This window comes from Kitasatospora sp. NPDC018058 (genome assembly GCF_044327205.1).
GTDB lineage: Bacteria > Actinomycetota > Actinomycetes > Streptomycetales > Streptomycetaceae > Kitasatospora.
The window spans coordinates 56,208-113,365 of sequence record NZ_JBIRFA010000027.1; the positions used below are offsets into that span (position 1 = coordinate 56,208).

Sequence of the window (57,158 nt, forward strand, 5' to 3'; positions counted from 1 at the left end):
CAGGCGCCGCATCCGGGAGTGGTCCGGCGGATTGGTGTAGAGCACGGAGTCGGTGAAACCGCGCAGCGAGGAGTGCGAGCGCCAGTCCGGATAGAGCCGGTCGTGGCTCTTCGCGTCCTGGACCAGCAGCCGGGGCTCCCGCAGGATGCGCGAACACTCCGCGTGGCCGACGGCAGCCATCAGGCCCGGCTTGATCCGCACCAGGTTTCCGTGCGCCCGGATGGCGTCGTAGTAGGCGTAGGGATCCCGGCGCCCTTCGGGGGCCGTCAGCGCCGCCATGGCCTCACGCGGCTCCATCATCACGGACAGGGTCATCGGTATCTCCTCAGTACGTACATGAGGGCCCGACACACACGGAGATCGCTCCCCGGCATCGTGCGGCCCGAGGGGGGCGCAGGGGTGCACCGCCGCCGCTCTACCGCGCGGTCAGCTCGACGATCGACAGGATGCCCGCGGGGTGTACCGCGTCCACGCTGAGCCCGGCGTCCTCCGCGAGTGCGGTGAGTTCGGCGACCCCGCGTTCCTTGCCGCCGTAGTAGGCGAGCATCCGCAGGTCCATGACGGTGCCCGGCGACTCGCCGTCGGCGCCGATGCGCTCCACGATGAGGACCTTGCCGTCGGCTCCCGCCGCTTCCGCACAGCGCCGCAGGATGGCACGTGCGTCTCGGTCGTTCCAGTCGTGGATGACCGACGAGAGCAGGTAGCCGCCGGCGCCCGGCGGCAGCTGCTCGAAGAAGCTGCCGGGTACGACGTCGCCGCGGCCGGCGAGGCCCGCTTCCGCCAGTGCCTTGCGCGCCGCCTCTGCGGTGTCCGGCAGGTCGAACACCGTACCGCTCAGCCCCGGGTACGCGCTCAGCAGCGCGATCAGCAGCGAACCGTTGCCGCCGCCGACGTCGATGAGGTGTCCCAGCGATCCCCAGTCGTAACCGGAGACGATGTCGGCTCCGCGGGCCGCGATCAGGTCGGCGCCCATCCGCGAGTCGAAGGAGGCGGCGCGCGCGGGATCCTCGGCCAGGTCCTCCCAGAACGTGTGGCCGAACTGGCGCGGGAAGGCGGCCTCATCGGTGCGGACGCTGTGCAGCAGCTGCGCGAAGGATAGTTCGGCTCGGCCGACCGCGCCCTCGATGTCCAGCATGGCGTGCAGGCCGGCGGGGTGGTCCGTACGGAGCGGTTCGCCGAGGGCGGTCAGCGCGTAGCGGCCGGAGTCGTCCCGGCGCAGCACTCCCTTGGCGGTGAGATGCCGCAGCACCCGGTCGAGGGCGCCGCCATCGGCGCCCGTCGGCTCGGCCAGTTCCCGCGCGGTTCTCGGTTCGTCCGCGATGTGGTCGGCGATCCGGAGGGTTGCCGCCACGCGGATGGCCATCGGCGTCGCCAGGTGTGCCATCGCCCAGAGCCTCGCGTCTGCCTCGTCCTTGCCCGCCAACACGTCTCCCTCGGCCATAGTGCACCGCAGTGCACCGACTTGATCACGCCTGTCGGCCATCGAATCGTCACGCCCGAACCGACCGCGCCGCATCTTCCAGAGTGCGGAGGGCCGGCGTTCGCCCGGGGCGCCTCAACGGCGCCTGCCAATGTGCTCTTGACGCCCCATCACCATGGACCCATAATCAACCGATCCGTTAATCAATCAACAGGTTGAACATAAAGTGGAGGACGGCAATCGTGACGACTGGCGAGGCGACAAAGGCCGGGCGCCGGGAGTGGCTAGGGCTTGCTGTGCTCGCTCTGCCCACCTTCCTGGTGTCCTTCGACGTTTTCGTACTGCTGCTCGCGCTGCCCCAGCTGACCGCTGATCTCGGCGCCGACAGCAACCAGCAGCTGTGGATCACGGACATCTACGGCTTCCTCCTGGCCGGGTTCCTGCTCACCATGGGCACCCTCGGCGACCGCATAGGCCGCCGGAAGCTGCTGCTCATCGGCGCGACCGTGTTCGGCATCGCCTCGGTGACCGCGGCGTTCTCCACCAGCCCGGAGATGCTCATCGCGGCCCGCGCCCTGCTCGGTATCGCCGGCGCCACCCTGGCTCCGTCGACCCTGGCCCTGATCACCAACATGTTCCGCGACAACAAGCAGCGTGCCGGCGCCATCGGCATCTGGGGCGGCATGTTCACCCTCGGCGCCATCATCGGCCCGGTCCTCGGTGGTGTGATGCTGCAGCAGTTCTGGTGGGGCTCGGTGTTCCTCCTGGGCGTGCCGGCCATGGTGCTGCTCCTGGCGGTCGGCCCCGCCGTGCTGCCCGAGTACCGCGACACCCACGCCGGGCGCATCGACGTTCCCAGCATCGTCCTCTCGCTGGCCACCGTCCTGCCGGTCATCTACGGCATCAAGGAGCTGGCCCGCCACGGCTGGGAGCCGGTGCCGCTCGTCTGCGTCCTGGCCGGCCTGGCCTTCGGTGTGCTCTTCCTGCGCCGTCAACGACGGCTGAGCGACCCGCTGCTGGACCTCACGCTGTTCTCCAACAAGTCCTTCAGCACCGCGCTGGGCAGCCAGCTGACGTACAGCCTGGTGGGCGGTGCGACCATGCTGTTCGCGGCGCAGTACTTCCAGCTGGTCGGCGGTCTGTCGACATTGCAGTCGGGTCTGGCGATGCTGCCCGGCATGGCGAGCGCCACCGTGGCCTTCGCCATCACTCCGGTCATCGCGGCCAAGATCCGGCCCGCCTACCTGATCTCCGGCGGCATGATCGGCGCGGCCATCTGCATGGTGGTCTTCACCCAGGCGGACAGCACCGCGACCCTGATCGTCGGCTTCGCCGTGATGTCCTTCTGCGGTACGCCGCTGGTGGCGCTGGGCACCAACCTGGTCATCGGCAACGCCCCGATGGAGAAGGCCGGTTCGGCCGGCTCGCTGGCCCAGATGAGCAACGAGTGCGGCTCCGCCCTGGGCATCGCCACCATCGGCACCATCGGCGCCGCCGTGTACCGCAGCGAGATCCACGACGCCATCCCGGCCGGTGTCCCCGCGGAGGCCGCCGAGGCGGCCCGCGACAGCTTGGGCGGCGCGGTCGCCGCCGCGGGCAGCACGCCGGAGGGGCTCGCGGTCCTGGCCCCGGCCCATGAGGCGTTCACCAGCTCGCTGCACGTCGTGACCGGCATCGGCGCCGTCCTGCTGGCGGGCGTCGCCATCCTGGTCGCGACAATGCTCAAGCACGTGCCCCCGGTCGGCCAGGAGACGCCCGGCGGGGCACCGGAGGCGGCTCCCGAGGCCTCCGAGGCCGAACAGGCGCCCGCCAAGGAAGCGGTCGGGGTCTGACCCCGGCCCCACGTGCGGAAACCGGCGAAGCCGTCCTGGAGGGATTCAGGACGGCTTCGCCGTTGTGAGGTCCGTCCGCCGTCCGCTGTGGACAGGGCCGACGGATCCGGTCCGCCGCCGGGCACCCCCGCAGCAGACCGGAGGGCACCCGGTCACCGGCCGACGGCGAGCACCTTGTGCAGCGTGTCGGCGAACTCGGCGCTGTGCGTCAAGAAGCCCTGGTGGTCACCGGGGAAGTCCACGACGTCTACTGCGAGGCGCTCCGCCAGCGTCACGCCCGCCTGATGGATCGGACTCCCGTGGGAGGCCTCCCCGACCGCACAGACGATCCGGGTCGGCGCGGCCTTCAGCGCCTCGGCGTCCGGCACGTAGGAACTGAACGGCAGCATGACGTGGCCGATGAAGAATTCGGCGTTCGCCGCCATGCGGCCCATCATCTCCATCACCTCCGGCGGCATGAGGGTCATGTCCGGGCCGACGGCCTCCTGCTGCGCCGATTCGCCCGGCTGCCCGCCCTCTCCGCCGTCGACGCCGGCAATGAACTTCTGCATTGCGGGGCCGACACCGTCCGTCCGGTAGGTGTCGTACACACTCTGGAAGTGGCTGCGCCAGCGCTCGCCGTCGGGCAGCAATTCCATCACCGGGGGCTCGTGCGCCACCAACGTATGCACCTGCTCGGGGTGGCGGGCGACGAGGTCGAGCGCCACCAGCGCGCCCCCGCTGGTGCCGAGCACATACGCGGGCCCGTCCCCGAGAGCGGCCAGCAGGCGGTGTGCGTCGTCGCTGTACCGCTCTATCCGCTGCTCGGCGGACGGGTCGTCAAGGCTGCTGCGCGAGTTCCCTCGCGGGTCGTACCGCACGACGGTGTAGTGCTCGGAGAGAGCTCCGGCAATCCCCGCGTAGATTGCGGCGTCGGTCGGCCCGCCGCAGATCATCAGCAGTACGGGGCCCTGTCCGCCGACCTCGTAGTGGAGCGTCGCGCCCGGAACCTTCAGACTTTCCACGTTCGTTGAATGCATCGAACCATCCTTTCGGGGTTTCGGCCGGCTGGGCGGCCTGGAATGGCCAGGCTATAAGGTGCCTGAGGACCCGGCCGCTTGGAAATGACTAAGTGTCCGGGAATACAGGGAGCTTCACCCGCCTCCCGCCCATCGGGTGGACGCCCCGGACTGGCGTGCCGTCAGGAAGCGGCTCCGGGCCGCTCGGCACCCGGGTCCCGCCCCTTGACGTACGCATGGCCCCGGGCGCATAATCAACCAACAGGTTAATCAATCATTGGGTTGAATGTGAGATGACGGGTGACGAACTCAGCAACACCTTCTCAGCGCTAGCCGATCCGACACGGCGGGCGATCCTTGTGCGCCTCGCCGCCGGGGAGGCAACGGTCAACGAGCTCGCCGAGCCGTTCGCCATCAGCCTTCAGGCGGTCTCCAAGCACCTCAAAGTGCTCGAACGAGCCGGGCTGATCACCCGTGGCCGCGACGCACAGTGGCGGCCCTGCCGCCTTGAGAAGGCACCGCTGGACAACGCCGCGGAATGGATCGAGCAGCAGACGAAGGTCTGGAACTCCAGGCTCGACCGCCTTGACCAGCACCTGCAGGACACCCAACGAAAGCAGAGAGAGGCACAGGCATGACCTTCCCGAGCACGGCCGACACCGACCTCGGAGAGCTCACCATCACCCGCGTCTTCGACGCGCCCCGTGAGCGGGTCTTCAAGGCGTTCACCGACCCCGACCAGCTCTCCCGTTTCTGGAGCCCGGTCGGCACCTCGCTCCCCGTGGACAAGATCAAGGTCGATGCCCGTCCGGGCGGTGTCTTCGAGACGGTCATGGTGGCCGACGCCGACGGCACCGAGTACCCGATGAGCGCGGTCTACCTCGACGTGGTCGAGCCGGAGAAGATCGCCTTCACCGTGACCGGCGCAGGCCTGGTCTCGACCATGACCTTCTCCGACCTCGACGGCAAGACCGAGCTGGTCCTGCACCAGACCAACGTCGCCGCGATGTTCCGCAGCCCCGAGGCGGTCGCCGGCCTCAACAGCAGCTTCGACCGCCTGGTCGAGCTCCTGGCGTCGCAGGCCTCCTGACCTGCGGGCGCATCAGCGCTGAGCCCCTGGCATCCGCCAGGGGCTCAGCGCTGTCCCGGAACCGCCCACGGCGTCAATCGGCCACGATGACCACCTTGCCGAAGTGGCTGCCGGACGCGAGGTACCGGTAGGCGGCAGGGGCGTCGGAGAACGGGAACGCGCGGTCGATGACCGGCCGGACGCGGTGCAGCGCGATGGTGCGGGCCATCGCCTCGAAGGTCTCCCGGCTGCCCACCTGCATTCCCTGGACCGTCACCGCCTTACGCAGCAGCGGGACGGGGTCGATGCCCGGGCCCTGACTCAGTACGCCGATCACGCTCAGCCGCCCGCCCGTCCGCACGGCCCTGATCGACTGCGGCAGCGTGCCCGCGCCGCCGACCTCGATGACGTGGTCGACACCGCCGCCGGTCAGCTCGTGGACGTGTCTGCCCCACTCCGGCGTACGGGAGTAGTTGACGCCGGCCCCCGCGCCCATCGCCCGAAACCGCTCGAGTTTGGCGTCGCTGCTCGATGTGACGATCACCTCGGCGCCCGCCAGCACGGCGAACTGCAACGCGAACACCGAGACGCCCCCGCTGCCCAGCGTCAGCACGGACTGGCCGGGGACGAGCCCGCCGTGCACCATCAGGGCGTGCCAAGCGGTGACCGCCGCGCACGGAAGCGTGGCGGCCTCGGCGAAGTCGAGGTGCGGTGGCGCGGCGACAAGGGCCTCCTGGTCGAACACCACGTACTCGGCGAGCACACCGTCGACCGGGCCGCCGAGCGCGACGGCCGTCCTGGCCGCATCGGCCGGCCCGGAGATCCACTCCGGCATGAAGACACCCATGACGCGGTCGCCCGGCCTCCAGCGGGTCACCTCCGCACCGGTCCCCACCACTTCCCCCGCCCCGTCGGAAAGCGGCACCAGGTCCGGCTTCATCCCGCGCCCGTACCGGTCGTCGGCGATGAGCAGGTCCCGGTAGTTCAACGACCAGGCCCGCATCCGGACGAGAACTCCCCCGGGCCCGGGCACAGGCATCTCGCGCTCGTCCAGCCGCAGCGCGTCCACGCCGGAAAGAGCGAGCAGGTGGTAGTACTTCACATCGCCCTCGACTCGGATGAATGGATCTTCCTCACCACATCGTCACACCGGGCCTCTTCGCGACACATCTCGTGGCGTGCTGTCCGCCCGCTTCGAGCCGGCCGCCGCCGGCGTACGGCCGGGGGCGTGGCAGCCGCGCCACCCGGACGGCAGCGGGTTCACCGGCATGGACTTCGACCCCGCCCCGGCCGAGACGGCGGACCTCGTCCCGCGGCACGAGTACTCCAGCGCCTCCCCCGACACCCGCTTGCGCCGGTTGTGCACGGTGATGCGGCGCCGCGCGGCGGACCAGCACGAGGCCTTCCTCGCACGGCAATCCAGGAGATGCAGCGCCTGATCGGCCTGTGTGACCGTTCGGTGGGATCCGGTCGTGCGCCCGCACGGGCAGTCACGGTCACCCCGCACTGATTGGACAACACGATGGTCTCCGCATCGATTCAGGAGCGCTTCGCATCCCAGGTACGCCGCACGCCGGACGCCGTGGCGGTGTCGGGGGACGGCGTCCGGCTGACCTACCGGGAGCTGGACGAACGGGCCAACCGGATCGCCCACCGGCTGCTGGGCCTCGGGGTGCGTCCCGAGGAGCCCGTGGCGGTGCTGATGGAACGCTCGGTGGAGCTGGTGGCGGCCGTCCTCGGCGTCGTGAAGGCCGGGGCCTGCTACCTGCCGCTGCACGACTCCTACCCCCTGGAGCGGATGCGGCGGATCGTCCACCGCGCCGGCCCCGCCGCGGTCCTGACCGACCACGTGATGCGCGGGCGCGCCCGCGCCCTGGGCCTCACGGTCGTCGAGTCCGCCACCGACCCGCAGACCGCCGCCCTGCCGGCCACCGATCCGGGCGTCGTGACCGGCCCCGACCAGGCGGTCTACGTCATCCACACCTCCGGCTCGACCGGCGAGCCCAAGGGCGTCACGGTCACCCACCGCGGTGTGCTGGGCCTCGCGGCGGACTCCCTCTGGGACGGCGGCGCGCACGACCGGGTGCTGATGGTGGCTCCGTACGCCTTCGGCGTCTCCACCTACGAACTGTGGGTACCGCTGCTGCGCGGCGGCCACGTCGTCGTCGCGCCCCCCGGCGACCTCGACCTGCGCACCCTGCGCCGGCTCATCGAGGAGGAGGCCGTCACCGGACTGCACCTGACGGCCGGTCTCTTCCGGGTCCTCGCCGAGGAGGCCCCGGAGAGCTTCGCCGGGGTGCGGGAGGTGCTCACCGGCGGCGACGTCATCGCCCCGGCCGCGGTGCGCCGGGTCCTCGAGGCCTGCCCCGACACGGTGGTGCGCGCCATGTACGGCGCGACCGAGGTCTCGTCGTTCGCCCTGCACGCCCCGCTGACGGCGGCCGACCGCCTCGACGGCGCCGTCCCCGTCGGCGGGCCGTTGGACGGCGTGCTGGTGCGGCTGCTCGACCGGGACCTGAACCCGGTCGCCGACGGCGAGGTGGGCGAGCTGTACCTCGCGGGCGGCCGGCTGGCGAGCGGCTACTTCGCCAGTCCCGAGCTGACCGCCGAGCGGTTCGTCGAGGACCCCTTCGGAGCCCCCGGGACCCGGATGTACCGCACCGGGGACCTGATGCGCCGCGGTGCGCGGGGGCTGCTGGAGTTCGCCGGCCGGGCCGGCGACCAGGTGAAGATCCGGGGCTACCGGGTCGAGCCCGCCGAGGTGGAGCACGTGCTGGCACGCCAGCCCGGCGTGGTGCACGCGGCCGTCGTCGTGCAGGAGCCGCAGCCCGGTGAGGGCCGCCTCGTCGCCTACGTCGTGCCCCGCACCCCCGGTACCGACCTCGCCGCGCTGCGCGCGGCCGTGGCACAGGTGCTGCCGGACTACATGGTGCCGGCCGCCTTCGCGGAGCTCGACGCGCTGCCGCTCACCCCCAACGGGAAGCTCGACCGCGCCGCCCTCCCGGCCCCGGCCCCGGCCTCCGCCGCGGATTCGGCCGCACACACGCCGCCGCGCGACCGGGACGAGACCGTGCTGTGCACCCTGGTGGCGCGCGTCCTGGGCGTGGCCGCCGTGAACACCGACGACAACTTCTTCGATCTGGGCGGACAGTCCCTCCAGGCCATGCGGCTGGCGAGCCGCATCGAGGCCGAACTGGGGGCGGAAGTGTCCGTCGTGGACGTCCTGAACCACCCCACCGTGACCGAACTCGCCGAACGCGTAAGGGAACTGACCCGGCCGACCCGCTCCGCCGCGGCCTGAACCACGCCAGAAAGGACTGCTCCCCATGAGCACCACCGCCGCGCCCACCCGGGCGAACGGTACCGAGCAGCGCATCCCGCTCTCGTACAACCAGGAGTTCCTGCGCGCCTTCGACAAGGGCGAGATCGACGGGGCGTTCGGCCACCGGCACACCCTCGTGTGCGGCTGGCGGGTCACCGGCGAGGTCGACACCGCCGCGCTCCAGGGGGCGCTGGACGACCTCGTCGCGCGCCACGAGGTGCTGCGCACCGCGGTGGCCGCGGACGCCGACGGGGGCTTCCAGGAGATCCACCCCGCCTGCCCCGTCGACCTGGAGGTCCGCGACCTGTCCGGCGCCGACGGGCCGCGCGAGGTCGCCGCGGAGGAGTTCCTCAACGAACTGGACTCCACCCCGTACAGCGTGCGGACGATGCCGCACCTGCGGGCCGTGCTGGGCCGCTTCGACGCGACCGACTCGGTGCTGGTCCTCGTCACCCACCACACCGCCACCGACGCCTGGTCCCTGCAGGTCCTCATGCGCGACCTCGCCGACGCCTACGCGGCCCGGGCCGCGGACGTCCGGGGCGACCTGCCCGAGGCCCGGCAGTACCGGGAGTTCGCCCGCTGGCAGCAGGAGACCGCGGGCAGCGCGCGGGTCGAGGCGCAGCGCGCCTACTGGCGCGAGCGGCTCGCCGGGGCTCAGATCACCGCCATCGCCTCGGACCGGCCGCGTCCCGAGGACGACCGCCCCAGCGCCTACGGCGTGCACCGCTTCGTCTTCGACCCGCAGCTGTCCCGGTCGGTGACCGAGTTCGCCAAGGCGAGCCGCAGCACCCCGTTCATGGTGCTGGCCGCCGCCTACAGCCTGCTGCTGCGCGAGCGCACCGGCACCACCGACGTGGTCTTCCCGACCTTCTCCTCCGGCCGCTACGACGAGCGGTTCACGGACTCGGTCGGCCCGTACTTCAACTTCGTGCCGATCCGCATCGACACCACCGGCTGCCGCACCGTCCGCGAGGTGCTGGACCAGGCCCGCGACGCCTGCATGGGCGCCTACCAGCACGAGGTGCCGTTCGCCCGGATCGCCGAGGACAGCCCGGCGCTGCTCGCCCCGTTCGCCGACGGCTTCCTCGCCGTCGTCGCCTTCGAGGTGCTCCAGTCGCCGTTCCCGCTGGAGGGGAACCCGGTCGGGGGCCTGGAGTTCGCCGAGATCCGCCGCCGGGTCCTGTCGCAGGAGGTCAGCTCGGCCATCCCGGACGGGGGGCTGTGGGCGATGGACGTGCTGCCCGGCGGCGAACTCGCGGGCAGCCTCAAGTTCGACCACAACCGCTTCGACGAGTCGACCGCCGTCGCCCTGGTGGCCCGGTTCCGCGAGCTGCTGGGCACGCTGACCGAAGCCCCCGAGACCCCGCTGACCCACGGCTGAGCCCGCCCCACGGCGCGAGAGGACCCATTCCCATGACCATCGCCCCGGCCGGCGCGTTCGCCGGCCCCACGGCCCCGCCGGAGCCCGGCCTCACCCCGGCCGACGTCATCGCCCGGGCCGAGGCCCTGGCCGCGACCCTGCCCGAGCGGCAGGCCGAGACCGAGCGGCGCGGCTTCTACGCCCAGGACACCCACGAGGCGTTCAGCCGCGCGGGCCTCTACCGCATCCTGGTGCCGCGGCGCTTCGGCGGCTACGGGTTCGGCGCCGAGACCTTCATGAAGGTCTCCATGGCGCTGGCCCGCGGCTGCCCGTCGACCGGCTGGATGTACCTGTTCGGCGCGGCGCACGCCCTGGTGGCCGCCACCCTCTTCGACGAGCGCACCCAGGCGGAGGTCTTCGCCCGGGGCGAGTTCATCTGCCCGGCCACGGTCGCCCCCGCCGGCACCGCGCAGCCGGACGGGGAGGGCGGCTGGGTGCTCGACGGCACCTGGAACTACTGCTCGGGCTCCCCCTACGCCACCCACTTCATCGGCCACACCATGGTCCCCGGCGGCGAGGGCGAGCCGCCCGCGCCGCTGATGTTCATCGCCCCGCGCGACCAGTGGGAGCGACTGGACGACTGGGGCGACCAGCTCGGTCTCAAGGGCAGCGGCTCGCACAGCATCCGCATGCGGGGCGCCCGCGTCCCCGCGCACCACACCCTCGGCGGGCACCTCAGCCAGATCGCCGTCACGGACTCCACCCCCGGCCGCGTCCTGCACGGCCCCGAGTACGGCGGCGGCCCGCTCAGCTTCATGCTGCTGGAGCTCGGCGTGCTGGCGGTCGGGATGGCCAAGGGGGCCCTGGACGCGTACGAGCAGCTGATGCTGACGCGTACGACCTCGTTCTTCCCCATCGTGTCGCGCACCGAGGACCCCGACTACCAGTTCCGCTACGGCGAGGCCACCGGCCGGATCGCGACGGCCGAGGCGGCCGTCCTGCACGCCACCCGGCAGTGGCAGGAACTGTGCCGTGAGGGTGCGGACGCCTTCACCCGCGAGACGGAGCTGAGGCTGGCCACCATCAGCCGCGAGGCGGTGCGGCTGTGCTGGGGCGCGGTGGAGGGGCAGCTGTTCCCCACCGCCGGCTCCAGCTCGGTGCGGGCCGGCGAGCGCATCGAGCGCGTGTGGCGCGACCTGTCGACCCTGCACAGCCACGCCGGCAACGGCGTCTTCCTGTCCTCCCTCGCCAACCGCGAGCTCGCCCAAGCCCACTTCGGCTCCGGCCGGTGACGGCACCGCCCGTCCCCCGGACCTCGTCCACCACAGATCGGAACCCAGCCATGGAGCAAAGCTGCCCCTTCGCGCTCGACACCACCGGGCGCGACATCCACGGCGAGGCCGCGGTCCTGCGCGCCGAGGGCCCCGCGACCCGGGTGGAGCTGCCCGGCGGGGTCCTCGCCTGGTCGCTCAACGGCCACGACGTGATCAAGAAGGTGCTCGGCGACCCCCGGGTCACCAAGAGCGCCCGCAACCACTGGCCGGCCTTCGTCAACGGCGAGGTCCCGCCGGACTGGGAGCTGATCAGCTGGGTCGCGATGGACAACATGGTCACCGCGTACGGGAAGAACCACGTACGGCTGCGCAAGCTGACCGGCAAGGCGTTCAGCCCCCGCCGCACCGAGGCGTTCCGCCCCCGCGTGGAGGAGCTCACCGACCAGCTGCTGGACGCGCTGGAGCAGGCCGGGCCGGGCGAGGTCGTCGACCTGCGCGAGCGCTTCGCCTATCCGCTGCCGGCCCGCCTGGTCGCCGACCTGATCGGCATGCCGGAGGAGGCCCGCGCCAAGACCGCCAAGGTCATCGACGCCATGGTCGACACCACCATCACCCCCGAGCAGGCGCACGCCGTGCTGGCGGGCTGGCGCGGGGCGATGGCCGACCTCATCGCCGACAAGCGGCGCGAGCCGGGCGAGGACATCACCAGCGACCTGGTCGCCGCCCGGGACGAGGACGGTTCGCGGCTGTCCGAGGACGAGCTCACCGACACGATCTTCGCGATCCTCGGGGCCGGTTCCGAGACCACGATCAACTTCTTCGACAACGCCATCACGGCGCTGCTCAGCGACCCCGCCCAGCTGGAGCTGGTCCGCTCCGGCCGGGCGACCTGGGACGACGTGATCGACGAGACGCTGCGCGTGGAGTCGCCGCTGGCGCACCTGCCGCTGCGCTACGCCGCCGAGGAGATCGAGCTCGACGGGGTGACCATCCCCAAGGGCGACCCGATCCTCGTCAACTACAGTGCCGTGGGCCGCGACCCCGGGCTGCACCCGGACGACCCGGACGTCTTCGACCTGGCCCGCGCCGACAAGGAGCACCTGTCGTTCGGGTTCGGGCCGCACTACTGCCTCGGTGTCGGTGTCGCCCGCCTGGTGGCGAAGACCGGCCTGTCGCGGCTGTTCGAGCGGTTCCCGGACCTGTCGCTCGCCGTCACCAAGGACGAGCTGGAGCCGCTGCCGACCTTCATCATGAACGGCCACCGCAGCCTCCCGGTCCGGCTGACCGCCGCGGTACCGGCCGGCGCCACCGGCTGAGGCCCGCACTCCCCGCCCGAAGGGCCGTCCCGCACCGGGGCGGCCCTTCGGGCCGTCCGCCCCCCGGACGGGGCGCGCCGGGTCTGCCGGGGCCCCGGTCCGGGACAGCGCAGAGCCCGCCGTACCGGGGGATGTACGGCGGGCTCGTCCAGGGGGTCCGCTAGGCCGCGAGGGCCGCGGACTCCCTGAACCCTCGTTGGACGCGTTCGACCAGCTCCGGGCTCATCAGCGCCGCCGGGGACTCCACCAGTCCGGCCACCCGCATGAAGGTGGCGGTGATCTCCCCGTCGACGACGGCGGCCGCGTGCAGCTGGGCCATGAAGGCGCCGCCCTGCTCCCACTCGGGGGTGCGCTCGCCCTCGACCTCGGGGTAGCCGAGGTCGGCGCCGGCGGAGAACTGCCAGGGGAACTCGATGACGTCCGAGATGTCGGCGAGGAAGGCCAGCGGGTCGACGCTCCCCTTCGCCAGGTGGTCGCGCAGGACCAGCGCCTCCAGCGCGGCGACGGTCATGCCCTGTCCGTAGACCGGGTTGAAGCTGCACGCCGCGTCGCCCACCACGAGGTAGCGGGCCGGGAAGCGGTCCAGCCGGTCGTAGCGGCGGCGCACGCTGGCCGGGTAGCGGAACACCGCGCCGTCGTCGACGGGCTCGGCGTCCTTGAGGACGTCGTGGATGTCGGTGACCGGCAGGCTGCGGGTCCACTCCAGGTAGCCGTCCAGGTCGGCGGGGGCGCTGTCGCCCAGCACGCCGGTCAGGGAGACGGCGACCAGGCCGTCCTCGATGCGCGAGAGGAACGCGCCCCGGCGGTGGCTGGGCGAGGAGACCGGGTTGATCGACAGGTCGCCGTCCAGCACCGAGTCGTCGCGCAGCCGGAACTTGCGGGTGGTGTACGTCAGGTCGACCTTGATGCGCTCCTCGGCGGGACGCTCGTAGCCGAACTCCTCCAGCCACACCGGGGTCCGCGAGCCGCGGCCGGTGGCGTCGACGACGAGGTCGGCGTCGACGGTGCGGACCCCGTCGGCGCGGTCGTGGGCCTGGATCCGCACACCGGTGACCGTGTCATGGCCGGCGTCCGTGGTCAGGCCGACGATGTCGTGGCCCTCCAGGAACGTCACGTTCGCCAGTTCCGCCACCCGTGCGCGCACCCGGCCCTCCAGGACGGGACGGGTGGCCGACACGCAGATCAGCCCGGTGGTGCCCGGGCTCAGCCGCCGGCCGTTGAAGAACCAGCGCAGCTCGCCGAGGTCGCCGGTGGGTATGCCGGCGTCGATCGCGCCCTGGGTGAAGCCGGGGAACAGCTCCTCCAGGATCTGCTGCCCGCGGGCGAGCAGCCCGTGGACGTGGCGGCCCTGGCCGACGCCCTTGCGGGCGGCGGCCGAGCCCGCCACCACGTCGCGCTCGATGATCAGTACCTCGTCGTAGGAGTCGGCCAGGACACGGGCGGCCAGCAGGCCGGCCATGCTGCCGCCGAGTACCACCGCGCGGGCGCCCCGAGTGCGGGTCATCGCGTTCATCCCTCTCGAATCGTCGTCGGCCGCGGATCAGGCGGCGTTGCGCGGGCTGTTCTGGTAGGCGGCGAGGAACCAGCGGCCTTCCTTCTTCACGACGACCCAGGAGGCGTGGACCGCGCGCTCGGGGGCGGGCTCGGTCTCGCCCGGGGCGAGCACCCCGCCGCGGGTGATCAGGACGCCGGACTCCTCGTTCGCGAAACGGACGTCGATCGGGGTGCCGGTGACGCGGGTGCCCTTGTACGGTCCGGCGAAGGCCTCGGACATGAAGGCGCGGACGGCGTCCCGGCCCTTCTGGAGGACACCGGGCAGGATCATCGTCCCGTCCGGGGTGAAGACGTCGGCGAACGCGTCGGCGTCGTGCGCCGCCCAGGCCTCGACGATGCGCTGCGGCAGGGCGGCGACGGCCGCCTTGTCCTCGTCGGAGATCTCGAAGGCGGCGGCGGTGGTGGTCTGCGTGGTCATGTCTGCTCCGTGGAAGGTGTCGGTGGGTCTGGGCGCTCAGATGTAGAGCGTGTTGGGCTCCAGGCCGCACAGGACCCGGCCGTACAGCTCGGTGTTGGTGTTCGGGTTCATGAGGGCGTGCAGGCTGACCGCCTGGATGTCCCGGGTGATGCGCTGGATCGGCACGTCGCGGTAGATCGAGGAGCCGCCGGAGGCGGAGGCGAGGATGTCCACGGCCTTCTTGGCCAGGCGTACGACGGCGCCCATGTCCGCGCGGGCGCGGGCGCGCTCCTCCAGGGTCCACTCGGCGCCCGACTCGCCCTTGGAGTCGACGAGGTCGGCCAGGCGGTACGCGTGGAACTCGGCCTGGTCGGTGGCCAGGACCGCCTCGGCCACCTGGAGGTGGGTGAGCGGGGCCTCGGCCTGGCTCTCGTAGGCGGTGTACGTGAGGGTGCGGCCGGGCAGCCGCTCGAAGAAGGCGTCGCGGGCGGCGCGGGCCAGGCCCAGCACGGTGCCGACCGAGGAGGCGGAGGCGACCGGGAGCAGCGGGGCGCGGTAGATCGCGGAGGCCGCGTTCAGCTCGGACGCGTACTGGCCCATGAGGATGGCGGGCAGCGGGATCACGCGCTCCTGCGGGACGAACACGTCCTGGGCGACGGTGCTCACGCTGCCGGTGCCGCGCAGACCGGAGGTGTCCCAGTCGTCGACGATCTGGAGCTGGTCCATCGGGACGAGCGCCATGACCGGCAGGTGCTGGCCGTCCGGGGTCGGCAGGACGGCGATGATCTCCTGCCAGTGGGCGTGGCGGGCCCCGCTGACGAAGCCCCACTTGCCGTTGACGGTGATGCCGCCCTCGGCGGGCGCGGCCAGGGCGGAGGGGCTCAGGGTGCCGCAGATGCGCACGTCGGGGGTGGAGAACACCTCGTCCTGGACGGCGTCGGGGAAGAGGCAGGCCATGAAGGTCGGGATCCAGTAGACCGACGCGGTCCAGGCGGCGGCGCCGTCGCCGCGGCCGAGTTCGGCCGCGACCTCGACCAGGGTGCGGGTGTCGGCCTCGTAGCCGCCGTAGCGCTTGGGCACGCGGAGCTTGAAGACGCCCGCCTCGGCGAGGGCCTCGATGGTCTCGTCCTGGAGACGCCCGTCCTCCTCCGCCTGCGCGGCGTTGCGCCGCAGCAGCGGCGCGAGGTCGGCGGCGCGCTGCACCAGCTGCGCACGCGTGGGGATCTCGGCAGTGAGCATCGTAAGTCCTCCGGGACGTAACGGTCTTAGAGCCAGGCGGTTCTGAGCCGACCTCACACCGCGCGGGACCGCCGGGGCACCTTCCGGATTGCGATGTGGCGGCCACGCTGCGACTTGCGCAGGTCCGGGCCCGTACGGGCCCGGCTATCGCACGCGGGAAGAAGCCCGGGCGGGGACCGGCTGACACGATGGAACGCATGACCTCCAAGGACGATGCCGCCGCGGCGGGCCGGCCGGACGCGCCGCAGACGAGGCCGCTGACGGGCGACGAGTACGTGGAAAGCCTCCGGGACGACCGTGAGGTCTTCATCTACGGCGAACGCGTCAAGGACGTCACCGGGCACCCGGCGTTCGCCAACCCGGTGCGCATGACGGCCCGCCTCTACGACGCGCTCCACGACCCCGCCCACCAGGACGTGCTGACCACGCGGACGGACTCCGGCAACGGGTACACCCACCGCTTCTTCACCACTCCGCGCAGCGTCGAGGACCTGGTCGCCGACCAGCAGGCCATCGCGCGCTGGTCCCGGCTGAGCTACGGCTGGATGGGGCGCAGCCCGGACTACAAGGCGGCGTTCCTCGGCACGCTCGGCGCCAACGCCGAGTTCTACGAGCCGTTCTCCGACAACGCGCGCCGCTGGTACCGCGAGACCCAGGAGAAGGTCCTCTACTGGAACCACGCGATCGTCCACCCGCCGGTGGACCGCAACCTGCCGCCGGACCAGGTCTCCGACGTGTTCGTCCACGTCGAGAAGGAGACCGACGCGGGCCTGGTGGTGAGCGGGGCCAAGGTCGTCGCGACCGGCTCGGCGCTGACCCACCACAACTTCATCGCCCACTACGGGGTGCCGGTGAAGAGGAAGGAGTTCGCGCTGGTCGCCACCGTGCCGACGGGCGCGAAGGGCGTGAAGCTGATCTGCCGGCCGTCGTACACGGCGATGTCCGCGGTGATGGGCAGTCCCTTCGACTACCCGCTGTCCTCACGGCTCGACGAGAACGACACCATCCTCGTCCTGGACAAGGTCCTCATCCCCTGGGAGGACGTCTTCGTCTACGGCGACATGGCCAAGATCCAGATGTTCTCGGGGCAGTCCGGGTTCATGGAGCGGTTCACCTTCCACGGCATGACGCGGCTGGCGGTGAAGCTGGAGTTCATCGCGGGCCTGCTGGCCAAGGCCCTGGAGATCACCGGGACCGCCGACTTCCGGGGCGTGCAGACCCGTCTGGGCGAGGTGCTGGCGTGGCGCAACCTCTTCTGGGGGCTCTCGGACGCGGCCGCCCGCAACCCGAAGAAGTGGCGTAACGGGGCCGTGCTGCCCAACGCCGACTACGGGATGGCGTACCGCTGGTTCATGCAGGTCGGCTACCCGCGGATCAAGGAGATCGTCCAGCAGGACGTCGCCAGCGGACTGATCTACCTCAACTCCAGCGCGGACGACTTCAAGAACCCGCAGATCCGGCCGTACCTCGACAAGTACGTGCGCGGCTCGGCCGGGGTCGATGCCGTCGAGCGGGTGAAGGTCCTCAAGCTGCTGTGGGACGCCGTCGGCACCGAGTTCGGCGGCCGCCACGAGCTGTACGAGCGCAACTACGCGGGCAGCCACGAGGCCACGCGCGCCGAGCTGCTGTTCGCGCAGACGGCGTCGGGCCAGATGGACGACTACAAGGCGTTCGTCGACCAGTGCCTGTCGGAGTACGACCTCGACGGCTGGACCGTGCCCGACCTCAGCTCGTTCGAGGGTCTGCGGGACGCGCGCAAGGGCCTGCTCGGCGGCTGACCCGCCCGCCGGCCCGCGCCGCCGGCGCACGTGTCACGGCCGGTGCGCGTCCTGCGGCGCGATCAGGTCGGCCAGGTACGGCGCCACGACGCCGGGGACGACCTTGCAGTCCAGCAGCAGGGTGCCGGGGCCGCCCCGCTCCTGCCAGGTCCGCACGGCGGCCAGGTCCTCGACGGTGCGGACGGTGGCGCCGGCGCCTCCCAGCGCCCGGGCCACGCCGGCGAAGTCGGTGTCGGCGAAGCTCAGGGTGGCGCGGTCCGCCCCCTGGGGCGCGTACATGTGCTCCTCGAAGCCGTACGACGCGTCGTCGTACACCACCACCAGCGCCGAACGGCCCGAGCGGATCAGCGTGTCGAGTTCGGACAGGCCCATCAGCGCCCCGCCGTCGCCGACCGCCGCGACCGTGGTCCGGTCGGGCCGGCCGACGGCGGCGCCGACCGCGCCGGCGAGCCCGAGGCCGATGCTCTGGAAGGCCGCGCCGGTGAAGACCAGGCCGGCCGGGTCGGGCACGCTCCAGTACATCGCGGGCCAGCCGATGAAGTGCCCGCCGTCGAGGACCACCGTCCGCTCCGGGGGCAGCAGGTGGGCGAGAGCCGCCGTCAGCGTGCGCGGGTCGACGCGGCCCGCGCCGCCGCGGTCCTCGTGCGGGCGGGCCGCCCAGCCGACCGGCATCGCGTCCGCGGTGACGTCGGTGCGCCACTCGGACGGGGGCAGTGCCCGCTCGCCGAGGGCGTCGAGCAGCTGTGCCGCCACCGCCGCGGCGTCGCCGCGTACGGACAGGTCGACCCGCTCGGAGGTGGGCCCGGCCGCGAGGTCCACCTGGACGACCGTCGCCGCCGGGTCGAGGATGCGGCCGCCGTGCAGGGTGAAGGTGTCCAGGCGGGTGCCGAAGGCGACGACCACGTCGGCCTCGCCCTCCAGGGCGGCGGCCGCCGGGTCGGCGAAGCCCCCGCACACCCCCAGCGACCAGGGGCTGTCGTGGAACAGGCCGTTCGCCATGACGGTGGTCGCGAACAGCGCGCCGATCCGGTCGCCGAGTTCCAGCAGGATCTTGCCCGCGCCCGAGTGCCAGGCCCCGAGTCCGGCGAGGATCAGCGGGCGGCGGGCCCCGGCCAGGGCGGCGACCGCCCGGTCCAGGTCCTCGGGCGGGGCCGCGGGCGGCTCGACCGCCCGCGGGTACGGCGTCGTGCTCCCGCCCGGACGCGCCTCGTACGTCTGCGCGGACGTCTCGACACGACTGTTGAGAAGGTCGCCGGGGAGGAGGACCGCCACCGGGATCCGCTCGGCGCGGGCGGTGCGCACCGCGGCGGCGATCTCCTCGCGCACGGCCTCCGGGCGGGTCAGGCGCACCACGGGCACGCCGAGCGACTCGGCGAACGCGCTCTGGTCGATGTCGTGGCGGCGCGGCCCGGTCGTCGGCGCGTCGCCGCACAGCAGGAGCACACCACTGCGGTGCTTGACCGCCTCGGCGAGGGCGGTCGCGGTGTTGGTGATGCCGGGGCCGTGCGTGGTGGTGCAGACGGCGACCTCGCCGGTCGCCCGGAAGTAGGCGTCGGCCATCGCCATGGCCCCGCCCTCGTGGCGGGCCGCCGTGTACTCCACGCCCGCCCCGGTCAGCGCCGCGGTGGCGAGGATGTTGCCGCCGCCCACCACACCGAAGGCGTGCCGGATGCCGCAGTCGGCGAGGCTCTGTCCGGCGGCCGCCGCGAGTGTCGTCATGGTTGGCTCCTCGGTAAGTCGTGTGAAGCAACTCACGGGTCGAAAAAAGTGTGGCCCGGACGGGTCCTCCCCGCCGCGCGCGGACGAGGAGGACCGTCGGTTCGGGCCGGCGGCTCAGGCGAGTTCGAAGACGACCTCGCCGACGGTCATCTCGATGCGGTTGGTGCGCACCAGCTCCCAGCCGCCCTCGGCGAAGACCGACTCCCAGTCCTCGACGGTCGGCAGGAACGTGCCCATCAGGTCGTGGCCGAGCTCGAACCCGAGTGTGAACACGGGGAGTTCGGTGTCGGGCAGGCTGGTGCGCGTCGCGTCGCCGATCAGCAGGCGGCGGGCCGAGGGGAAGACCTCGCGCAGCCGGCGCAGGCTGGCCACGCAGTTCTCCCGCGGCCAGAAGTCGTGACCCATCATGAAGCAGGTGAGCAGTTCGACGTCGGCGTACTCGGGCCTGGGCTCCAGGCGCAGCACGTCGCCCTGGAGGAACTCGGTCCGGCCCGCGAAGCCGGCCTCGAGGGCCTCCTTGCGCGCCACGTCGATGGAGGGCTGGGCGATGTCGATGCCGACGCCGGTCGCGCCCGGGTAGCGGTCGAGGACCTGCATCAGCCGGGCGCCGCTGCCGCAGCCGAGGTCGGCGACCCGGGTGAAGGGGAAGTCGACCCGGTCCATGGCCGCCCAGAAGGTGGGGGCGTAGGTGACCTGGTCGATCTCACGGCAGGCGTAGGCGATGGCGGCGGCGTCGCGCCGGTAGTAGTCGCCCGTGCGGTTCTCGGTGCGCAGCACGGCGGGGATCTGCTGGAACAGCTCGGCGCTGCCCCGGCCCAGCCAGTGGAAGAACGACTTGTTGCGGTACATCTCGTCGTAGCCGCCGAGCGGGGTGACGAGCGTGTCCTCGCGCCGGACCAGGCCGACCGCGGCGAGGGCGCGGAAGAGGCCGTTGGTCGACTGCGCGTCGAGCCCGTTGCGGGCGGCGAAGTCCGCGGTGTCGAGCGTGCGCGCGCGGTGCAGCTCGTCCAGTGCGCCGATCTCCCAAGCGGCCGCGATCGCCCAGGCCGCCACGGCGGAGTTGTAGATCGAGGCGATACCGCGCGTGTTGCTCTGTGCGATGTCAACGGTCACTGCTCTGCACCTCATGATCGGGACGGTTCACGGGATCTGTCCTTCTTGGCCTCCATGCTTGAAGGTGGGTGGGGGCAGGGCATCTTTGACGTTGCTCTGCCCCGTACCGCTCGACGGCGGGACCCCGCGGATAACGGTTCAGCTCACGCTGTCCTCGGCGAGGGTGTGCGCGACAAGCGCGTAGGCGTGGCCGTGGCTGAGCCCGTGCTCGGTCTTGAGCCACTTGACGAGCTCCATGTGCCGGGTCAGCGGCGAGGAGCGGATGAGGTCCACCCACTCTGTCGCGGGGCGGCCGTACTTCTTCTCGATGGCGGGGAAGTAGCTGGCGGGATCCTTGACCATGGCCATATCGGAAATCTCCATTCTTGCTTCTGCTCTTCTGCTCTCACCCGAAGGCGGGTGAGCCGGGGTTCTTTACGGTGGGCACGGAGGTTCGCGGCCCTCCTGAAGTGCGATCGGTCGTCACCCTGAGCGCGCTGACCGGTCGCGGCGCGGGCCAGGAACTCCGTGCCCGGACCGGTCAATCCGTCAGCTGCCGTTCCAGGGCGCGCTCCACGGGGGAAAGCGGACGGTCGGCGCACAACCGCTCCGGATGCCCCGAAGGCGGCGCGTCCAGGACGTGGACCTCCTCGGCGGGAGGCATCGGACCGATCAGGATCCAGCCGGAGGTGCACAGGGCCTGGTAGATGCCGTGGATCAGACGCACCGCCAGGATGCGTACGGGCGCGAGCTGCCGGCCGGCCGCGCCATGGGGCTTTGAGGGCGATATGACGGTCACGACGCGACCGTCACACCCGGCCACCGGTCCGCGCATCTTGCGGTGTGCGCAGCTCACAGGTCTGGGCGAGGGCCGCGTGCCCCTGCCGGCCCCGCTCCAGCAGCAGGCCGAGCTCGACCGGTGCGGTGTCCGCCCCCTCGTGCAACGTGCGGGCCGCGGCGCCGAGTTCGCCCACGGCCCGGCCGACGGCGTCGGCGACCGGCCCCGCGTTCTGGGTGAGCAGGTCGCCGCCCAGCACCGGGTCCGCACCCGCGGCGGCGACCACGGCGGCCAGCTCGTCCCCGCCGAGGGCGAGGAGCTCCGGACCGACCTCGGCGAGGCCCGCGGCGAGCACGGCGGCGACCAGGTACGGCAGGTGGGAGAGGACGGCGACGGCCCGGTCGTGCGCCTCGGGGGTCATGTCCCGGCGGACCGCCCCGCACAGCTCGACCAGGGCGGCGACGGTCTCCAGCGCCCGGTCGGGGGTGGTTTCGTACGGGCACAGGACCCAGGGGCGTCCGGTGAAGCGGCCGGGCCCGGCGGCGGCGCGGCCCGGCGCGTCAAGGCCGGCCAGCGGGTGCCCGGGCACGTACCCCTTGAGGTCGCAGCCGCGCAGCTCCGCGTCGGCGCTGATGATGTCCTTCGTACCGGCGGTGTCGGTGTAGACGTGCCCCAGCGCCCTGGCCTGCGCCGTGTACAGGACGTCGACGACGGCGGACGGCGGGGTGGCGACGACCACGAGGTCGGCGGGCGGGCGGCCCGGGGTCCAGGGGGTTCCGGCGCCCAGGGCCGCCGCCTCGGCGGCGGCCTTCGGGTCCCGGTCGATCAGGGCGACCTCGACGCCCGCGCCGGTCAGGGCGAGGGCCACGGAGGTGCCGGTGATGCCGCAGCCGATGACGACGGCGGTGCGCAGGGGGGTGGTGGTCACGGTGACTCCTGGTGGCGGGCTGCGGGCGGCGGGGTTGGTGGGCTTCGGGCGGAAAGCGGCGGGGTGGTCACCGGCGGCTCAGTGGTCGCAGGCCTGGTGGCCGAACTGGCCGGGGGTGCGTCCTTCGCCGGCCGGGCCGCGGTAGGCCTGGGCGATGTCCAGCCAGCGGTCGGCCTCCTCGCCGGTGGCCGTCAGGGCCAGGTCGTCGCGGTGGCGGCGGCGGGTGACCAGGAGGCAGAAGTCCTCGGCGGGCCCGGTGACCTTGTTCGCCGCGTCCTCGGGGCCGAAGGCCCACAGCTCGCCGCTCGGGGAGGTGACCTCGATGCGCAGCGGCTCGGCCGGCGGGGTCAGGCCGCGCGAGAGGTAGCCGAAGTCGCGGGTGAGGAAGGCGAAGAGGGCCAGGTGGCGCAGCCGGTCGGTGGGCTCGCGGCGGACGCCGAGGGCGTCGGCGATGTCCTGCCCGTGGCCGAAGAGCTCCATGATTCCGGCGGAGGCGAGGACGGTCGGCGGCAGCGGGTTGACCAGCCACGGGACGACCTGGCCCTCGGGGACGGCGGCGAGGGCGTCGACCGAGGACTGCCCCAGGGCCCGGAAGCGGGCGAGGAGTTGGGCCGGCGGGAACCGGTTGAACTGCTGGAGCGCGGCGTTGACGGAGCCGTCGAAGTCGTGGGCGGCGCCGGCCGCGATCTTCGCGAAGGCCTCGCCGTCGGAGGCGGCGGTGCCGGCCAGGTGGAAGATGAAGGTGAGGTGGGCGATCTGGTCGGCGACGGACCAGCCCGGCGCGGGGGTCGGGGTGGCCCAACCGGCCTCGTCCAGGCCCTCGACGAGGCGGGCGGTCTCCTCGATCTCGGCGGCCAGGTCCTTCAGGACGTCGTTGAGCGTGCTCATGGGGTTCTCCTCGGGCGGGGTGGTGGTGTCTGTGCGGGGTGGTGGCGGGGAGGGTCAGCCGGCGTGCGGGGCGGGGCGGACGGGGGCGGGGAAGCGGGCGCCGATCCGGACGGCCGCGGTCAGGGCGGCCCAGGAGGCGAGTTCGACCAGCTCCCGGTCGCCGCCGTGGACGGCGCGGAAGCGCTCGATGTCCGTGTCGGTGGTCTGGTACGGGGCGAGTGCGATCAGCAGGGCGAGGCGGGCGACGGGCCGCTGCTCGTGCGGGAGCCCTTCGAGGGCCACGTCGAGCCAGACCCGGCTGGGTCCGGGGTTCACCCCGTCGTGGACGGCGAGTTCGGCGCGCACCAGGTCGCGGACCGGTGCGGGGATCCAGCGCTGCGCGCGGGCCTCGACCGCGGCGACCGCCCGGGCCAGCGCGCCGGCCACGTGCGGGGCGCCCTCGGCCCAGGCCAGGTCCGCGGGCAGCGGTGCCGCGGGGAGCAGGGCCAGCGAGTCGCCGGGGCGCACGGTGGTGCCCGGATCGGGCCGCATGGCCCGGGCCACCATCCGCAGGACGGGGCCTCGCCCGGCCCGGGGAGCCGCGCCGGGGACCGGGGAGTCCGGGAGGAACAGCCGGACCATGCGGTTGAGGTAGTGGAAGGTGACGGCCACGCCGTAGGCCTCGGGCGCTTCGACCGCGCCGACGGGGGCGCTGCCACCCGTGGCGCTGGCGCGGGCCCAGTCGGCGAGCGGGCGGTGGGCTTCGGTGTCCGCGTCGGGCAGGGTCTCGAACGTGGCCTGGTGGACCTCGACGCAGTACGGGCAGTCGTTGGCCCGGGACACCCCGGTGGCGATGGCCTCCTTGGCGGCCCGGCCCAGCCGGCCCTCGGCGAGCAGGGTCTCGCGCAGCAGCGTCCAGGACGCGGCGAGTGCTTCCGGGGCCGGCGAGTGCAGGGCCAGCGGCGGGGCGAGGACGCCGAACTCCCGGCGGGCCTGCCCGTAGACCTCGGCCACCAGGGCCCGGGCCGCGGCGGGCCGCACGGCCGCGACGTGCCGGATCTGCTGGAGGGAGCCCTTGAGGATCCCTCGCACGAGCGGTCTCACCGCCGCCTCCTCACTTCAGGGTTGCGTGAAGCAACTCACTGGTCGGTCGAATGGGTTTTTTGAAGCAACTCACTGGTCGGCGAAAAGCCGTCCGCGTCCGTCACGCCAGGGCGGGCTGGCGGCGCAGCAGCGGCAGGACGGCCTTGCGTCCGCTCTTGTAGCCCGTGGGGGCCGGTGCGCCGTAGGTCACCGCGACGCCCCTGCGCTGGGCGGCGGCCACGATGCCCGGCACCGCGCGCTCGGCGACGGCCGCGATGGTCATGGCCGGGTTGACGGTCAGGGCGCCGGGGACGGCGGAGCCGTCGGTGACGAAGATGCCGGAGTGGCCGCGCAGTTCGTTGGTGTCGTCGAGCGCCGAGGTGGCGGGGTCGTCGCCCATGCGGCAGGAGGCCAGCGGGTGGACGGTGTAGGCGCCGACCAGGTCGTTGGTCCACGGCATCACCTTGGCGAGGCCGTCCTTCTCGATGATCTCCTTCACGTCCGCGTCGGACTGGTTCCAGCCGTGCCAGGTGTTCTTCGTCGGCCGGTAGGACAGGTTGCCGCGGCCGAGCATCTGCTGCGAGATGCGCATCGCGTTGCCGGTGGCCGGCGGCGGGCCGAAGACGCCCTCGTTGTCGTCCTCGGTCATCGAGAAGATCGTGAGCCAGGACTTCCAGTTCTTGAGGATCTCCTTCTTCTCCCGTCCGAACCACGTCGTCGCACCGGTGGCTCCGGGCACCTGGGCCAGGATCGTGCCCAGGCCCGGCGGGAAGTAGAGCTGCTCCAGGGAGTAGCGGGAGTACTCGGGCAGGGAGCCGTCGAGCTTGTCCCAGCTCGCCACGGTCGGGCCCTTGCCGATCGCGTTGGCGCCGTACGGCAGCTCGCCGTCGCCGCGGGACAGGCCGAGGATCTCCGCGACCTTGTCCTCGTTGAGGATGGCGGTGTTGAGGCGCTCGCCGTTGCCGGAGAAGTACCGGCCGACCGCGTGCGGCATCGTGCCGAGGTGGGCCTCGCTGCGCTGGAGGATGACCGGGGTGGCGGCGGCGCCCGCGGCCATCACCACGATCTTCGCCTGGATCACGCCGGAGCCGTTGTGGATGCGGTAGTCGGTGTCGTCCACGACGTTGTAGTGGACCCGGTAGTCGCCCTCGGGGGTCCGCGTCAGGTACTGCACCTCGTGCAGCGGGCGGATCTGCGCGCCGTGGGCGAGCGCGGCCGGGAGGTAGTTGACCGTGAGGGACTGCTTCGCCTCGAAGCGGCATCCGGCCATCATGAAGTTGCAGTTCGTGCACTTGGAGTTGTCGATCGCGGCGGCGAGCGGGTTGGCGGTGCGTCCGGCGTGGTTGCACGCGGCCGCCCACAGGCCTCCGGCGTAGGAGGCGTCGTTCCAGTCCTGCTTGCTGACCGAGAGGGACTCCTCGATCCGGTCGTACCACGGGTCGAGGGTCTCGCGGCTGATCGCCCCGGGCCACATCCGGCGGCCGATGCCGCCCTTGCGGTCGAAGACGAACTTGGGGGCGCGGGGCATGGCCGCGAAGTAGACGACGCTGCCGCCGCCGACGCAGTTGCCGCCCAGGACGCTCATCCCGTCGCCGACCACGAAGTCGAAGGCCCGGGTGTAGGACGAGCCGAGCTTGTAGTCGTGCTCGAAGTCGGTGCTCTGCAGCCAGGGGCCGCGCTCCAGCACGGTGACCTTCGCCCCGCCGGCGGCGAGGTGGTAGGCGGCGATGGCGCCGCCGAAGCCGCTTCCGATGACCAGGACGTCGGTCCTCTCGGTCGTGTCGCTCATGCTGGGCTCCCGGTGGGGGTCGTGTCGGGGTGGAGGTCGGCGAGCCGGCGGCCGTAGCCGAATTCCTGGAACCGCCACAGGCCGTCGGCGTCGGGCTTGGTGATGCCCATCGCCTGGAGGCCCGGGTGGCCGTCCTCGAGGGCCTGCGCGGTGTGCAGGTGGGCGGCGGAGTCGAAGGCCATGTTGCAGAAGAGGGAGAGCAGGACCCAGAAGTCCTTCTCGGGGTGGCCGGGGGTGGTCAGCTTCACGATCAGCCGCTCCCGGTCCTCGTAGTCGAGGGCCACGAAGGCCGGCACCGTGTCGTCGAGGGTCAGGCCCGCGTCCGCGGCGTAGACCCCGGCGTGCTCGTTGAGCAGGTTCGCGAGGTCCTCCAGCCCGTCGTGGATGCCGGTGGCGTCCCAGCGCAGCAGCTCCAGTGCGCCCGCGGCGACGGCGCCGCCGCCGGTGCTGACTCCGGCGACCGCCCGGTCCCCGGGCCACCGCTTCTCGCCCGGCACGATCGTGTCGGCGTAGGCCTCGAGCGTGAGCGTCTGCTCGGGGCCGATATCGACCCTTCGCTCCGGCCTTTCCTGCAGTGCTTGCAACTCGTCCTCCACTCAACGGATTTGGGTGGTCCCGCTGTCGTGGGAAGAACGTAGAACTGCAGAGTCCTTTCAAGCAACCAATCCCCCCCGTTCACCGATCAAAGTCAGTCCTTTCACCGAACTAGCCCAAGTCGCCGCATCGGACAGGTGCGGCCGAAAAAGAAACCGGGTGATCGCTATGCTTCTCGCGAGGTGTTCCTTCCCGGCTGCTGAACGGGGTCCGCGGACAGGTGGGGGTACGCGGGCGCGTGCGGACACGAGGGGGAGAGTTGGAAAGAAGCGACCCGACCCGGATGTCTCCGGTCCAGCCAACGTTCGATGTGCGCATCGATTCGCTGCTGGCCGCCGATTCTCCGCGCCTGGACGGGATGGACGAGGAGCACGTGCGGCGGCTCGCGGAGATATTCACCGCCCTGCCGCCCGTCCTGGTCCACCGCACCACCCGGCGCGTCATCGACGGGATGCACCGGCTGGCCGCCGCACGGTCGCTGGGCCTGCTTTCCGTCGAGGTCCAGTATTTCGACGGCACTCCTGAAGAAGGCTTTCTGCGTTCCGTCTCCGCCAATATCGCCCACGGCCTGCCGCTGACGGTCGCCGACCGCAAGGCCGCGGCCGCGCGCATCCTCGTCTCGCACGCGGAGCTGTCCGACCGGGCGATCGCCGCCCGCGTCGGCGTCGACGCCAAGACGGTCGCCGCGATCCGCCGGGGTTCAACCACGGAAACCCCGCAGTCGAACGTGCGGATGGGATTGGACGGCCGGGCCCACCCGCTGAACCGGACCGCGGAACGCCTGCGGGCCGCCGAACTCATCACCCGCCGCCCCGACCTGCCGCTGCGCGCCATCGTCAAGGCGACCGGGATCTCCCTGGGCACCGCCCACGACGTGCGGCAACGCCTGCTGCGCGGCGAGGCTCCGGTGCCCCAGGGCCGCCGTGACGCCGAACGCACCGCCTCCGCCTCGGTGCCCGGCCCGCGCCCGCCGGCCTCCGCGCCCGGACCCGGGCGCGCACCCGCCGCACCGGACACCCCCGCGCAGTCCCTCGCATTCGAGTCGGCGACCGTCCAGGGGCTGGCGCACCGCAGCCGCGCCGCCCTGGACACCCTCGGCCGGCTGACCCACGACCCTTCGCTGCGCCACTCCGACACCGGACGGCAGTTCCTGCGGTGGCTCAACACCCATTTCGTGGTGGACGACGCCTGGCGCCAGCAGGCCGCCGCGATCCCCCCGCACTGCACCGACACCGTCGCGGAACTGGCGCTCCAGTGCTCCCGCACCTGGAAGAGGTTCGCCGAGGAACTCTCCCGGCGAAGGCTTACCGAAACGGCCACCACGGGCGAATGACGCGCGGCCTCAGATTCTCAGCGTTGAGCGTTACTAGACGACAGGGAGACACGGTGACCAACACCGCCATCGAGACTGCTGTCCTCCGGGTGATCGGTGAAATGCACGCGAATCTCGACCAGGAGCTGACCATCGACGACATGGCACGCACCGCCATGTTCAGCAAGTTCCATTTCACCCGGGTCTTCCGGGACGCGACCGGTACGTCTCCCGGGCGTTTCCTCTCGATCCTGCGACTGCAGGAGGCCAAGCGCCTTCTCATCGAAACCGAATTCAGCGTCGCGGACATCAGCAGCCAGGTCGGCTACAGCAGCGTGGGTACCTTCAGTTCTCGTTTCAAGGCGTGCGTCGGGGTCTCCCCGAGCATGTTCCGGGCCTTGGACGGATTCACCTCGGAAATCGGTTCCGACCCGCTGCCCACCCCGAGCCTGCCCACCAGCCGCAGCACCCTGCGCGGCCGGGTGCAGATACCCGAGGGCCGCGAGCCCGGCTACTGCTTCGTCGGCCTCTTCCCCACCCCCGTCCCGCAGGGCCGGCCGAGCCGCTGCACCGTGCTGGAGGGCCCCGGCGCCTTCGAGCTGCGCGACATCCCGGTCGGCACCTGGTACGTGCTCGTGCACTCCGTCCCGTACGGCTGCGAGCACCTGCCGTCCGGCACCGGCGACAAGGACACCGTCTCCGTCGGCCGCTACGGGCCGGTCACCGCGCACGCCGACACCCTGCTGATGCCCGCCGAGATCACCCTGCGGCCGCTGGACGCCACCGAGCCGCCGGTGCTGATGGCCCTGCTGGACCTGCGCACCACCGCCATGGAGGCCGTCGCCAGCTGACGCGCGCACCGGTACGACGAGGGGCCGGCCGCGGTGGTCCACCGCGGCCGGCCCCTCGTCGTACCGGTACCCGTACGGGCGCGGTTCAGCTCGCCGTACGGATCGTCATGGGCAGCCCGCCGCGCATCCGCAGGGACATCATCGGCTCGGCCACGCCCTCGTGCCCCGGCAGCACGCCCAGGTCCAGGTCCCGGGTGAGCAGGGCGGTCACGAAGACCGCCTCCATCATCCCGAGGTTGCTGCCGATGCAGAACCGGGGTCCGGCACCGAACGGGATGTAGGCGTAGCGCGGCCGGTTGGCGACCCTCGACGCCTCGAAGCGGGTCGGGTCGAAGCGCTCCGGGTCCTCCCAGTGGTCCGGGTGGCGGTGCAGGGTGTACGGGCAGACCAGCACGTCGGCCCCGGCCGGCACGGGGAATCCGCCGACCTCGTCGGCCTGCTGGGCGATCCGCGGCAGGATCCACACCGGCGGGTACAGCCGCATCGCCTCCTGCACGACCTGCATCGTGTACGAGAGCCTGTGCAGGTCGTCGACCTCGGGCAGCCGGCCGCCGGCCAGCACGGTGCGGGCCTCCTCGCGCACCAGGTCCCGTACGCGCGGGTGCCGGGCGAGCAGCAGCAGGGTCCAGCCGAGGGTGCTCGCCGTGGTCTCGTGCCCGGCGAGCAGCAGGGTGACGAGCTCGTCCTGGAGGCGCTTGCGCGCGAGGGTCGGGGCGCTCTGCCCGCGGGCGGCGAGGATCATCCGGGAGAACGCGTCGTCGGCCCCGTCGCCTTCGGCCATGCGGGCGCTGCGGTCCGCGACGAGCGCGTCGACCGTGGCCGTCAGCTCGCCTCGGGCCCGGCGGAAGTTGCGCTGCGTCGCGAACGGCACCCAGGTGGGCACCAGGCCCTGGGTGACCATGTCGAACATCGCCTGGTCCTGCACGGCCTCGAAGGCGTGCGCGATCCCGTCGTGCCCGGCCAGGTCGGTGTCCATCAGGGTCCGGCCGAGCACCCCGAGGGTGAGTCCGGTGACCTCGTGCAGGACGTCGACCGCTCCCCCGCCCGCGCGCCCGCGCAGCAGCTCCAGCAGGCGCCCGGCCTCCTCGGCCACGACACCCGCCTGGGCGGCGATGCGGCCCGGCTTGAAGGCGGGCTGGACGTTGCGCCGCTGTGCCTTCCAGAGCTCGCCCTCGCTGGTGAGCAGGCCGTCGCCGAGCACCTTGCGGGACTCCACGAGCCCGATGCCCTTGTGGTAGTTGGCCGCGTTGTCGGCCAGGACGTGCTTGGCGTAGTCGGGGCGGTTGAAGATGTACATCTTCTTCGGGCCCATCGACACCCGGACGGCGTCGGAGAGGTCCGCGGCGTCGCGCATCATGGCGAGCCGGTCCACGGCCAGCTTGCGCAGCAGCCCGGGCAGCCGCCAGAACGGCGGGCCGGGTGGGTGGGCCCTCATCGGACGCCGCCGCGCCGCGCGGGGGCGAGCCCCCGGAACGCTCCGCGGTGGAACACCAGCGGGTCGCACTCCGGGGACTCGTCCATGGCGAGCAGCTCCCCCAGGTAGAGGGTGTGGTCGCCGCCTTCGTAGCTACGCCACTTCGCGCACTCGAAGTGCGCCGCCGCCCCCGCGATCAGGGGGGCGTCGCCGACCCGGCCGGCCAGGTGGCCGACCGCGTCGAACTGGTCGGCGCCCAGGGGCCGCGAGCGGTCGGCGAAGTGCCGGGCCACGGCCTCCTGGCCGGCTCCGAGGACCGAGACCGAGAAGGTGGCGGCCTCGGCGAGGCGGCGGTGCATGACCGCCTCCTTGCCGACGCTCACCAGGATCAGGGGCGGGTCCAGGGAGACCGAGGTGAAGGAGTTGGCGGTCATGCCCCGCGGACAGGCACCGCCCACCGTCACCACGGTCACCCCGGTGGCGAACGCCCCGAAGGCCCGCCGCAGCCGCACGGGGTCGCCGATGGCGGCGGCCCGCGGCGGCGCGGCGGTCAGGGTGCTCATGCGGCCCGCCCCGACAGGGCGCGGGCGTGCGCGGAGTACGGCTCCAGGGCCCGCGCCAGGCCCTCGGGGATCAGCGAGGGCACCGTGTTGGTGTTCGGACCGCGCATGCACGCGATGCGCTGGCGGCCGCGGGCGACGAGGACCTCGACGCCGCCGGTGACCTTCACGTAGTCGAACGTGAACTCCAGCTGCGTCTGGCCGAGGTCGGACAGGCGCATCCGGATCGACAGCTCGTCGAAGGCCGTGATCTCGGCGAAGAACTCGCAGTCCACCTTCAGCGTGAACAGCTTGAGGTCGTCCTGCACCTCGGCCAGCACGTCCGGCGCCTTCTGCTGCAGGAACAGCTCGCGGCACCGGCCCTGCCAGCGCAGGTAGTTCACGTAGTACACGTTGCCGACGAGGTTGGTCTCCTCGAAGCCGACCGTGTGCAGGTACTCGAAATAGTCCTCGGCCATGGTCTAGGACCGCCCTTCGATGAGATCCGCTTCGTGGGTCAGGAAGGCGAAGACGGCGGGTTCCAGAGCGTCGCGCAGCGCGGTGACGAAGGTCGCGATCCGCAGGTTCCCGGCGGCGAAGACCACCCAGGCGTCCTTGCGGCTCGGCAGCAGCGTCAGCGGTGCGCCCGCCATGATCCCGGCTTTCTTCAGGCACTCGGACGCGCTCCACACGCGGGTGGCCGCGGTGTCGGGCGCCTCGCCCGTCTCCTTGGCGACGAGCTCGGCCACCGGGGTGTGCTCGCCGAGCAGGCCGCGCCACTCCGCGGCGGGCCGCATGCTGACCGCCTCGATGTCGCAGGACACCTCGGAGCCGGCGACCGCGCTGACGGTGACACCCAGGCCGTGGGCCGCCGACATCGACATGTGCCGGCTCCCCTCCAGCTCCGGGCGGCCGTCGGGGCGGTGGTGGACCGTCACCGGGGTGCCCAGGGCACGGGCCGCCGCGTCGGAGGTGAAGCTGCGGCGCTGCGCGACCGAACCGACCCGCGCCTCACCGTGCGGTTCGACCGCGACGGCGATGCGGGCGCCGAGGACGTCCTCCAGCGCGCGCTCCAGGTACGGGCCGAGCAGCGGGGCGACCCAGGGGCCGGACCCGTCCGTCTTGCGCACCGCGTGCAGGGTCAGGCCCTCCCAGCGCTCGACGACGGTGCCGTCCTCGGCGCGGACCGCGATGTCGTACACGTAGGTGTCCCCGTCGCGGCTGCGCTCGACTGCGGCGTACCGCAGCCGGTCGGGAACGTGCGAGCCGTTGCCGAGCGGGTGGATGCGCTCCACGCCCGACGGCAGCAGGGTGGCGTCGGGGACGCACACCTGGTTGCCGTGCATGAGCGCGTCGCGCATGCCCGGGTCGGCGAGCAGGAGTTCACCCGGCAGGAAGCCCGCGAACCAGCCCTGCGGCCGCTGCTGCACGGACACGTCGGCGTCGACGTGCCGGGCGGCGGCCCGGTGGAAGCGGCTCAGGCGCTGGAAGCGCGCGCCCTGGAACAGGACGCTGCCGTAGAGGTCCTTCGCCGGGTCCAGGGGGACCACCGGGGTGTCGACGGGCACCTGGAGCGGCGGGCCCTGCGGCGCCGCGGCTTCGGTGTAGACCAGCCGCGCGCGGAAGTGCTCGGCGACGAAGCCGGTGTCCTCGGCGTGGACGGCCACGTCGACGGTGTCGGCGCCGGTCACGGTCGCGGCGATGCGGATGCGGGTGCTGCCGTTCGGCGGGACCACGATGGGCCGCAGGAACCTGGCGCCCTCGATGACCGGGGCGGTGGTGCGGCCGGTGACGGCGGAACCGACCTGGGCCATGGCCTCCATGCCGATCACGGCGGGCAGCAGCAGGTTGCCGTCGAGCAGGTGGTCGGCCAGGTACGGATCGGTGCCCGCGTTCAGTTCGACCTCGGTGACGAGCTCCACGCCGTGGTAGCGCACCAGCGGATTGCCGGTGAACCGCAGCATCGGCAGGGCCGGCAGGTCCCGGCGTACCGTGTCGATGCCCTCCGTCCGGCCGCTGATCACCGTCACCACGGGTGCGTCCGGGTCGCAGATCAGCCGCAGCAGGATCTCCACGCCCTGGTCCGGGGAGACCGGGGTGATGCCCTCGCGGGCGAGCGACTCGACGACGGACAGCTTCTCGCCCATGCCGACGCCGGACCACACCGACCACTCCATGCAGCGGGCGCGCACCTGCGGGTGGGTGCGGGCGACCTCCTCGGTGAGGTCGGCCAGCCACTCGTTGGCGGTCGCGTAGTGCGCCTCGCCGCGCAGTCCGGCCCGGCCGATGATGGAGCCGAAGGCGACCAGCAGCTTGAGGTTGCCGGCGCCCACGGTGTCCAGGACGGTGCGCAGGCCGTCGACCTTCGGCGCGAAGGTGCGCCGGAAGTCCTCGGCCTCCAGCTGGGTCAGCGCGCCGGGCTCGTTGCGTCCTGCGCCGTGCAGCAGGCCGGTGATCCGGCCGAGGGCGCCCTCGAGTTCGGCGACCGCCTCCCGCACCCGGCCGGCGTCGGTGACGTCGGCCCGCGCGTAGTGCACGGTGACGCCCGCGTCGGTCATGCGCCGCAGGTTCTCGGCGAGTTCCCCGTCGGCGGCCGGGTCGGAGCGGCCGAGCACGGCCAGCTTCGCACCGGTCCTCAGCGCCACCGCGAGGGCGCACTCCGCGGAGATGCCCTTGCCGCCGCCCGTCACGAGCAGCACGTCCGAGGAGCCCAGCGGCGCGTCCTCGCGCTCCTGCGCCACGGGCAGGGCCCGCAGTGTCGGGACGCGGCGCACGCCGGCCTCGTCGTAGTGGACCTCGGCGAACCGCGCGGTCGCGGCCACCTCGGCCAGCACCCGCTCCACCACGTCGTCCGTCACCGGGGTGTGGACGATGGTGGTCCGCAGATGCGGTGCCTCCAGGTACAGGGTCTTGGCCAGACCGGCCGCCCCGCGGCCGTCCTGGAGCAGGACGAACCTGCGGTCGCGGCGGCCCGCGAGGGCGCTCTTGGCCGCGTCCAGGACCTGCACGAGCTGGTCCTGGGAGCAGTTCTTGGGCAGCACGGCCAGCACACCGGCGCCCACACCCGCCTGCTCCAGCTCCTGCCGGAGCCGCTCGGCCGGAGCCTGGCCCTCGGGGGCGAACAGCTCCCAGGGGCCGTCGGCCTCGGCCGGCGCGGTGCGGGGCCGGGCGACCTCGTCGAGGTCCACCGCGAAGGGCCGGGCCCAGGTGACCGCGCCGGCGACCACCGGGGCGGCGGCGTCGTCCTGCGCCGCCCCGCCGGTGCTGGCCAGGGTGTCGAGGGCCTCGGCGAGTTCGGCCAGGGTGGCCGTCGCGAAGTTGGTCGGCACCTGCGCCGCGGCGATCCCCAGCCGGGACGCCGCCTGGTTGACGATCTGGCCGACGGTGATGGAGCTCATGTGCAGGTCGTCCAGGAGACGGCTGCCGGGGTCCACGAGGTCGGCCGGGAGCTCGGCGCGCTCGGCGACGAGGCCGCGCAGCACCTCCAGGGCGGCCGTACCGCCCTCGGCGGGGGCCGCGGCCTCGGCGGGCCGGTCCTGCTCGACCTCGGCCGCCTTCACGCCCTTGGCCTCCTTGGCCTCCTTGGCCTCCTTGGCGGCCTTGGCCTCCTTGGCCTCCTTGGCGGCCTTGGCGGCCTTGGCGGCCTTGGCGGCGCCTGCGGCCCTGGCCGACGCGGCGCCCGCGCCGCGGGAGGCCGCGGCGGGCGCGGAAGCGGCCTGCGGCGTGACCTGCTCGGTGCCGTGCGGCGCCTGCTCGCAGGGGCTGGCCAGGAAGCTGAACTCCTGCCCGACCTCCAGCGGCTTGATCAGGCGGTCCTGGAAGAGCCGGTCGAGGGCGATGGGGGCGCCCGCGACGAACGCGGCACCCGCCACCTGGAGCAGCGGCCGCAGCGACTCGTCGTCCGTGTTCAGCGAGACGGCCGGGATCCCGGTCGCCGCCTGCGCGAGGCCGCTGAGCACCCGGCCGGGGCCCACCTCGATGAAGAGGTCGACCTCGGCCGCGGCCGCCTCGACCGCCTGGGTGAAGCGGACGGGGTCGGTGATCTGACGGCTCAGCAGCTCCACCACGTCGGTGCCGGGCTCCAGTTCGGCTCCGGTGACGGTCGAGACGACCTTCCCGGAGACGGGGCCGAAACCGGCGTCGGCGAGCCAGCCGCCGAAGGAGTCGGCGGCGGCGGCGACCAGCGGCGAGTGGAAGGCGTGCGAGACGGGGAGCCGCGTGCAGCTCACGTCCGCCCGCTCGGCGCGCACCCGGAGTTCCTCGACGGCGTCGACGGGACCGGCGACGACCGTCTGCCGAGGCCCGTTGTAGCCCGCGATGACGACCGGCAGGCCCGCGATGAGCCGCTTCGCCCCCTCGGGGCCGGTGCCCAGCGAGGCCATGGTGCCCGAGTCGCCGTGCTCGGCCATCGCCTTGCCGCGCACCCGGGCCGCCGCCAGCAGCGTGTCCTCGTCGATGGCGCCGGCCCAGTGCAGGGCGGACAGCTCGCCGAGGCTGTGCCCGACGGCGACGGACGCCTCCAGGCGCAGCGAGTCCAGCACCCGCAGGCCCGCGGCGGAACCGGTGGCGATACGGGGCTGCGCCACATCGGTGGCGACCGTGTCGCCGGAGGTCGGCAGCCCGGCACGGTCGAAGACCTCGGCGGCTTCCGGGAAGCGGCGGCGCAGCGCGCCCCCGCCGGTGCCCTGGCCGGAGCCCTGGCCGGGGAACAGGAAGCCGATGCGGCCGCGTCCGGTGGCCTTGCCGAGGAAGCTGCGGCCGTCCGCGGAGGTGTGCGAGGTCTCCCCCGACTCCATCAGGTCGGCCAGGTGCCGCAGGCGGCGCTCGGCGTCCTCGGGCGAGGAGGCGACGACCGCCGCGCGGTAGGGCAGGCCGCGCAGTTCGCGCTGGAGGGTCGCGGCGAGATCGCCGACCTGGCCGTAGGAGACCCGGGCGACGAATCCGGCGACCTCCCCGACGCGGGCGAGCAGCCCGCGCGGCGAGTGGCCTTCCAGCACCAGCAGTTCGCTGTCCTGCGGGGAGTTCGCGAGCATGGCGGTGCGGCGGCTCGGGGCCACCCGGCGCCGGCCGGCGGGCTCGTCGAGGACGACGTGGGTGTTGATGCCGCCGAAGCCCATGGCGGTGATGCCGACCCGGCGGGGCGCGCCCGCGGGCCAGGTCTCGGCCTTGCGCAGCGCCTTGAGGTTCGCGCCGTCCTGCGCGAGCAGCTCGTGGGGGTCCACGGTGCCGATGGCGGGCGGCAGGGTCTGGTTGTCGACGGCCATGGCCGCCTTGATCAGACCCGCGACGCCGGCGGCGGCCTTGGTGTGGCCGATCATGCCCTTGATGGAGCTGATCGCGGCGACGGGCGCGTCGGGGTCGGCCGCGGCCCGCGCGCCCATGAGGGCGGTGAGCTCCGTGGCGTCGCCGACGGCGGTGCCGGTGCCGTGGCCCTCGAAGAGGCGGACCGTCTCGATGCCGAACCCGGCGCGCTCGTAGGCGCGGCGCAGGGCCAGCTGGTAGCCGCTGACCTCGGGCCGGGTGATGCCGCCCTGGCCGTCGGAGGACACGCCCCAGCCCGCGATGGTCGCGTAGATGCGGTGGCCGCCGGCGAGGGCGTCCTCCTCGCGCATCAGGACGATCATTCCGCAGCCCTCGCCGGGCCAGAAGCCGTTGGAGCCGCGGTCGTAGAGCCTCATCTCGCCCTTGGCGAGCGCGCCCGTCTTGGCGAAGCCGATGATCTCGAACGGGTCGATCGACAGGTCCACGCCGCCCGCGACGGCGACGTCGATGTCGCCGTTGATGAGCGAGGTGCCCGCGGTGGTGACCGACAGGAGCGAGGAGGAGCACGCGCCGTCGACGGTGTAGCCGCCGCCGTTGAGGTCGAAGTGGTTGCAGATCCGACCCGCGATGGTGTTCGACAGACCGCCGGCGAGGGTGTCCTCGTCGATGGCCGGGAACGGCTCCTTGTACGCGGCCTCGACGTCGTCGAGGAACTCCGCGACGCGGGTCTCGTCCCAGTCCTCCTGGCCCGCGAGGGCCTCGGCCATCACGCGCCGCACGTACGGCCAGCGCAGCCGCATCACGTTGGCGCGGGCGAACTCGCCGGTGAGCGTGTTGCCGACGATGACGCCGGTGCGCTCGCGCGGCAGGCCCTCGCCGGCCGGGAAGCCGGCGTCCGCCAGCGCGCGCCCGGCGGTGTCCAGGGCGAGCCAGTGGGTGAGGTCGGTCGAGCGGAAGGTGCTGCCCGCGATCTTGTGGGCGATCCGATCGAACTCGTAGCCCTCCAGCACCGCGGCGTTGCGGGCGTAGAAGGTGTCCGGGGTGGCCGGGTCGGAGTCCCAGTAGTCGTCCAGGCGCATCCGCTCGTCGGGCAGGCGGCGGAAGGCCCGCCGTCCGGCGACGGCGTTGTCCCAGAGTTCGCCGGGGGTCGAGGCGTCGGGGTAGCGGCAGGCCATCCCGACGATGGCGATACGGGTCATGCCGCCACCGCGATCTTGTCCTGGAGCTCCTTCTCGGCGGCCGGGGCGGGGCAGGCGCAGGTGTCGGCGCAGCCGTTCGGGCACGCGGCGGCCCGGGCCGGGGCGGGGCAGGCGCACTCGCCGGCGCAGCCGCAGGCCGGCTGGGCCGGCAGTACGGCGGTGACGGCCTCGGCCCTGTCCGCGGAGGCCTTCTCGGCGGCCTCCGCGGCGCGCTTCCTGGCGACGATGTCGACGCTCCACAGGAAGGCGCCGCGGATGAGGCAGACGAGGGCGGTGGCGAAGAAGATGCCGTACACGATGTGCAGGCCGGTCAGGACGCCGTACATGGCCGCCACGCCGCCGCCGAAGGCGATCTGGCCCCACTTGGAGGAGGGCGTCGTGCCCGGGTCCGTGATCATGTAGTTCGTGAAGAGCACGAACGCCACGCCGGTCATCATCGCGAGGGCCGCGGGGATGGAGGTGTCGAAGATCAGACCGCGGATGATCGCCTGGAGGGCGTAGCCGCCGACCCAGGCCAGGATCAGCCACGTGCGCTCGGTGAGCTTGGCGTTGAGCAGCGTGCCGAGCGTGAGGATGATCGCCGGGACCAGCCAGTCGAAGCCGCCGTCGATGTACTCGGTGAACTGGTACGGGGGCGCGATCGAGGCCCACGGGAAGAGGACCAGGATGACCGCGATACCGAAGTTCGACGGGTTCATGAAGTGCCGCATCCGGCCCTTGACCGGGGCGCGCAGCACCCACTTGGTGCCCACGGCGACGATGACGCCGAAGACCATGACCCAGACGCGGTCGTTGACGTAGCTCAGCATGTTCACCGCGAGGGCGGTGATGTGGGCCGGGTAGAGGAATTCCACCAGGCCCTTGAGGCCCCCGCCGCGAAAGCGCGGGTCACGGCCCTCGGCGCGGGCGCCGAGCACCTCGAGGACGATCTCCAGCGAGTAGGAGGTGGCCAGCGCGATGAGCGGCCAGGTCCAGGGCTGTTCGAAGCCGAGCACCGTGTAACCGAAGACGTTGAGCACGGAGATGGAGATCGCGAACCGGCGGAGCGCGGTGACGACCTTCGGGTTGTGGCGTGGGCCGGCGGGGGCCGGGGCAGCCGTCAGGGTTGCGGCCATGGTCACTTCTCCTTCGCCTGGGCACCGAGCTCGACGGTGTGCCAGCCGGGGGCCAGCTTCATTTCCTGCTCGTGGACGCCGCCGTCGGTGTCGCGCCAGCTGAGCATCACCGGCAGCTGACCCGTGAGGCCGACGCCGAGGCCGATGTGGACATCGGTGCTGCGCTTGCCGGAGTGGCCGCCGCCGCCGTCGACGCGGCCGATGCGCTTGGTGCCGTCGGGCAGTTCGACGCAGACCTCCGCGCCGACGGCGGGCGATCCGTTCTCGCGGTTGAGCTTGAGGCCCAGGAACGAGCCGGGGTTCTTGGTGACGTTGTGGTAGAAGACCGGGTCACCCCACTGGCGGGCGACCGCCAGGGAGAGGAGGCCGTTGCCGTCGACGTCGGCCGTGGCCAGGCCGCGGGTCGGGACGGGCTCGGCCATGCCGAGGTTCTTGGCGAGATCGACGTACTTGCCGCTCTCCTTGTCCTTGACGAAGAAGTGCATGGCCTGGCCGCCGGCCAGGTCGTCGCCGTGGCGGACGTTCGGCCACCACATCGGGTTGCTCGTCAGGGCGTCGTTGGCGGTGGCCAGCTCCTGGAGCTGCGGCCAGCGGTTGGTCTTGCCCTTGACGAAGCCGTCGGCCTGGGCGATCACGGCGTCACCGCTGTTGTTGAAGTCGCCCGTCTTGACGTCCCAGCCCCAGCCGGACCAGGCCAGGCCCAGGTCGGTGGACTCGTCCTTGTACGGGGCCACGCCCTTGTCGAAGCTCGCCTTGAGCTCGGCCTTGCTCTTCGCCTGGGTCATGAAGGCGAAGTTCGACTCCTGGATGCCGAAGGAGGTGGTGATGTTGCTGACGAACATGTCGTACATGCCGTTGTGGCTCAGGTCGGCGAAGTCGACGCCCATGCCCTTGAACGAGCTGTGTCCGAGCTCCTTCGACTTGGGCGCGGTGCCGGTGCGCTCGGCCTTGACCTCTTCGAACTGGATCTTGCCCGGGTGGGAGACGTTGTGGAGCAGCGCGGAGGTGCCGAAGTCGTGGGCGAGGAACAGCTCCGGCAGGTGGTCGCCGTCCAGGTCCGCCGCGGAGGCCCCGAGCGTCCAGCCGTGGGACAGGCTCAGCGGGAGGGCGCCGTCCTGGAGCTCGTAGCCGTCCTTCGTCCAGCGGAAGAAGTGGCCGCCGCCGCCGTTGTCGGCGTGCGAGAGCGACCGGTTCATCACCACGTCGCCGTCCTTGGTCTCATCCAGGACAGGGCTGTCGGGGAAGTAGTTGCCGATGAAGATGTCGTCGTGGCCGTCACCGTCGAAGTCGGCGACCGCGGCGGCGTTGGAGTTCCACAGCGGGCCCGTGTACGTCGCGCCCGGCTTGCCCGGCAGCAGCTCGGTGGGCGTGAAGTCGGCGGCCGTCAGCGGCTGCCCCTTCACGTGGTGGTTCTTGAAGATGACCGGGGTTCGGCCCCAGTAGTAGACGAGGAGGTCCATCTTGCCCTCGCCGGTGAAGTCGCCGGGCACACAGCCCATCGGCGCCATCGTGGCGTCGTTGTAGCCCAGCGGCTTGGGGTTGAGGACGAACGGCGCGTACGCGTCGTCCTTGCGCGTCGGCACCGGGGTGACGACCACCTGGTTGATCCGCGGGTCCGTCACGCACAGGTCGTTGGGCAGGCCGGTGCCGCCGATGTCGTTGACGGCGATGCCGGCGCCGACCGAGGAGATCCAGCCCTCGATGTGCTTGTAGGCCTTGTTGACCTTGCGGACTTCCTGCTTGGGATATCCGGCGGGCATGGCGATCGACAGCGGCTCGAAAGCGTAATTCTTGGCGAGATTCTCGGCATCGGCCGCCGAGGACACGGGCAGGCGCACACCGAGGAAGGTGCCGACCATCAAGGCAAGAGCGACAATTCCTGGTGCATTTCTACGCACCCAGTTCTTTTTGGCCGTCACTGATCGGCACCTTTCCGGGTAAGGGAGAGAGAAGCAAGTTCCGCGGCAACGTCCCGCCGCCACGACTCGTATGCGGGAGATGCGCCCTGACCGCGTGTGTCGGGCCGCAGCCCGACGCACACGGCGGCCGCCTTCTGCGCCGTCGTACCGCAGACGACGCGGGCGGCGAGGTGGGTGTGGTCGATGGTCGTGCCGGCCTTGATGCGGGCCTCGACGGCGAACGCGGAGCCCTGGGCGAGCGCCCAGCGGTGCTCCCCGGCCCCTTCGACGAAGTGCGCGAGCTCGGCCTCGGTGACACCGCCCGCGTAGGCGCAGGCGAGGCCCGCGCCGGCGTACAGGTCGCTGTGCCGCGCTTTCGGGTAGGAGGAGATCAGCCCGGTCACGACATCGGGATCGGTGCCGCCGACGAACCACAGGGCGCGGCCGATGCCCTGGTCGATGGCGTTCGAGGTGTAGTGATCGTGTCCGCCGTGCCAGCGGAACGGGTGCTCGGCGGCGGGTGTGCGTACGTACGAGTCGGTCTTGAAGTACGCCTGGTGGAAGCCGTAGCCGTCCAGGGCGAGCCAGCGCAGCAGCGGGTCGGTCTTCCTGATGTCCGGCCAGAGGATCTTCGGCAGGCGGGCCATCGCCCAGCCGACACCGACGTAGATCATGTAGTCGTGGTGGCGGCCCTTGCCGGCCAGCAGGCCCTCCAGCCGGCCGCTGTGGCCCGGCAGCGAGTCGTGCACCGCCGCGCCCATGCCCGCGCCCTCGTACGCGAATCCGCGCATGTCCCGGGGGACGGTCTCCAGCATCTCCTCGGCCTCGGCCGCCGAGCCCGCCTCCACGGCGTAGGCATATCCCTGAAGGAATACCTCACCGATGTGCTCGAGACGCGCCTTGGATTCCGGGTTCTTCACATGGAATCCGCGCACCTCCATCGTCGTCTCGGAGACAGGAGGTGTGAGTACCCGGCGCCGAAGCGCGCCGATAACAGTGGACACCGAAGCAGACCGCCCCTCATAGAACCCTGAATTCCCCAGTAAACGGAATCTATCCAGGGGTCGGGGAGGGGCTCTACTTCCGCCGTGCGCAATCGGCGGGAAAACGGCGGGTAATCGGCGGGCCGTCAGACTCGGGCGGCCGCCGACGTGCGCAGCCGTTCGCGGACGTTGCGGCGCCACACCTCGTACGCGGGGCCGACACCGGCCTCGGCGGCGGCCGCGGCGGTGTCGTCGGCGAGCAGCGCGACGGCCTCCACGCTCAGGCCCGTGAACGCCTCGGCGGCGGCCCGGCTGTGTTCGGGGACGAACCCGGCGTGGTGGCGCGCCTTGGCGGCGAACACCGCACCCTGCGCCAGGTGGTACCGGTCCTGCCCCGCCTCCTCGCGCAGTGCGGCGAGGTCGGCGGCGGTGGCGCCCCCGGCGAAGGTGGCGGCCAGGCCCACACCGCTCCACAGGTCGCTCTGCCGTCCTGTGGCGAAGGCGCGCACGGCGGCCGAGACGTCGCCGACGTGTCCGCCGTGGATGAACCACAGTGCCCGCCCCACCCCCTGGTCGAAGGCGCGCTGGAAATAGTGCGCGTCGCCGTCCCACGGGTAGGGAGTGTCCAGGCGCTGCTCGCCGACCCACCGCTCGGTGTCGAAGTAGGCGCGGTCGAAGCCGTATCCGTCGACGCACAGCCAGCTCATCGCGGGGTAGTACCGCGGCTCGGTCAGGTCCGGCACGACCTTCTTCCACGTCGGCCGGGGCAGCTTGGCCATGGCGAAGCCGATGCCGATGTAGTTGAGGAAGATGTGCCGCTCGCCGCCGCCGCGCAGCAGGTCGCGGGTGCGGTGGCCCTTGGGGCCCATCACGTCGCGGATCGCGCAGGCCATGGTGGCGCCCTCGTACGCGAAGCCCCGCACTTCGGGGTCGACGAGCGAGAGCCGACGCTCCGTCGTCGCCAGGTCGCGGTCCTCGATGCCCCATTCGAACCCGGTGACCACGGCCTGCGGAACGGCCTCCAGCTTGCGGGTGCGCGCGCTCGGCTCGACGGGGAAACCGCGCCCTGAGAAGCTCACTTGGTCCAGGGTCGGGGCCATGGCCAGCCTGCGCAGTGCTCCCAGTGCGGGCACGGATGCCTCCTCGTACGGGCCGCGCTGTCGGCGGCCGGAGGCCACATCGTGTGTGTCCGGGCTCGGGCGGGGCATCTTCGTCCATGCGCTTGCGACGCCACCGGCGCCGTTCGAGCGCACTCAGGCATCTTCGAGCGGTGAGCGGGCCCGGAGCGGGGTCCGGTCAGCGGATGGGACGCACGTCCACTTCCTCGTCGTGCACCCGGCGGCCGCAGTGCGAGCAGTGCAACTCCACGTGGATCGATCCGTCGCAGCCGATGTGGTCGGCGCGGCGCGGCGGCCCCAGTTCCTGCGGCAGGTTCCGGTCGCCCCACTGCATCAGGGCGATGACGGCCCGCGTCAGATCGCGGCCGGTCGTGGTGAGCCGGTACTCGTAGCGGACGGGCTTGTCCTGGTAGGGGACCCGCTCCATGAGCCCGTGTTCGACCAGGCGGGCCAGCCGGTTGGTCAGGACGTTGCGAGCAATGTCGAGGTTGCCGAGGAAACCGTCGAAGCGTTGGATACCGAGGAGGGCCGAACGGACGATCAGCAACGTCCAGCGCTCCCCCACGACCTCCAACGTCCGTGCCAGATTGCAGTCCTGTCCCTCGTACGTGTGTCTCAGCATTCGCACACCCTATGCACATCACGAGTTCCGTGAAAGGACCGGTACGGCGAAGCGGCGGCCGCTTCCCCGAGCGCGGCGCGCGCCCCGGCCGGCCGCGGACGCGGAGGTGTCGTCGCTCCCCACGGCGCTTGCCCGCAGGGCCTCAGGCCGCCTGCAGCAGCGGTTCCCCGCCGCCCCCGCCCGGGCCGCCGAGCCGGCGGTAGGCGTAGGCGGCCGACACCAGCGTCATGTGGTGGTGCCAGCCGGGGAACGAGCGCCCCTCGAAGTCGAGCAGGCCGAACCCGTCCTCCAGCTCCCGTACGGTCTCGGCGGTCCGGTCCAGCAGCCCGGTCAGCGCCAGGATCTCCTCGGTCCGGGTGTGGGTGAGGTTGGTCAGCCACAGCTTCACCGGCTGGCGCCCGCGCTCGGACCGCACGGCGAACAGCCGGTACGTCCGGTGCACCTGCGTCCCGGCCGAGGCCGGCTCGGGCAGCCGTACGAAGCTGGACATGACGGTGGTGTGCCGCCCCTGGCCGCCCCACGGGCCGACGGTCTCCGAACGGGTCAGGCCGGTCGCGTCGAACTCGAAGAGGCTGCGGGCCGCGAGCAGCAGTCCCTGCCCCTCGGTCATGTTCGGCCGCTGCAGCCACAGGTGACGGCCCGCCAGGACCTGGAGGCCGCCGGGAACGGCGACGACGAAGTCACGGCGGCGCTGGGCGAGCCCCCGCACGAACGCCGCGGCCCCCGTCGCCTCCCCCAGGTCCGCGACGACGGGCACCGGCACCGTCCGGCTGGCGGCCGCGAGGGCGTCGGTCACGTCGAGGGCGTGCTGCTCCAGCGAGCGCTGGCCCACGTCCGAGGGAATACGGGTCCGCCGGCGGCGCTCGGGGTCCTTGGCCCACGACCCGGGCAGCAGCAGCCGCCAGTCGACGGGCACCGCCGTGTCGTGCGTGGCGAGGAATCCGCCCACGCCGACCTGACAGGTGACGGAGCGTCCGGTCTCGGGGACGAAGCGGCGGTGCACCCCACAGGAGTGCTCGCCTCTCTTGCGCAGCACCGCGAGGTCGAGCACCCAGGCCCGCGGGGCCATGTGCCGCTCGGACCACCGGGCGAGCTCGCCGCGGACCGGCGACCAGTCCCAGGGACTGGCGTTGACGAACTGGTGCAGGGACTGGGACGCGGTGGGCGAGTCCGAGACGGCGGCGGCGAGCCTGCGCACGGACTTCTTGCCCGAAGTGGTGAGTAGGCTCTGTACGTACATCTGCGCCCATCGGCGCTGGTCCGTTCGCGGCAGGCACTCGAAGACCCGCTCGACGAACACCGGCATCGAGGCCCGAGAGCCCACCGAGACGTGCATGACCATGGCGCGTTCCCTCCCTAGTGTCTGCCGGCGGCAGGCGAGCACCGTGAAAGAATAGCGAACGTCCTCTTTTTTTTACGACTTGGGAGAACCGTTGAACCACTTCGCCAAGTCGGGCCCCCGCGCCCGGCACGCACCGCAGCACAGCCGCGGCCCGACGGACGAGGACCGCGGCCGCCGCGGCACGGCCGCCGGACAGGCCCTCGGCTCCCGCCCGCAGCGGCATCCGAGGCTGCCGTGAGCACCGTGACATCTTCGGCAACTCCGCCTTGTGCGAGGCATGCAGGCATCGAAGAATGGTTCTCCGACGTGAAGGTAGACTCAGTAAAGAAATCCGGATCAGTGCACCGACGGTACGGAACCGCGCCGCACGCGCGCCCGGCGGTCAGCGCTCACCGGGAGACGCAATGGTGAAGCAGGAGCGGGCAGTACGTACGCGCATGGCCCTGGTGCGGGCAGCCGCGGCGGAGTTCGACCGCGCCGGGTACCACGGCACGTCACTGGCGCAGATCAGCAAGGTCGCCGAGCTCTCGATCGGCGCCGTCACCTTCCACTTCCCGTCCAAGAACGAGCTCGCCGACGCGGTGTTCGAGGAGGGCCAGGCGGTCACCGTGGCAGCGCTGGAGCAGATGGACCGTGAACCGGTCCCGGCGCTGTGCGCGGTGGTCGACCTCAGCCTGGAGCTGGCCCGGCTGATGGAGGAGGAGACCGCCGTACGCTCCGCCATCCGGCTCTCCCGCGAGCGGCCGGGCAGCGCCTCCTGGTCGGATCTGTGGCTCCCGACGGTCCGTCAACTGCTCGACCAGGCATACGAAAGTGGCCAACTTCGCGACGACGCCCTCCCGGCGGACGTCACGACGCTGGTCGAGCACCTGCTCGACGGAGCGGAGGCGTACCTGCGCGGCCGGACGGGGACGGAGCGGGCGTACGAAAGTGCCGTGGGGCAGCTCAAGCGGCTGTGGCACCTGGCCCTGGTCGGCGTCTCGGCCACCGGCGAGCCCGGGGCGGCGGCCGTTCCCGAGCCTCGCGCGTCGGACTGAAGGAGACCACCGCGCCACCCGTCGTCCCCCGTCGACGTGGTGCGGCCGCGTCCAGCGGGAATGCGGCCCCTGGACGCACCAGGGGGACCCGCCCGGCAGCCTGACCACCGGGCATGCTGCCGAGCGGGTCCGGCACGACCGGCTGAGGGCCCTGTCCGAGAACCCCTGTTCCCGGACAGGGCCCTCAGCCCCACAGGCGCGGCGACGCCCCGCGTCCGCTCCGACGCCCCTCCCCGCTCACACGCGGGCCAGGTGCTCCCGGTACCACGGGACGGCCTCGTCCAGGCGCGCCAGCGGCCCAGGGCCCGGCGGGCAGCCGGCCGCCTCCCAGATCCCCGTGCTGTCGTACCAGTGGTCCTGCGAAATCAGCCTGAACTGACTCGGGCTCACCCGGCAGCCCGCGGCCGCCATGCGCTCCAGGCACTCCGCGACGGAGACGTCCTGGTCCACGGCGGGCAGCACGCCCCGCTCGACGAGCGCCCGCACCAGGTCGCCGGCGCGCACGGGCTCCGGGTGGCTGGCGTGCCAGAGCGTCCCACCGGCCGGGCCGTGACCGAGCGCGAGGCGGACGATGAGGCGAGCGAGGTCGCCGACCTCCACGGCCGACACCAGGGCGCGCCCGCCCTCCCACAACGCCCCGGTGGATCGGAGGACTTGGGCCAATGCGGGGACCACCCAGCGGTCTCCGGGACCGATCACCAGACCGGAACGCAGGACCACCGCGCCCGCGGCCAGCGCGGGCCCCTCGCCGGCCAGCCGGGTGCGGCTGGCCGGCGAGAGAGGCGCGGGAGGGACGCCGTCGACCGGGATCCCGCGGTGAGGTCCGAGACCGTAGACGGCCGAGGTGGACAGGTGGACGATCCTGCCGACGCCGGCCTCCCGCGCCTGGGCCATCAGCGCGGCGGTCCCCTCGACGTTGACGACGGCGCACTCGCGCTCGTCGGATCCGACCAGGGAGGCGAGGTGGACCAGGACGTCCGCGCCCTCGCAGCTTCCGCGCAGGGAAACGGGGTCGGCCAGATCCGCCCGGATCCACTCGTCGCCCCGGCCCGGCGCCTGCGGTGCCCGACGGCCCACCGCACGCAGGACCGGGGCGCCGCCCCCCGGCTCCTCCCGGATCCGGTTCAGTTCGGCCAGTACCGCCGAACCGATGAAGCCGGTGGCGCCGGTGATCACCAGCCTCCGCAGCGTCACGCGGCCGACCGCTGCTCGTAGGGCTTCAGCACGAGTTTCGCGCGCACGTGCGGGGGAGCCAGCGCCGGAAGCGTGTACTGCCACATCGCGATGAGCCGTTCGTTGAGGTCCGCCCGGCCCGTGGCGATGTTGGAGTAGATCTGCACCCCGGTGAAGGCCCCGGTCAAAAGGGTGGCGAACTGTCGCTCGTCGACGTCGTCGAGCAGTTCGCCCCGGTCACGTGCGGCGTACAGGAAGGAGCTGAGCTGGCCCACCCACTCGTGGTAGGCGGTCGCGTCGGGCTTCCCGAACTCCCCCTGCTCGACGGCGAGCCGGACGCTCGCCCGCACCAGCACATTGGTCTGGAGGGCGTGCGCCATGAAGAACGTCAGGTCGATCAGCCGCTGCAGACTGGGTTCGCCCACGGGGAAGTCGACGAACTCCTGCTGCTTGGCCATGACCTCCTTGGCCAGCTCCTGCTTGGACTTGAAGTGGAAGTACATGCCGCCCTGGGTGACACCGGCATGATCCATGATCTTGCTGATGCTGGCTCCGCTGTACCCGCACTCGTCGAAAATCGTGGCAGCAGCGTAGACGATCGCCTCCCGCGTCTTCACGGCCCGCTGCTGGCGCGGCTCGGTCATCCGGTGCCCCGATCACACTCGACAAAAAAAACGAACGCCCTTATTTTACAGGTCGGGCCGCGCGACTAGAAGTGCGTGAGCCCCCACCGACGCACGCCGCAGGGGAGAGGCATGCTTACAACATCAGAACGTCCCGTGATCGCAGATCGGGCTCTGACCACCACGGTCGCCCGGGAGTACGTCCACAGGGCAGCGCTGTCGGAAGTGCTGCTGACCAGCTGGGAAAGAGCCGGAGCGGACACGTTCACCGTCGGTGCCCAGTGGCCTCGCAGCCACGGGTTCTACACGGCCGAACACGACATGCACGATCCTCTGCTGCTGTGCGAGACCGTTCGGCAGTGCGGCATGCTGCTGTCCCACACGGGCTACGGCCTCCCGCTCGGCCACCACATCGGCTGGTCCCGCCTGCAGTTCGCGCTGAACCCCCACGCCATGCGGACCGGGGCGAAGCCCGCCGAGATCACGCTGCACGTCACGTGCTCCGACGTCCGCTACTACCGGTCGGTGCCCGCCTCGATGACCATGCACATCGACGCCGTGCGCGACGACTCGCTCCTGGGATGGGCGAGCATCCGTTTCGGCAACTACTCGCCCGCGTTGTACGAACGACTGCGCGCGGGCCGGGCGGACGCGTCGCGCATGACCGAGTCGGCTCCGATACCGCCGGACCCGGTCTCGCGCAGTGCGGCGGGACGCCGTCAGAGCCAGGACATCGTCCTGGCCCCCACACGGGAGCGCTGGCGCTGGCAGTTGCGGGTGGACACCGCGCACCCGGTCCTGTTCGACCACCCGCTGGACCACGTCCCGGGGATGCTCCTGCTGGAGTCGGTGCGCCAGGCCGGCCACGCGTTGGAGCCCTCACGGGGCACGATGATGCCGACGGCGATGGATGTGTCGTTCAACCGCTACGTGGAATTCGACACTCCGTGCTGGGTCGAAGCCGAGTCCGTATCACCCGAACTGGGGGGGTCTCGACGAAGTGTGCGCGTGAACGGTCTCCAAGACGGTACCTTCGCCTTCACGGCGACAGCGGAGATGACGGACATGACGTCGATCTGACTGGCGGCGTGACGAGGCATCAACGAGAGGGTGGAGGACTGGATGTAACGCATGAATCCGAGAGGGGCGTGCAGGGAGCTCCGCTGTCGGTGATCGAACCCGGTGTGCAACCACCGGGTTTGCGACCTTCACCGTCACCACCCGCCGGGTCTGGCACGACCCTTCGAGTGGAGGAACGCTTCCTGCACGAGCCCGTTCGAACCTGCGCAATGCGTTGCTGCGCCCTGCTCCCAAGCCGAGGCACAGCAATGTCTCACAGAAACCAGCCGACTTCGTCCGCCTAGAGACCAAGCAATCGGCTGGAGCCAATCGGAGACCCCCGTATCATGTACCAAACTTATCAGGATTTCCAGCCTCTTCGAGGACATTCCTGGCCGGAAAGCACCACCTTCAGCCCGTCCGTGTCCGTACCTTGTGCCTCGACGGGCGCCGAACCGAGGGAATACTCCCTGGTCGCACCACGTTTCCGCACACGCGTCAAGGTACCGATGCGGCTCGTGGAATCGTCCTTCTACAGCGACGTGGCCGTCAACGTGTACATCAAGGTCAAGGCACTGGGCCTGCGCCCCGAGGGCTGCACGGCCGCTGTGGAGGTTCTGGCGGGCTATCTCGGCTGCTCCAAGTCGAGCGTGGAACGGGCCATCACCCAGCTCCGGTCCCCCGCCCCGGACGGCATCACGGAACTGCCCGAGAACACCCGCCGCACGAAGCCGGGCGGTACGGGCACGACGGCCCGGCGCCGCGTACGGCCGCTCGACGACAAGGAACGCTTCATCTGGGTCCCCGTCCACGCCAGCGAGTGCCTCCGGCCCCGTGAGCTGCGCGCCTACGCCGTCGTCGCCTACGCCGTCGTCCAGAAGCTTCCGCTGGCCGAGGCCGACATCGCCGCCTTCCTCCGCCACCAGAGCGGTGAGCGCGCCGGTCAGCCCATCACCGCCCAGTCGGTGGGCAGGATCATCGGCTCGATCGTGGAGAAGGGCTGGATGGCGGTGTCCCGGCGGGCCGGCTTCCAGGGCCGCCACCTGTTCCACGTCAACGACGGACGTCAGAGCCGAACGGCCGTCCCGAGCCCTCACCCGGAGTCCGCGAGTCCCTGCACTGATGACGGATCGGGTCCTCTCACCCATGACGGATCCCTCGCGTATAGGGAAGACCACATGATTGACCGACCCGATGACGAGCCGCCTTTCCCATCCGCCGCAGGCGCACCTCCGGTTGAGTGCGCGAGCGCGGGCCCGGCGCGCACGGCCGGGCCCGAGGACGCCGTCGCCCCGAGCGCGCTCCGCGCGGATGGGTCATCTCAGGTCCGCACCGTGCCTGCGGTACCCCGCACCAGCACCCCGGTGGCCTTCAGCCGGCAGACGCATGCGGCGGTCGAACCGATCCGCTTCCTGCTCAAGGGCCTGAGTGGCTACGTACTGCGCCGTGTGGCCGGCGAGATCGAACGCCAGCTGTCCGACGGCATGACGGTCGACCGCATCCAGGCCCGTCTCACGGCCCGGCTCGCCGGCACGACGGTCTCCGAGATCCGGGATTCCGGCCGCTGGCTGCTGGGGGTGGCACTGCCCCGCTGGGGCTGCGCCGACCCGGCCTGCGAGTCGGGCGTCGTGTGGCACACCGGGCAGGAATGCCGGGTCTGCGTGGAGATCCGTTTTCTCCAGGCACGAGGTCTCCTGGAGCGGCCCCGCGCAGGTGCCCTCCCCCCGGCTGCGCCCCGGCCCTGCTGTCCTTCGTGCGAACGCATGCACCGCCCCGGCGGAGACGGCGAGTGCCTTGACTGCGCCGAGGAGCGGATCGCCCGGTCCCGTCCTGCCCCGGGCCTTCCCCCCGAAGATCCGGCCGGCTCCGGCGCGTCGGAGCACCGGTGCTCCGGCCGGGACGGCCGGTGCACCCGCTCGGCCTCGCTGAGGGGCCTGTGCTGGCGCTGTCTGACCGGCACGCCCGAGCGCAGGATCCCTCTCCCCCGCCGCCGGTTCAGCCTGTGGGACCGCTCGGCCCCGGAGACGGGATGACCCGGCTACCCGGCGCGTCCGGCCAGAACGGGCTCACGTGCGCCGGTGTCCGGGAGCCGGTGGCACTCCGGGCACGGCACGGCGTTCTCGGCGGCCCCGACGCCCTCCCGGTCGTCCACGCCGGAAACCTCGGCCGGCTCGGCGCCGGGTCCGTCCCCCTCGGCCTGGTACGCGGCCTTGACCGCACGCTTCTCACGCCACAGGTGGTACAGCGACTTCGCCAGGATGCCGGTGCCGATCAGGTTGGCGACGAAATGCCACCACACGCGGTACGTGGTCAGCGCCGGGCCCGGCGGAATCGTGCCGAACCAGGTCGACAGGCCGATGGCACGGCTCGCTCCGAGCGCGACGGACAGGGTCAGAACGATGTGCTCGACGCCGTGGATGCCCTGCATCCAGACGCCCATCTTGGCCCACTTGCGGGACTGCAGGTGGCCGTTGGCCCGCTTGGTGATCAGCACGATGCCGACGAGCCCGGCGAGGAAGATGAGGTTTCCGGTCAGGTGCAGGATCTCCATTCCCAGGGAGGGCTTGGTCATGTCGATCTGGCCCAGGCCGCGGGACAGGCTGTTGGCCCACGGTGTCATCCACGCCGGGGACATCGGGTGAGCGATCCAGTAACCGGCCTGCGAGACATGCTCCTGAAAGTGGCCCAGCTGACCCAGGACCCCGAGGCCGATCAGGCCGACCGAGCCCTTGTACAGCCACGGCCTGACCACACCACGGTTCGCGTACGCGAGCACGGCGACAGCCGCCCACATCGCGACGGTCCAGAGGATGAAGAGCACCGCACCGGCCGTATCCACAGAGGACGCCATGCCCCCCATCCCCGGCATTCCTGGCATTCCTGGCATTCCTGGGGGGTGGTTCATCGAGGCTCCTTCAGAGGGGCGACCGGGACGGCACGGACCGGCGCAGGAGCCCCTCCCCGGTCAGGGACGGTCCACTCCCACGCCCGGTCAACACGCTAGGGACCGCGAAGCGACTCCGACTTCTTCGGCCGTGCTCTTCCGCCCCCACTCTCGCTGAGGACCGCCACTCGCCCCGACTTGGCCAACTCCGTGGGGGTGTCATGAGTGTGTTCCGTCGCCCGGGAGGCCATCGGATCCGCCCGAGGAGACGCTCGCCGACACCGACCAGTCGTGCGGTCGCTCAGGACAGACGTCAAGGGCAGGGTTTTCGCCACTAGAACGATCATCACATGATCAAAATCTCTAGAAGGACCTTCTGGCGGCCTGTCGACCGGTCGACGAGCCCGACGTACCGGCGACATCCCGAAAGGCGCCGCAAGGGGCCTTTCTGTGGGCCAGTTTTCCGCCATGGACATGCAATTTCTGGTCGGTCGGCCCAGGAAGCGGTCAAACCGCCGCTCCCGCCCCGGCCTGCTCGCGTTCGGCTGTCGGCCCCTGTGGTCCGAGACCCTGAGCCGACCGTGGCCGGTCAGGGCTGGGCCCAGCGCTGGCGTCGTGGAACGGGGATCGCTGGAGAAGCAGCGTGGCCCCGGCGATGCCGGGGCCACATGTTGTCCGCGGACAACATCGGGTGCCACGCGTGAGGGCGAGCAGACGCGCCTAGACGTGGGAGTGCAGCACCTCGACCAGAGCGAGGAACCCGTCGGAGTCCAGCCCGGCGCGAAGCGTCGCGGCCTGCTCGTCGACGGTCGCTCCGAGCGCCTGTACGAGCTGACGTGCCGTGGGGACGGGCGTCGGGTCCGGGGTGGGAGTCTGCCTGGGCAGCGGGGCCTGCCGGGTCTCGGCAGGACGATCGACCGGCTCCTGACGAACCGGCACCGGTGCACCCGCGTCCTCCTCCCGCAGGGCTGCGGGCTGGCCCGTGTTGTCCGCGGACAACATCTCCGGCTCCGAAGCGGCGACCTCGGCCGGCGCTACTCCCCCGCCCGGCCCGGTCTCGTGCGCCGTGTTGTCCGCGGACAACACGGCGGCCCGCGACGGCTCGGCCACGGCAGGCCGCGCGGCCGGGGCGGGGATGTTGTCCGCGGACAACATCGTGAGCGCGTCCCGCTGGGCGATGCGCTTGGCGCGCTCTTCCTCCTTGAGCCGCTCTTCGAGGGCGAGGAGAGCGTCGGTCGTCAACGACCTGTCGTCCTTGTAGGCGCGGGCCAGGCGCCGACCGTAGCGCTCGGCCATCTCACCGCCGGCCAGCCGGTCCTGAATCGCCGAGGGGAGGGTCAGGAGCAGGATCTGGTTGCCCACCCAGGAGCGGTCCCGGCCACGACGGCGGGCGACCTCGGCAGCGTTGCCGTCGCAGGCCTTCAGCAGCTGCTCCAGGCCCATGGCCCGCTCAATGATGTTGAAGTCCTCACGGTCCTCGTTCTCGGCCATGAGGTAGTCCATGAAGTCGGCCGGGCTGGTCGCCAGGTCGTCGCGGACCACGAAGTCGAGGACCTCCAGCCCCACCTGCGAGGCGGAGCGGTGACGGCGCTCGCCGTTGAGGAGGACGAACTCGGCTTCCTCGCTGATGAGGCGGACGTGGTTGGGCCACAGCGCGAGGTAGGCGGCGCGGGTGACCGCGACACACGCCGTGGTCTGCTTCTTCGCCAGACTCCGTCCCAGAGCCTCGCGCTGCTCCTCCGTGCCGTAGTAGCGGCGGGGGTTCATGGGGCACAGCGCGACCCGGTTCAGGGGGAGGCGCTGGATCTCGTAGTCCGGAATCGCTCCTTCGGCCTGGGCCTTGGCCCGGCCCCGCTCGCTGCGCGGCGCGCGGCTGATGGCCCCGAAGGCGCCCCCGGTTCCGAGTCGGTCGGCTGCCTTCACTTGGCGATCCTCCTCGCGATGTCGCGCATGACGTCGGCCTGGTCGCTGTCGGGCGCGTGAACGAGCAGCGGCGTCTTCATCCGCACGGCCTCGCGCTGGTCCTTCAGGTCGTTCACGACGGCGATCACTTCGGGGTGGCCGAGGCTCTTCCAGGAGTCGAGCGAGGACGTCACGACGTAGCCCTTGCGGACGTCGTAGAGGTTGACGACGAAGCCCAGGTCATGGACGGTGATGTCGAGGTCGTCGCAGAGGGAGTCGATCTGCTCGCGCAGGAGGGTGTAGGCGTCGGCGGAGGAGTCCTCGGCCTGAACCGGGATCACGATGCCGGAGCTGCCCGCGGGCTCGCCGTCGCGGGTCCGTGCGTAGTAGATCGCGTTGTCCATCGCGTATCCGAGACTCGGGGGACAGTCGACGATCACGAAGTCGAACTCGCGCTCGATGGCGCCGAGAGCCTTTTCAAGGGCGGTCTCCTTGACGCGGATGTCGCGGGAGGAGACGAGCTTGGCGTCGAGCAGGAAGCCGTCGGTGCAGGCCGGCAGGAGGTGCAGGCGGTCGCCGAACGTCTCCCCCGGGATCTCGATGAGCAGCTCGCGCAGGTCGGCCTGCCGTTCGCCGCACATGTTCTTGACGAGGCTGTCGCCCTTGATCGGGAGGTGGTCGTGGCCGAACTGCTTGGTGAGGTGGCCCTGGGGGTCGAAGTCGACCAGGCACACCCGGTAGCCCATCTCCGCGAGGGCCTGGCCGACACCGGCGGACATGGCGGTCTTGCCGACACCGCCCTTCTGGTTGCCGAACGCCACGCGCCGGGCTCCGGTCTGCGGCCGGCTGCGGTGGGGAAGCGGGTTCGCGTCCAGCCAGAGCCGGATCGCCTGGGCGAGGCCCTGGTTGAAGTTGAGCCTGCGGTCCGAGCAGTCCGCGCGGAAGGCCTTGTACAGCGCCGAGGGGACGTAGGTGGAGAACGAGTCCGACCGGGCGGTGTCGATCAGGTCGAGCGGGTGGTCGGCCTCCCGCCATGCCTGGATGCCCTGGGTGACGGCGTCCTGGATCGAGATGTTGACGGTCGCGGCGCGGATCTTCAGCTCCCGCCGCAACTGCTGGGGGAGTTTGGTAACTACCTTGTCCCGGTCATCGGGCATGGCTGGTGCGGTCATGAGGGGAGTTTACTAACCGCTGGCCCGATGTCAGCACACGCGACACAGAGCAATTCAGACCTTCCGTCCATATCCACCGGCTGTGTCGGCCTGCCGATCGATGTTGTCCGCGGACAACATCTCCAGCCCGCCGGAGCGGCCCGTCGCAACCGACGTTCCCTCTCATGTTGTCCGCGGACAACATCTCCGGCTCCGAAGCGGCGACCGCGGCCGACGCTACTCCCCCGCCCGGCCCGGTCTCGTGCGCCGTGTTGTCCGCGGACAACACGGCGGCCCGCGACGGCTCGGCCACGACGGGCCGCGCGGCCGGGGCGGGGATGTTGTCCGCGGACAACATCGTGAGCGTGTCCCGCTGGACGATGCGCTTGGCGCGCTCTTCCTCCTCGAACCGCTCCTCGCCGGTCGGTGGCTCCACGGCCTCAGGGCCGGACGGCCGTTCGCCGCTGGGACCCCACGGGCCCAGGAGTCTCCTGGGCCCGCACGCTCTCGGGGGTTCCCGGCAGCGGCCGGACGATCAGCGCACCGGCAGCGCCAGATCGGCCGGGTCGGCCGTGGTCGAGCCGAAGGTCACCCGGGAGCCGAGCGGAGTCTGCCCGCCGTACAGGGCGTCGCGGGTGCCCAGCACCAGCGCCAGGCGGTGGCCCGCCGGCAGGTCGTAGGCCGTGGCGAAGAGCGGGACGTCCAGTGGGAACGGCTGCTCGGGCGTCCGCCCGGACCAGCTCTGCGGCGCGTGCGAGATCAGCCGGCCGACGCCGAGCGCGTCCACGTCGTAGAGGTAGGCGACGACCGTGCCCTGCGGGGCCGTCGCGGTGACCGTCGTGTGCACCCGGGCGACGCCGCGCAGCGACAGGCCCTGCGGGTAGGGCCTCGACTGCCGGACGACGGCGGCCGAACGGGCCAACAGGGGGACGACCACGGTCGGCGGCTGGTGCACCGCCTGGTCGACCATCCCGGACAGCAGGGCGACGCCGCCGCTCGCACCGGAGGGGATGCCGCCGAGCACGGTGGTCCGCCAGTTCGCGGAGGCCGGGTCGCCGGAGGTGTCGGCAGCGAGGGTCTCGGCGCCGACCGTGAGGTGCTCGGTGCGGGAGCTGACGGACCGCCAGTCGGCGTGGCTCTCGGGCGCGCCGGAGGGCCGGACCTCCAGGTGGACCGGCTGCGGTCGGGTGTCCGGGGCCGGGGCTCCCTTGACGTACTGGTCGAGCCACGAGCGCGCGCTGTTCCAGGTGGCGTTGTCCAGTCCGAGCAGTCCTGTGAATTCCTGGCTCGCGTGGTCGCCCGGGCGCAGTTCGAGGCGCTTGGGCACGGTCAGCCGCTGGTAGAAGTCGGTGACCTGGCTGGGGTTGAAGAAGCTGTCGCCCCAGGCGTTGGCCATCAGCACGGCGGTGCCGTTCGCGTTGATCCGGTCCAGGTAGCGAGCCGGGGAGCGGGTGTCCGCCCAGCCGATGACCTCGGGCAGGTCACGGTCGGCGAAGAGGTCGTCAAGCACCCGTGCGAACTCGGGGCTCTTGCGGCCGGTCGGGGCCTGGATGCCGGCGAGCACGGCCGCGGCCTGCAGATGCCGGGTCTGCCCGCTGTAGAGCGAGTCGGTGAGGTCGGCCCAGCCGCTGAGCGAGGCGACGGCCTTGATCCGCGGATCGAAGGCGGCGCCGAGCAGGGTCAGCCCGCCGCCCAGCGAGAGCCCCACCATGCCGACCCGGTCCGGGTCGGCCGGGGTGTGCGCGAGCGCCCAGTCGATCACCGTGGAGATGTCCGCGACGTCCTTGGGCCCGGCGACATCGACCTTCCCGCCGGAGCCCCAGAAACCCCGCACCGTGTAGGTGACGACGACGTACCCGTCGGCGGCGAGCGCACGGCCCTGGGCGACGTACTCCAGGTCGTTCTGCCCCCAGCTGGCCGGCTGCACCACCAACGGGTAGCGCCCCTGCGGATCGGCTCCCGGCGTCCCGGGGGCCGGGGTGAACACGTCGGCCTTGAGGACGACGCCGTCCTTCATCGGGACGTCGGCCAGGCGGAACGACCCGACACCCACCGCGGCCGCGAGCGGCGAGTCCGCGACGGCGGGCTGTGCGACGGCGGGCTGTGCGACGGCGGCCCCGCCGAGGGCGAGCGTCGCCGCGAGGACGGCACTCGCCGTCCGGCGTCCACGGCTGGGGGTGGGTCGTTCCATCACGCGCTCCATCTGTGCTCGAACCGATCGATTGCCGGAGCGTAGCGATCTGACGGACCCTCAGGGGAGGTGGTGATCAGCCAAATTACCGGCCAGTAACGCCATCGCCTCGATCTGCCACAAGATCATTGATCGGAGAGGTCCCGGCCGGGTTCGGGCGCGGGGTTCGGCACGCTGCTGCCCTGGCATCGGCCCAGAATCGCTGGCCGCCACCGGCACGGCAAGACCATGACCGTCGGCCGGGAGCAGCACGACGTTGATCACGTGGCAGCCCGGTCCTAGGACGGGGCTGCCGCCCGCACCGCGGCCGCCACCAGCAGCCGGACCCTCGCCGAACGCCGAGATCGCCGAGCGCAGGACCCACAGCTCAGCTCGTTCTGAGACATCGGTACGGCCCGCTGTCGTGCCAGGTACCGGCCTCCCGTGCGGTCAGACGAGGCCGGTGAGCTTGTCAGGGTTGACCTGGAAGCGGAGGTTCTGGATGCGACCATCGGCGATGTCGTAGGTGAGCGCGCCGACCGAGCATCCGCCCATGGTGAACAGGATGCCTTCCTCGCCGCTGATGACTGCCGACTCCCGTGCCATGCCCAGTGGTTCGGGCTTGGCAAGGACGCCGGGCATCCAGCGGGCGACCGGGTCGGTGCCGTGCAGCGGGCGGCGGGCCGCGGTGACCTTGCCGCCGCCATCGGACCAGGCGGTCACGTCCGGGGTCAGCGGCTTGGACGGTGTCCGCCGGCCGATCCTCCGGCCGCCTCCGTCCCACGGGCCGGGTGCCCGCGGGACGGAGGCGGCCGACCCGCCCGAAACGGGGTCGGGCCGGCCTCGGCTCACGTCCTTGACGGACGGGTCAGTTGGAGAAGTCCTGGGTGAGCCAGACGGTTCCACTGGCATCCCGGTGGACGGCGATGCCGATGTGGGTGAACTCGCTGCTGAGGATGTTCTTGCGGTGGCCGTCGTTCGGCGGCGTCTCGTTCAGCATGTCCTGGGTCAGGCTCACCGCCATGGCGGCGATGTCCTGGGCCGAGGTGGAGACCCCGTTGCCGTAGCCTATGTTCTCCCCGGCGGCGTTCC

49 protein-coding genes (2 of these 49 cut by a window edge) are annotated in these 57,158 nt (G+C 71.9%); 15 read left to right on the forward strand and 34 right to left on the reverse strand.

Annotated elements, in window-relative coordinates:
• Positions 1–315: the beginning of a cytochrome P450 gene (locus ACH4E7_RS30805; protein ID WP_396252438.1), read on the reverse strand. Its footprint begins 918 nt before the window's first position; only the first 315 of its 1,233 coding nucleotides appear in the window; the start codon lies at positions 313–315; its stop codon lies beyond the left edge, outside the window.
• A gap of 100 nt (positions 316–415) precedes the next feature.
• Positions 416–1,441 carry a methyltransferase gene (locus tag ACH4E7_RS30810; protein WP_396252439.1) on the reverse strand — a complete coding sequence of 342 codons (1,026 nt, stop codon included), beginning with the start codon at positions 1,439–1,441 and terminating at the stop codon, positions 416–418.
• Between the two features lie 221 nt (positions 1,442–1,662).
• Between ACH4E7_RS30810 and ACH4E7_RS30815 the strand changes: the two genes are divergently transcribed.
• Positions 1,663–3,252 carry an MFS transporter gene (locus tag ACH4E7_RS30815; protein ID WP_396252440.1) on the forward strand — a complete coding sequence of 530 codons (1,590 nt, stop codon included), beginning with the start codon at positions 1,663–1,665 and terminating at the stop codon, positions 3,250–3,252.
• Positions 3,253–3,404: 152 nt separating this feature from the next.
• Here the strand turns inward: ACH4E7_RS30815 and ACH4E7_RS30820 are convergent, their stop codons facing one another.
• Positions 3,405–4,271 carry an alpha/beta fold hydrolase gene (locus ACH4E7_RS30820; protein WP_396252441.1) on the reverse strand — a complete coding sequence of 289 codons (867 nt, stop codon included), beginning with the start codon at positions 4,269–4,271 and terminating at the stop codon, positions 3,405–3,407.
• 272 nt (positions 4,272–4,543) lie between these two features.
• Here ACH4E7_RS30820 and ACH4E7_RS30825 point away from each other — a divergent pair, with 272 nt between their 5' ends.
• Both ACH4E7_RS30825 and ACH4E7_RS30830 read left to right on the forward strand, forming a co-directional pair.
• Positions 4,544–4,888 (forward strand): ArsR/SmtB family transcription factor, encoded by a 345-nt coding sequence (locus tag ACH4E7_RS30825; protein ID WP_396252442.1) that lies wholly within the window; start codon positions 4,544–4,546, stop codon positions 4,886–4,888.
• The gene (locus ACH4E7_RS30830) at positions 4,885–5,340 is read left to right on the forward strand and encodes an SRPBCC domain-containing protein (RefSeq protein ID WP_396252443.1); all 456 of its coding nucleotides are present in this window, start codon (positions 4,885–4,887) and stop codon (positions 5,338–5,340) included. The genes ACH4E7_RS30825 and ACH4E7_RS30830 overlap by 4 nt, the downstream gene beginning before the upstream one ends.
• Positions 5,341–5,413: 73 nt before the next feature.
• Here the strand turns inward: ACH4E7_RS30830 and ACH4E7_RS30835 are convergent, their stop codons facing one another.
• On the reverse strand, positions 5,414–6,421 hold the full coding sequence (locus ACH4E7_RS30835; RefSeq protein WP_396252444.1) for an NAD(P)-dependent alcohol dehydrogenase: 1,008 nt from the start codon (positions 6,419–6,421) through the stop codon (positions 5,414–5,416).
• 76 nt (positions 6,422–6,497) lie between these two features.
• Here ACH4E7_RS30835 and ACH4E7_RS30840 point away from each other — a divergent pair, with 76 nt between their 5' ends.
• The 5 genes from ACH4E7_RS30840 (at position 6,498) to ACH4E7_RS30860 (ending at position 12,594) form a co-directional block, all read left to right on the forward strand.
• Positions 6,498–6,758 (forward strand): hypothetical protein, encoded by a 261-nt coding sequence (locus tag ACH4E7_RS30840; protein ID WP_396252445.1) that lies wholly within the window; start codon positions 6,498–6,500, stop codon positions 6,756–6,758.
• Between the two features lie 83 nt (positions 6,759–6,841).
• On the forward strand, positions 6,842–8,620 hold the full coding sequence (locus ACH4E7_RS30845) for a non-ribosomal peptide synthetase (RefSeq protein ID WP_396252446.1): 1,779 nt from the start codon (positions 6,842–6,844) through the stop codon (positions 8,618–8,620).
• A 25-nt stretch (positions 8,621–8,645) separates the two neighbouring features.
• A complete protein-coding gene (locus ACH4E7_RS30850) occupies positions 8,646–10,025 on the forward strand; it encodes a condensation domain-containing protein (RefSeq protein ID WP_396252447.1) in 1,380 nt (459 codons plus the stop codon).
• Between the two features lie 32 nt (positions 10,026–10,057).
• Positions 10,058–11,296: an acyl-CoA dehydrogenase family protein gene (locus tag ACH4E7_RS30855; RefSeq protein ID WP_396252448.1), complete on the forward strand. Its 1,239-nt coding sequence runs from the start codon at positions 10,058–10,060 to the stop codon at positions 11,294–11,296.
• Between the two features lie 50 nt (positions 11,297–11,346).
• Positions 11,347–12,594, forward strand: coding sequence for a cytochrome P450 (locus ACH4E7_RS30860; RefSeq protein ID WP_396252449.1), 1,248 nt, complete (start codon positions 11,347–11,349; stop codon positions 12,592–12,594).
• Positions 12,595–12,754: 160 nt separating this feature from the next.
• Here the strand turns inward: ACH4E7_RS30860 and ACH4E7_RS30865 are convergent, their stop codons facing one another.
• Genes ACH4E7_RS30865 through ACH4E7_RS30875 form a run of 3 tightly spaced genes read right to left on the reverse strand, consistent with a single transcriptional unit; the run spans position 12,755 to position 15,784 of the window.
• The gene (locus ACH4E7_RS30865; RefSeq protein ID WP_396252450.1) at positions 12,755–14,098 is read right to left on the reverse strand and encodes an FAD-dependent oxidoreductase; all 1,344 of its coding nucleotides are present in this window, start codon (positions 14,096–14,098) and stop codon (positions 12,755–12,757) included.
• 36 nt (positions 14,099–14,134) lie between these two features.
• Entirely contained in the window at positions 14,135–14,566 is a 432-nt protein-coding gene (locus ACH4E7_RS30870) for an SgcJ/EcaC family oxidoreductase (protein ID WP_396252451.1), read from the reverse strand.
• Between the two features lie 36 nt (positions 14,567–14,602).
• Positions 14,603–15,784: an acyl-CoA dehydrogenase family protein gene (locus tag ACH4E7_RS30875; protein ID WP_396252452.1), complete on the reverse strand. Its 1,182-nt coding sequence runs from the start codon at positions 15,782–15,784 to the stop codon at positions 14,603–14,605.
• Positions 15,785–15,981: 197 nt separating this feature from the next.
• Here ACH4E7_RS30875 and ACH4E7_RS30880 point away from each other — a divergent pair, with 197 nt between their 5' ends.
• Positions 15,982–17,562, forward strand: a complete 1,581-nt coding sequence (locus ACH4E7_RS30880) for a 4-hydroxyphenylacetate 3-hydroxylase family protein (RefSeq protein ID WP_396252453.1) — start codon at positions 15,982–15,984, stop codon at positions 17,560–17,562.
• Positions 17,563–17,595: 33 nt separating this feature from the next.
• Here the strand turns inward: ACH4E7_RS30880 and ACH4E7_RS30885 are convergent, their stop codons facing one another.
• The 9 genes from ACH4E7_RS30885 to ACH4E7_RS30925 all read right to left on the reverse strand — a co-directional run bounded on the left by ACH4E7_RS30885 (position 17,596) and on the right by ACH4E7_RS30925 (position 26,393).
• The gene (locus ACH4E7_RS30885; RefSeq protein ID WP_396252454.1) at positions 17,596–19,281 is read right to left on the reverse strand and encodes a thiamine pyrophosphate-binding protein; all 1,686 of its coding nucleotides are present in this window, start codon (positions 19,279–19,281) and stop codon (positions 17,596–17,598) included.
• 114 nt (positions 19,282–19,395) lie between these two features.
• Positions 19,396–20,394 carry a class I SAM-dependent methyltransferase gene (locus tag ACH4E7_RS30890; protein WP_396252455.1) on the reverse strand — a complete coding sequence of 333 codons (999 nt, stop codon included), beginning with the start codon at positions 20,392–20,394 and terminating at the stop codon, positions 19,396–19,398.
• Positions 20,395–20,532: 138 nt separating this feature from the next.
• The gene (locus ACH4E7_RS30895; protein ID WP_396252456.1) at positions 20,533–20,757 is read right to left on the reverse strand and encodes a DUF4287 domain-containing protein; all 225 of its coding nucleotides are present in this window, start codon (positions 20,755–20,757) and stop codon (positions 20,533–20,535) included.
• A 157-nt stretch (positions 20,758–20,914) separates the two neighbouring features.
• Positions 20,915–21,172 (reverse strand): DUF6059 family protein, encoded by a 258-nt coding sequence (locus ACH4E7_RS30900; RefSeq protein ID WP_396252457.1) that lies wholly within the window; start codon positions 21,170–21,172, stop codon positions 20,915–20,917.
• Positions 21,173–21,182: 10 nt separating this feature from the next.
• Positions 21,183–22,079, reverse strand: coding sequence for a prephenate dehydrogenase/arogenate dehydrogenase family protein (locus tag ACH4E7_RS30905; RefSeq protein ID WP_396252458.1), 897 nt, complete (start codon positions 22,077–22,079; stop codon positions 21,183–21,185).
• A gap of 78 nt (positions 22,080–22,157) precedes the next feature.
• Positions 22,158–22,967, reverse strand: a complete 810-nt coding sequence (locus ACH4E7_RS30910; RefSeq protein ID WP_396252459.1) for a TIGR03084 family metal-binding protein — start codon at positions 22,965–22,967, stop codon at positions 22,158–22,160.
• Positions 22,968–23,021: 54 nt separating this feature from the next.
• Positions 23,022–24,050: a carboxymuconolactone decarboxylase family protein gene (locus ACH4E7_RS30915; RefSeq protein WP_396252460.1), complete on the reverse strand. Its 1,029-nt coding sequence runs from the start codon at positions 24,048–24,050 to the stop codon at positions 23,022–23,024.
• Positions 24,051–24,150: 100 nt separating this feature from the next.
• Positions 24,151–25,818, reverse strand: coding sequence for an FAD-dependent oxidoreductase (locus ACH4E7_RS30920; RefSeq protein WP_396252461.1), 1,668 nt, complete (start codon positions 25,816–25,818; stop codon positions 24,151–24,153).
• On the reverse strand, positions 25,815–26,393 hold the full coding sequence (locus ACH4E7_RS30925) for a DUF5987 family protein (protein WP_396252495.1): 579 nt from the start codon (positions 26,391–26,393) through the stop codon (positions 25,815–25,817). Before ACH4E7_RS30925 ends, ACH4E7_RS30920 begins: the two co-directional genes overlap by 4 nt.
• Positions 26,394–26,722: 329 nt before the next feature.
• Between ACH4E7_RS30925 and ACH4E7_RS30930 the strand changes: the two genes are divergently transcribed.
• Positions 26,723–27,745 (forward strand): transcriptional regulator, encoded by a 1,023-nt coding sequence (locus ACH4E7_RS30930; protein ID WP_396252462.1) that lies wholly within the window; start codon positions 26,723–26,725, stop codon positions 27,743–27,745.
• 53 nt (positions 27,746–27,798) lie between these two features.
• Positions 27,799–28,575: a helix-turn-helix domain-containing protein gene (locus ACH4E7_RS30935; protein WP_396252463.1), complete on the forward strand. Its 777-nt coding sequence runs from the start codon at positions 27,799–27,801 to the stop codon at positions 28,573–28,575.
• Between the two features lie 85 nt (positions 28,576–28,660).
• Here ACH4E7_RS30935 and ACH4E7_RS30940 read toward each other — a convergent pair whose 3' ends face one another.
• The 10 genes from ACH4E7_RS30940 to ACH4E7_RS30985 all read right to left on the reverse strand — a co-directional run bounded on the left by ACH4E7_RS30940 (position 28,661) and on the right by ACH4E7_RS30985 (position 44,067).
• Positions 28,661–30,010 carry a cytochrome P450 gene (locus tag ACH4E7_RS30940; RefSeq protein ID WP_396252464.1) on the reverse strand — a complete coding sequence of 450 codons (1,350 nt, stop codon included), beginning with the start codon at positions 30,008–30,010 and terminating at the stop codon, positions 28,661–28,663.
• Complete coding sequence (locus ACH4E7_RS30945; RefSeq protein ID WP_396252465.1) at positions 30,007–30,552, reverse strand: flavin reductase family protein; 546 nt, start codon at positions 30,550–30,552, stop codon at positions 30,007–30,009. Before ACH4E7_RS30945 ends, ACH4E7_RS30940 begins: the two co-directional genes overlap by 4 nt.
• The gene (locus ACH4E7_RS30950; RefSeq protein ID WP_396252466.1) at positions 30,549–31,007 is read right to left on the reverse strand and encodes an acyl-CoA thioesterase; all 459 of its coding nucleotides are present in this window, start codon (positions 31,005–31,007) and stop codon (positions 30,549–30,551) included. The genes ACH4E7_RS30945 and ACH4E7_RS30950 overlap by 4 nt, the downstream gene beginning before the upstream one ends.
• Positions 31,008–31,010: 3 nt before the next feature.
• Positions 31,011–36,989, reverse strand: coding sequence for a type I polyketide synthase (locus tag ACH4E7_RS30955; RefSeq protein WP_396252467.1), 5,979 nt, complete (start codon positions 36,987–36,989; stop codon positions 31,011–31,013).
• Positions 36,986–38,104: an enediyne biosynthesis protein gene (locus ACH4E7_RS30960; protein ID WP_396252468.1), complete on the reverse strand. Its 1,119-nt coding sequence runs from the start codon at positions 38,102–38,104 to the stop codon at positions 36,986–36,988. Before ACH4E7_RS30960 ends, ACH4E7_RS30955 begins: the two co-directional genes overlap by 4 nt.
• 2 nt (positions 38,105–38,106) lie before the next feature.
• Complete coding sequence (locus tag ACH4E7_RS30965) at positions 38,107–39,963, reverse strand: CRTAC1 family protein (protein ID WP_396252469.1); 1,857 nt, start codon at positions 39,961–39,963, stop codon at positions 38,107–38,109.
• A 56-nt stretch (positions 39,964–40,019) separates the two neighbouring features.
• Positions 40,020–41,006, reverse strand: a complete 987-nt coding sequence (locus ACH4E7_RS30970) for a DUF1702 family protein (protein WP_396252470.1) — start codon at positions 41,004–41,006, stop codon at positions 40,020–40,022.
• A gap of 125 nt (positions 41,007–41,131) precedes the next feature.
• On the reverse strand, positions 41,132–42,118 hold the full coding sequence (locus ACH4E7_RS30975; protein ID WP_396252471.1) for a DUF1702 family protein: 987 nt from the start codon (positions 42,116–42,118) through the stop codon (positions 41,132–41,134).
• A gap of 163 nt (positions 42,119–42,281) precedes the next feature.
• A complete protein-coding gene (locus ACH4E7_RS30980) occupies positions 42,282–42,725 on the reverse strand; it encodes a winged helix-turn-helix transcriptional regulator (protein WP_396252472.1) in 444 nt (147 codons plus the stop codon).
• A gap of 142 nt (positions 42,726–42,867) precedes the next feature.
• Entirely contained in the window at positions 42,868–44,067 is a 1,200-nt protein-coding gene (locus tag ACH4E7_RS30985) for an IS701 family transposase (protein ID WP_396252473.1), read from the reverse strand.
• Between the two features lie 91 nt (positions 44,068–44,158).
• Between ACH4E7_RS30985 and ACH4E7_RS30990 the strand changes: the two genes are divergently transcribed.
• Complete coding sequence (locus tag ACH4E7_RS30990; protein WP_396252474.1) at positions 44,159–44,305, forward strand: hypothetical protein; 147 nt, start codon at positions 44,159–44,161, stop codon at positions 44,303–44,305.
• A 166-nt stretch (positions 44,306–44,471) separates the two neighbouring features.
• Positions 44,472–45,104: a TetR family transcriptional regulator gene (locus tag ACH4E7_RS30995; protein WP_396252475.1), complete on the forward strand. Its 633-nt coding sequence runs from the start codon at positions 44,472–44,474 to the stop codon at positions 45,102–45,104.
• Between the two features lie 237 nt (positions 45,105–45,341).
• Here ACH4E7_RS30995 and ACH4E7_RS31000 read toward each other — a convergent pair whose 3' ends face one another.
• Both ACH4E7_RS31000 and ACH4E7_RS31005 read right to left on the reverse strand, forming a co-directional pair.
• Positions 45,342–46,298, reverse strand: a complete 957-nt coding sequence (locus tag ACH4E7_RS31000; RefSeq protein ID WP_396252476.1) for an NAD-dependent epimerase/dehydratase family protein — start codon at positions 46,296–46,298, stop codon at positions 45,342–45,344.
• On the reverse strand, positions 46,295–46,921 hold the full coding sequence (locus tag ACH4E7_RS31005; protein ID WP_396252477.1) for a ScbR family autoregulator-binding transcription factor: 627 nt from the start codon (positions 46,919–46,921) through the stop codon (positions 46,295–46,297). The genes ACH4E7_RS31000 and ACH4E7_RS31005 overlap by 4 nt, the downstream gene beginning before the upstream one ends.
• A 135-nt stretch (positions 46,922–47,056) precedes the next feature.
• On the opposite strand from ACH4E7_RS31005, the gene ACH4E7_RS31010 reads away from it, so the two are divergent.
• Both ACH4E7_RS31010 and ACH4E7_RS31015 read left to right on the forward strand, forming a co-directional pair.
• On the forward strand, positions 47,057–47,980 hold the full coding sequence (locus tag ACH4E7_RS31010) for a ScbA/BarX family gamma-butyrolactone biosynthesis protein (protein ID WP_396252478.1): 924 nt from the start codon (positions 47,057–47,059) through the stop codon (positions 47,978–47,980).
• Positions 47,981–48,468: 488 nt separating this feature from the next.
• Positions 48,469–49,992, forward strand: a complete 1,524-nt coding sequence (locus ACH4E7_RS31015; protein ID WP_396252479.1) for a hypothetical protein — start codon at positions 48,469–48,471, stop codon at positions 49,990–49,992.
• A 5-nt stretch (positions 49,993–49,997) separates the two neighbouring features.
• Here ACH4E7_RS31015 and ACH4E7_RS31020 read toward each other — a convergent pair whose 3' ends face one another.
• The 6 genes from ACH4E7_RS31020 to ACH4E7_RS31045 all read right to left on the reverse strand — a co-directional run.
• Positions 49,998–50,864: a DUF6008 family protein gene (locus ACH4E7_RS31020; protein ID WP_396252480.1), complete on the reverse strand. Its 867-nt coding sequence runs from the start codon at positions 50,862–50,864 to the stop codon at positions 49,998–50,000.
• A gap of 699 nt (positions 50,865–51,563) precedes the next feature.
• The gene (locus ACH4E7_RS31025) at positions 51,564–52,766 is read right to left on the reverse strand and encodes a ParB/RepB/Spo0J family partition protein (RefSeq protein WP_396252481.1); all 1,203 of its coding nucleotides are present in this window, start codon (positions 52,764–52,766) and stop codon (positions 51,564–51,566) included.
• Positions 52,763–53,917 (reverse strand): ParA family protein, encoded by a 1,155-nt coding sequence (locus ACH4E7_RS31030; RefSeq protein ID WP_396252482.1) that lies wholly within the window; start codon positions 53,915–53,917, stop codon positions 52,763–52,765. Before ACH4E7_RS31030 ends, ACH4E7_RS31025 begins: the two co-directional genes overlap by 4 nt.
• A gap of 514 nt (positions 53,918–54,431) precedes the next feature.
• Entirely contained in the window at positions 54,432–56,087 is a 1,656-nt protein-coding gene (locus ACH4E7_RS31035) for a CocE/NonD family hydrolase (protein ID WP_396252483.1), read from the reverse strand.
• Between the two features lie 429 nt (positions 56,088–56,516).
• Entirely contained in the window at positions 56,517–56,789 is a 273-nt protein-coding gene (locus tag ACH4E7_RS31040) for a hypothetical protein (RefSeq protein WP_396252484.1), read from the reverse strand.
• A 145-nt stretch (positions 56,790–56,934) separates the two neighbouring features.
• Positions 56,935–57,158, reverse strand: partial view of a CAP domain-containing protein gene (locus ACH4E7_RS31045; protein ID WP_396252485.1) — the final stretch only. 694 nt of this gene lie beyond the right edge of the window; 224 of the gene's 918 nt are visible here — the last part of the coding sequence; its start codon lies off the right edge, out of view; the stop codon is at positions 56,935–56,937.

What these genes read in the sequence shown, in the direction of transcription:
- ACH4E7_RS30810 (WP_396252439.1), bottom strand. Translation starts at nt 1,441, where the DNA reads ATGGCCGAGGGAGACGTGTTGGCGGGCAAGGACGAGGCAGACGCGAGG.
- ACH4E7_RS30820 (WP_396252441.1), bottom strand. Translation starts at nt 4,271, where the DNA reads ATGCATTCAACGAACGTGGAAAGTCTGAAGGTTCCGGGCGCGACGCTC.
- ACH4E7_RS30825 (WP_396252442.1), top strand. Translation starts at nt 4,544, where the DNA reads ATGACGGGTGACGAACTCAGCAACACCTTCTCAGCGCTAGCCGATCCG.
- ACH4E7_RS30830 (WP_396252443.1), top strand. Translation starts at nt 4,885, where the DNA reads ATGACCTTCCCGAGCACGGCCGACACCGACCTCGGAGAGCTCACCATC.
- ACH4E7_RS30845 (WP_396252446.1), top strand. Translation starts at nt 6,842, where the DNA reads ATGGTCTCCGCATCGATTCAGGAGCGCTTCGCATCCCAGGTACGCCGC.
- ACH4E7_RS30850 (WP_396252447.1), top strand. Translation starts at nt 8,646, where the DNA reads ATGAGCACCACCGCCGCGCCCACCCGGGCGAACGGTACCGAGCAGCGC.
- ACH4E7_RS30855 (WP_396252448.1), top strand. Translation starts at nt 10,058, where the DNA reads ATGACCATCGCCCCGGCCGGCGCGTTCGCCGGCCCCACGGCCCCGCCG.
- ACH4E7_RS30860 (WP_396252449.1), top strand. Translation starts at nt 11,347, where the DNA reads ATGGAGCAAAGCTGCCCCTTCGCGCTCGACACCACCGGGCGCGACATC.
- ACH4E7_RS30865 (WP_396252450.1), bottom strand. Translation starts at nt 14,098, where the DNA reads ATGACCCGCACTCGGGGCGCCCGCGCGGTGGTACTCGGCGGCAGCATG.
- ACH4E7_RS30870 (WP_396252451.1), bottom strand. Translation starts at nt 14,566, where the DNA reads ATGACCACGCAGACCACCACCGCCGCCGCCTTCGAGATCTCCGACGAG.
- ACH4E7_RS30875 (WP_396252452.1), bottom strand. Translation starts at nt 15,784, where the DNA reads ATGCTCACTGCCGAGATCCCCACGCGTGCGCAGCTGGTGCAGCGCGCC.
- ACH4E7_RS30880 (WP_396252453.1), top strand. Translation starts at nt 15,982, where the DNA reads ATGACCTCCAAGGACGATGCCGCCGCGGCGGGCCGGCCGGACGCGCCG.
- ACH4E7_RS30885 (WP_396252454.1), bottom strand. Translation starts at nt 19,281, where the DNA reads ATGACGACACTCGCGGCGGCCGCCGGACAGAGCCTCGCCGACTGCGGC.
- ACH4E7_RS30895 (WP_396252456.1), bottom strand. Translation starts at nt 20,757, where the DNA reads ATGGAGATTTCCGATATGGCCATGGTCAAGGATCCCGCCAGCTACTTC.
- ACH4E7_RS30910 (WP_396252459.1), bottom strand. Translation starts at nt 22,967, where the DNA reads ATGAGCACGCTCAACGACGTCCTGAAGGACCTGGCCGCCGAGATCGAG.
- ACH4E7_RS30920 (WP_396252461.1), bottom strand. Translation starts at nt 25,818, where the DNA reads ATGAGCGACACGACCGAGAGGACCGACGTCCTGGTCATCGGAAGCGGC.
- ACH4E7_RS30940 (WP_396252464.1), bottom strand. Translation starts at nt 30,010, where the DNA reads ATGAGGGCCCACCCACCCGGCCCGCCGTTCTGGCGGCTGCCCGGGCTG.
- ACH4E7_RS30945 (WP_396252465.1), bottom strand. Translation starts at nt 30,552, where the DNA reads ATGAGCACCCTGACCGCCGCGCCGCCGCGGGCCGCCGCCATCGGCGAC.
- ACH4E7_RS30950 (WP_396252466.1), bottom strand. Translation starts at nt 31,007, where the DNA reads ATGGCCGAGGACTATTTCGAGTACCTGCACACGGTCGGCTTCGAGGAG.
- ACH4E7_RS30955 (WP_396252467.1), bottom strand. Translation starts at nt 36,989, where the DNA reads ATGACCCGTATCGCCATCGTCGGGATGGCCTGCCGCTACCCCGACGCC.
- ACH4E7_RS30960 (WP_396252468.1), bottom strand. Translation starts at nt 38,104, where the DNA reads ATGGCCGCAACCCTGACGGCTGCCCCGGCCCCCGCCGGCCCACGCCAC.
- ACH4E7_RS30965 (WP_396252469.1), bottom strand. Translation starts at nt 39,963, where the DNA reads ATGGTCGGCACCTTCCTCGGTGTGCGCCTGCCCGTGTCCTCGGCGGCC.
- ACH4E7_RS30980 (WP_396252472.1), bottom strand. Translation starts at nt 42,725, where the DNA reads ATGCTGAGACACACGTACGAGGGACAGGACTGCAATCTGGCACGGACG.
- ACH4E7_RS30985 (WP_396252473.1), bottom strand. Translation starts at nt 44,067, where the DNA reads ATGGTCATGCACGTCTCGGTGGGCTCTCGGGCCTCGATGCCGGTGTTC.
- ACH4E7_RS30995 (WP_396252475.1), top strand. Translation starts at nt 44,472, where the DNA reads ATGGTGAAGCAGGAGCGGGCAGTACGTACGCGCATGGCCCTGGTGCGG.
- ACH4E7_RS31005 (WP_396252477.1), bottom strand. Translation starts at nt 46,921, where the DNA reads ATGACCGAGCCGCGCCAGCAGCGGGCCGTGAAGACGCGGGAGGCGATC.
- ACH4E7_RS31015 (WP_396252479.1), top strand. Translation starts at nt 48,469, where the DNA reads ATGCGGCTCGTGGAATCGTCCTTCTACAGCGACGTGGCCGTCAACGTG.
- ACH4E7_RS31020 (WP_396252480.1), bottom strand. Translation starts at nt 50,864, where the DNA reads ATGAACCACCCCCCAGGAATGCCAGGAATGCCAGGAATGCCGGGGATG.
- ACH4E7_RS31030 (WP_396252482.1), bottom strand. Translation starts at nt 53,917, where the DNA reads ATGACCGCACCAGCCATGCCCGATGACCGGGACAAGGTAGTTACCAAA.
- ACH4E7_RS31035 (WP_396252483.1), bottom strand. Translation starts at nt 56,087, where the DNA reads ATGGAACGACCCACCCCCAGCCGTGGACGCCGGACGGCGAGTGCCGTC.